Annotated in this window: 48 protein-coding genes and 10 pseudogenes; 14 read left to right on the plus strand and 44 right to left on the minus strand. The window is 60.6% G+C overall.

The window, feature by feature from the left end; translation table 11 throughout:
* Window positions 1-410: 410 nt before the first annotated feature.
* A complete protein-coding gene (locus AC3WLX_RS34880) occupies window positions 411-1,433 on the plus strand; it encodes a CaiB/BaiF CoA transferase family protein (protein WP_283805297.1) in 1,023 nt (340 codons plus the stop codon).
* 102 nt (window positions 1,434-1,535) lie between these two features.
* Here AC3WLX_RS34880 and AC3WLX_RS34885 read toward each other — a convergent pair whose 3' ends face one another.
* The 17 genes and pseudogenes from AC3WLX_RS34885 to AC3WLX_RS34965 form a co-directional block, all read right to left on the minus strand.
* On the minus strand, window positions 1,536-1,859 hold the full coding sequence (locus tag AC3WLX_RS34885; RefSeq protein WP_155253861.1) for a hypothetical protein: 324 nt from the start codon (window positions 1,857-1,859) through the stop codon (window positions 1,536-1,538).
* A gap of 324 nt (window positions 1,860-2,183) precedes the next feature.
* Window positions 2,184-2,503, minus strand: a pseudogene (locus AC3WLX_RS34890) (IS256 family transposase); the annotation flags it as partial.
* Window positions 2,504-2,691: 188 nt separating this feature from the next.
* Window positions 2,692-3,552, minus strand: a complete 861-nt coding sequence (locus AC3WLX_RS34895) for an NUDIX hydrolase (protein WP_245265963.1) — start codon at window positions 3,550-3,552, stop codon at window positions 2,692-2,694.
* Window positions 3,553-3,599: 47 nt separating this feature from the next.
* On the minus strand, window positions 3,600-3,731 hold the full coding sequence (locus tag AC3WLX_RS34900; RefSeq protein ID WP_283805293.1) for a hypothetical protein: 132 nt from the start codon (window positions 3,729-3,731) through the stop codon (window positions 3,600-3,602).
* Between the two features lie 228 nt (window positions 3,732-3,959).
* The gene (locus AC3WLX_RS34905; protein WP_049820496.1) at window positions 3,960-4,934 is read right to left on the minus strand and encodes a branched-chain amino acid ABC transporter permease; all 975 of its coding nucleotides are present in this window, start codon (window positions 4,932-4,934) and stop codon (window positions 3,960-3,962) included.
* The gene (locus tag AC3WLX_RS34910; RefSeq protein WP_245265962.1) at window positions 4,931-5,833 is read right to left on the minus strand and encodes a branched-chain amino acid ABC transporter permease; all 903 of its coding nucleotides are present in this window, start codon (window positions 5,831-5,833) and stop codon (window positions 4,931-4,933) included. The genes AC3WLX_RS34905 and AC3WLX_RS34910 overlap by 4 nt, the downstream gene beginning before the upstream one ends.
* Window positions 5,796-6,500, minus strand: coding sequence for an ABC transporter ATP-binding protein (locus AC3WLX_RS34915; RefSeq protein ID WP_024342801.1), 705 nt, complete (start codon window positions 6,498-6,500; stop codon window positions 5,796-5,798). The genes AC3WLX_RS34910 and AC3WLX_RS34915 overlap by 38 nt, the downstream gene beginning before the upstream one ends.
* Window positions 6,493-7,260 carry an ABC transporter ATP-binding protein gene (locus tag AC3WLX_RS34920; RefSeq protein ID WP_049820495.1) on the minus strand — a complete coding sequence of 256 codons (768 nt, stop codon included), beginning with the start codon at window positions 7,258-7,260 and terminating at the stop codon, window positions 6,493-6,495. Before AC3WLX_RS34920 ends, AC3WLX_RS34915 begins: the two co-directional genes overlap by 8 nt.
* Complete coding sequence (locus AC3WLX_RS34925; protein ID WP_049820494.1) at window positions 7,257-8,396, minus strand: ABC transporter substrate-binding protein; 1,140 nt, start codon at window positions 8,394-8,396, stop codon at window positions 7,257-7,259. The genes AC3WLX_RS34920 and AC3WLX_RS34925 overlap by 4 nt, the downstream gene beginning before the upstream one ends.
* Window positions 8,397-8,511: 115 nt before the next feature.
* The gene (locus AC3WLX_RS34930; protein ID WP_028139125.1) at window positions 8,512-9,672 is read right to left on the minus strand and encodes an acyl-CoA dehydrogenase family protein; all 1,161 of its coding nucleotides are present in this window, start codon (window positions 9,670-9,672) and stop codon (window positions 8,512-8,514) included.
* A gap of 49 nt (window positions 9,673-9,721) precedes the next feature.
* The gene (locus AC3WLX_RS34935; protein ID WP_024342797.1) at window positions 9,722-10,186 is read right to left on the minus strand and encodes a MaoC/PaaZ C-terminal domain-containing protein; all 465 of its coding nucleotides are present in this window, start codon (window positions 10,184-10,186) and stop codon (window positions 9,722-9,724) included.
* A 13-nt stretch (window positions 10,187-10,199) separates the two neighbouring features.
* Window positions 10,200-11,372, minus strand: a complete 1,173-nt coding sequence (locus AC3WLX_RS34940) for a thiolase C-terminal domain-containing protein (protein ID WP_024342796.1) — start codon at window positions 11,370-11,372, stop codon at window positions 10,200-10,202.
* A gap of 1 nt (window position 11,373) precedes the next feature.
* Entirely contained in the window at window positions 11,374-13,545 is a 2,172-nt protein-coding gene (locus AC3WLX_RS34945) for an acetate--CoA ligase family protein (RefSeq protein ID WP_024342795.1), read from the minus strand.
* Window positions 13,542-14,684 (minus strand): acyl-CoA dehydrogenase family protein, encoded by a 1,143-nt coding sequence (locus tag AC3WLX_RS34950; protein WP_024342794.1) that lies wholly within the window; start codon window positions 14,682-14,684, stop codon window positions 13,542-13,544. Before AC3WLX_RS34950 ends, AC3WLX_RS34945 begins: the two co-directional genes overlap by 4 nt.
* Window positions 14,681-15,094, minus strand: a complete 414-nt coding sequence (locus tag AC3WLX_RS34955) for a Zn-ribbon domain-containing OB-fold protein (protein WP_024342793.1) — start codon at window positions 15,092-15,094, stop codon at window positions 14,681-14,683. Before AC3WLX_RS34955 ends, AC3WLX_RS34950 begins: the two co-directional genes overlap by 4 nt.
* A gap of 15 nt (window positions 15,095-15,109) precedes the next feature.
* Window positions 15,110-15,895: an SDR family oxidoreductase gene (locus AC3WLX_RS34960; RefSeq protein WP_024342792.1), complete on the minus strand. Its 786-nt coding sequence runs from the start codon at window positions 15,893-15,895 to the stop codon at window positions 15,110-15,112.
* 1 nt (window position 15,896) lies between these two features.
* Window positions 15,897-16,664 carry an enoyl-CoA hydratase/isomerase family protein gene (locus AC3WLX_RS34965; RefSeq protein ID WP_028139122.1) on the minus strand — a complete coding sequence of 256 codons (768 nt, stop codon included), beginning with the start codon at window positions 16,662-16,664 and terminating at the stop codon, window positions 15,897-15,899.
* A 264-nt stretch (window positions 16,665-16,928) separates the two neighbouring features.
* On the opposite strand from AC3WLX_RS34965, the gene AC3WLX_RS34970 reads away from it, so the two are divergent.
* On the plus strand, window positions 16,929-17,723 hold the full coding sequence (locus AC3WLX_RS34970) for an enoyl-CoA hydratase/isomerase family protein (RefSeq protein ID WP_028139121.1): 795 nt from the start codon (window positions 16,929-16,931) through the stop codon (window positions 17,721-17,723).
* A gap of 55 nt (window positions 17,724-17,778) precedes the next feature.
* Here AC3WLX_RS34970 and AC3WLX_RS34975 read toward each other — a convergent pair whose 3' ends face one another.
* Window positions 17,779-18,486, minus strand: coding sequence for an ABC transporter substrate-binding protein (locus AC3WLX_RS34975; RefSeq protein ID WP_080654981.1), 708 nt, complete (start codon window positions 18,484-18,486; stop codon window positions 17,779-17,781).
* Window positions 18,487-18,548: 62 nt separating this feature from the next.
* On the opposite strand from AC3WLX_RS34975, the pseudogene AC3WLX_RS34980 reads away from it, so the two are divergent.
* Window positions 18,549-18,800: pseudogene (locus AC3WLX_RS34980) on the plus strand (ABC transporter substrate-binding protein); the annotation flags it as partial.
* Between the two features lie 82 nt (window positions 18,801-18,882).
* The gene (locus tag AC3WLX_RS34985; RefSeq protein WP_080654979.1) at window positions 18,883-21,213 is read left to right on the plus strand and encodes a CaiB/BaiF CoA transferase family protein; all 2,331 of its coding nucleotides are present in this window, start codon (window positions 18,883-18,885) and stop codon (window positions 21,211-21,213) included.
* A gap of 152 nt (window positions 21,214-21,365) precedes the next feature.
* Here AC3WLX_RS34985 and AC3WLX_RS34990 read toward each other — a convergent pair whose 3' ends face one another.
* On the minus strand, window positions 21,366-21,521 hold the full coding sequence (locus AC3WLX_RS34990; RefSeq protein ID WP_245269629.1) for a hypothetical protein: 156 nt from the start codon (window positions 21,519-21,521) through the stop codon (window positions 21,366-21,368).
* Window positions 21,522-21,668: 147 nt separating this feature from the next.
* On the opposite strand from AC3WLX_RS34990, the gene AC3WLX_RS34995 reads away from it, so the two are divergent.
* Window positions 21,669-23,006: a sigma-54 interaction domain-containing protein gene (locus tag AC3WLX_RS34995; RefSeq protein WP_245269628.1), complete on the plus strand. Its 1,338-nt coding sequence runs from the start codon at window positions 21,669-21,671 to the stop codon at window positions 23,004-23,006.
* Between the two features lie 177 nt (window positions 23,007-23,183).
* Here the strand turns inward: AC3WLX_RS34995 and AC3WLX_RS35000 are convergent.
* Window positions 23,184-23,345 (minus strand): annotated as a pseudogene (locus AC3WLX_RS35000) (PaaI family thioesterase); the annotation flags it as partial.
* Between AC3WLX_RS35000 and AC3WLX_RS35005 the strand changes: the two are divergent.
* A complete protein-coding gene (locus AC3WLX_RS35005) occupies window positions 23,301-23,447 on the plus strand; it encodes a hypothetical protein (RefSeq protein ID WP_245265961.1) in 147 nt (48 codons plus the stop codon). The pseudogene AC3WLX_RS35000 and the gene AC3WLX_RS35005 sit on opposite strands and share 45 nt — an antisense overlap.
* Window positions 23,448-23,497: 50 nt before the next feature.
* Here AC3WLX_RS35005 and AC3WLX_RS35010 read toward each other — a convergent pair whose 3' ends face one another.
* The 10 genes from AC3WLX_RS35010 to AC3WLX_RS35055 form a co-directional block, all read right to left on the minus strand.
* A complete protein-coding gene (locus tag AC3WLX_RS35010) occupies window positions 23,498-24,130 on the minus strand; it encodes a 3-hydroxyacyl-CoA dehydrogenase family protein (RefSeq protein ID WP_024342787.1) in 633 nt (210 codons plus the stop codon).
* Between the two features lie 4 nt (window positions 24,131-24,134).
* Window positions 24,135-25,016, minus strand: coding sequence for a 3-hydroxyacyl-CoA dehydrogenase family protein (locus AC3WLX_RS35015; RefSeq protein WP_024342786.1), 882 nt, complete (start codon window positions 25,014-25,016; stop codon window positions 24,135-24,137).
* A complete protein-coding gene (locus tag AC3WLX_RS35020; protein ID WP_024342785.1) occupies window positions 25,013-26,179 on the minus strand; it encodes an acyl-CoA dehydrogenase family protein in 1,167 nt (388 codons plus the stop codon). Before AC3WLX_RS35020 ends, AC3WLX_RS35015 begins: the two co-directional genes overlap by 4 nt.
* On the minus strand, window positions 26,180-26,887 hold the full coding sequence (locus AC3WLX_RS35025) for an SDR family NAD(P)-dependent oxidoreductase (protein WP_024342784.1): 708 nt from the start codon (window positions 26,885-26,887) through the stop codon (window positions 26,180-26,182).
* Window positions 26,880-27,647: an enoyl-CoA hydratase/isomerase family protein gene (locus AC3WLX_RS35030; protein WP_024342783.1), complete on the minus strand. Its 768-nt coding sequence runs from the start codon at window positions 27,645-27,647 to the stop codon at window positions 26,880-26,882. Before AC3WLX_RS35030 ends, AC3WLX_RS35025 begins: the two co-directional genes overlap by 8 nt.
* A gap of 3 nt (window positions 27,648-27,650) precedes the next feature.
* The gene (locus tag AC3WLX_RS35035) at window positions 27,651-28,430 is read right to left on the minus strand and encodes an enoyl-CoA hydratase-related protein (protein ID WP_024342782.1); all 780 of its coding nucleotides are present in this window, start codon (window positions 28,428-28,430) and stop codon (window positions 27,651-27,653) included.
* 128 nt (window positions 28,431-28,558) lie between these two features.
* The gene (locus AC3WLX_RS35040) at window positions 28,559-29,551 is read right to left on the minus strand and encodes an NADPH:quinone oxidoreductase family protein (RefSeq protein WP_024342781.1); all 993 of its coding nucleotides are present in this window, start codon (window positions 29,549-29,551) and stop codon (window positions 28,559-28,561) included.
* 9 nt (window positions 29,552-29,560) lie between these two features.
* Entirely contained in the window at window positions 29,561-30,673 is a 1,113-nt protein-coding gene (locus AC3WLX_RS35045; protein WP_024342780.1) for a CaiB/BaiF CoA transferase family protein, read from the minus strand.
* 28 nt (window positions 30,674-30,701) lie between these two features.
* Window positions 30,702-32,396 (minus strand): class I adenylate-forming enzyme family protein, encoded by a 1,695-nt coding sequence (locus AC3WLX_RS35050; protein ID WP_245265959.1) that lies wholly within the window; start codon window positions 32,394-32,396, stop codon window positions 30,702-30,704.
* 189 nt (window positions 32,397-32,585) lie between these two features.
* Complete coding sequence (locus tag AC3WLX_RS35055; RefSeq protein ID WP_024342778.1) at window positions 32,586-33,800, minus strand: ABC transporter substrate-binding protein; 1,215 nt, start codon at window positions 33,798-33,800, stop codon at window positions 32,586-32,588.
* Window positions 33,801-34,160: 360 nt separating this feature from the next.
* Between AC3WLX_RS35055 and AC3WLX_RS35060 the strand changes: the two genes are divergently transcribed.
* Window positions 34,161-34,424: a hypothetical protein gene (locus AC3WLX_RS35060; RefSeq protein WP_196232426.1), complete on the plus strand. Its 264-nt coding sequence runs from the start codon at window positions 34,161-34,163 to the stop codon at window positions 34,422-34,424.
* Here the strand turns inward: AC3WLX_RS35060 and AC3WLX_RS35065 are convergent.
* The 5 genes and pseudogenes from AC3WLX_RS35065 to AC3WLX_RS35085 form a co-directional block, all read right to left on the minus strand.
* Window positions 34,321-35,423 (minus strand): annotated as a pseudogene (locus AC3WLX_RS35065) (IS256 family transposase). The gene AC3WLX_RS35060 and the pseudogene AC3WLX_RS35065 sit on opposite strands and share 104 nt — an antisense overlap.
* Window positions 35,424-35,768: 345 nt before the next feature.
* Entirely contained in the window at window positions 35,769-35,972 is a 204-nt protein-coding gene (locus AC3WLX_RS35070; protein WP_366864308.1) for a transposase, read from the minus strand.
* Complete coding sequence (locus tag AC3WLX_RS35075; protein ID WP_283805292.1) at window positions 35,947-36,090, minus strand: hypothetical protein; 144 nt, start codon at window positions 36,088-36,090, stop codon at window positions 35,947-35,949. The genes AC3WLX_RS35070 and AC3WLX_RS35075 overlap by 26 nt, the downstream gene beginning before the upstream one ends.
* Window positions 36,068-36,757: pseudogene (locus AC3WLX_RS35080) on the minus strand (IS256 family transposase). The gene AC3WLX_RS35075 and the pseudogene AC3WLX_RS35080 overlap by 23 nt, the downstream one beginning before the upstream one ends.
* Before the next feature lie 170 nt (window positions 36,758-36,927).
* Window positions 36,928-37,677 (minus strand): annotated as a pseudogene (locus AC3WLX_RS35085) (IS21 family transposase); the annotation flags it as partial.
* Between AC3WLX_RS35085 and AC3WLX_RS35090 the strand changes: the two are divergent.
* Both AC3WLX_RS35090 and AC3WLX_RS35095 read left to right on the plus strand, forming a co-directional pair.
* A pseudogene (locus AC3WLX_RS35090) lies at window positions 37,667-39,212 on the plus strand (integrase catalytic domain-containing protein). The pseudogenes AC3WLX_RS35085 and AC3WLX_RS35090 overlap by 11 nt on opposite strands.
* 335 nt (window positions 39,213-39,547) lie before the next feature.
* A pseudogene (locus tag AC3WLX_RS35095) lies at window positions 39,548-40,244 on the plus strand (ISNCY-like element ISBva1 family transposase); the annotation flags it as partial.
* 6 nt (window positions 40,245-40,250) lie between these two features.
* Here AC3WLX_RS35095 and AC3WLX_RS35100 read toward each other — a convergent pair.
* From AC3WLX_RS35100 to AC3WLX_RS35130, 7 genes are read right to left on the minus strand one after another with little or no spacing between them, the layout of a single operon-like run.
* Entirely contained in the window at window positions 40,251-40,976 is a 726-nt protein-coding gene (locus tag AC3WLX_RS35100) for an ABC transporter ATP-binding protein (protein WP_028139116.1), read from the minus strand.
* Window positions 40,973-41,755, minus strand: coding sequence for an ABC transporter ATP-binding protein (locus AC3WLX_RS35105; RefSeq protein ID WP_024342770.1), 783 nt, complete (start codon window positions 41,753-41,755; stop codon window positions 40,973-40,975). The genes AC3WLX_RS35100 and AC3WLX_RS35105 overlap by 4 nt, the downstream gene beginning before the upstream one ends.
* Entirely contained in the window at window positions 41,752-42,714 is a 963-nt protein-coding gene (locus tag AC3WLX_RS35110; RefSeq protein WP_024342769.1) for a branched-chain amino acid ABC transporter permease, read from the minus strand. Before AC3WLX_RS35110 ends, AC3WLX_RS35105 begins: the two co-directional genes overlap by 4 nt.
* A 2-nt stretch (window positions 42,715-42,716) precedes the next feature.
* A complete protein-coding gene (locus tag AC3WLX_RS35115; protein ID WP_024342768.1) occupies window positions 42,717-43,592 on the minus strand; it encodes a branched-chain amino acid ABC transporter permease in 876 nt (291 codons plus the stop codon).
* A 51-nt stretch (window positions 43,593-43,643) separates the two neighbouring features.
* Window positions 43,644-44,792, minus strand: a complete 1,149-nt coding sequence (locus AC3WLX_RS35120) for an ABC transporter substrate-binding protein (RefSeq protein WP_024342767.1) — start codon at window positions 44,790-44,792, stop codon at window positions 43,644-43,646.
* Between the two features lie 34 nt (window positions 44,793-44,826).
* A complete protein-coding gene (locus AC3WLX_RS35125) occupies window positions 44,827-46,530 on the minus strand; it encodes an FAD-dependent oxidoreductase (protein ID WP_024342766.1) in 1,704 nt (567 codons plus the stop codon).
* A gap of 47 nt (window positions 46,531-46,577) precedes the next feature.
* Complete coding sequence (locus tag AC3WLX_RS35130; protein ID WP_024342765.1) at window positions 46,578-47,348, minus strand: SDR family NAD(P)-dependent oxidoreductase; 771 nt, start codon at window positions 47,346-47,348, stop codon at window positions 46,578-46,580.
* Window positions 47,349-47,499: 151 nt separating this feature from the next.
* Between AC3WLX_RS35130 and AC3WLX_RS35135 the strand changes: the two genes are divergently transcribed.
* From AC3WLX_RS35135 to AC3WLX_RS35155, 5 genes and pseudogenes are all read left to right on the plus strand, one after another.
* The gene (locus AC3WLX_RS35135) at window positions 47,500-48,330 is read left to right on the plus strand and encodes an IclR family transcriptional regulator (RefSeq protein WP_024342764.1); all 831 of its coding nucleotides are present in this window, start codon (window positions 47,500-47,502) and stop codon (window positions 48,328-48,330) included.
* Window positions 48,275-48,556, plus strand: coding sequence for a hypothetical protein (locus tag AC3WLX_RS35140; protein ID WP_155248752.1), 282 nt, complete (start codon window positions 48,275-48,277; stop codon window positions 48,554-48,556). Before AC3WLX_RS35135 ends, AC3WLX_RS35140 begins: the two co-directional genes overlap by 56 nt.
* 597 nt (window positions 48,557-49,153) lie before the next feature.
* Window positions 49,154-49,423 carry a helix-turn-helix domain-containing protein gene (locus AC3WLX_RS35145; protein ID WP_210163721.1) on the plus strand — a complete coding sequence of 90 codons (270 nt, stop codon included), beginning with the start codon at window positions 49,154-49,156 and terminating at the stop codon, window positions 49,421-49,423.
* Window positions 49,420-50,112 carry an IS21 family transposase gene (istA, locus tag AC3WLX_RS35150; protein ID WP_245265958.1) on the plus strand — a complete coding sequence of 231 codons (693 nt, stop codon included), beginning with the start codon at window positions 49,420-49,422 and terminating at the stop codon, window positions 50,110-50,112. Before AC3WLX_RS35145 ends, istA begins: the two co-directional genes overlap by 4 nt.
* A gap of 118 nt (window positions 50,113-50,230) precedes the next feature.
* Window positions 50,231-50,398 (plus strand): annotated as a pseudogene (locus tag AC3WLX_RS35155) (ISL3 family transposase); the annotation flags it as partial.
* Window positions 50,399-51,049: 651 nt separating this feature from the next.
* Here the strand turns inward: AC3WLX_RS35155 and AC3WLX_RS35160 are convergent.
* Together AC3WLX_RS35160 and AC3WLX_RS35165 are read right to left on the minus strand one after the other, a co-directional pair.
* Window positions 51,050-51,574: pseudogene (locus AC3WLX_RS35160) on the minus strand (copper resistance D family protein); the annotation flags it as partial.
* A gap of 288 nt (window positions 51,575-51,862) precedes the next feature.
* Window positions 51,863-52,204, minus strand: a complete 342-nt coding sequence (locus AC3WLX_RS35165; protein WP_028139113.1) for a copper resistance CopC family protein — start codon at window positions 52,202-52,204, stop codon at window positions 51,863-51,865.
* Window positions 52,205-52,330: the final 126 nt, after the last annotated feature.

Here is a 52,330-nt window from a genome sequence, read left to right on the forward strand (position 1 = left end):
AGCGGCGCTGCCGGCGATCATCAGGTGGGGGAGTTTCAAGTGACCATACCCGGGGGATTTTGACCGACCCACGGGGATCGCGCCGGCGCAGCTCTATGCCTCGATGGCTCGGCGGCACATGGAACTCTATGACAAGCCGCCAACTTGGGGAGATCGCCGTCTCGACCGCCACAACGCAGTCCTGAATGCCAACGCGATGATGACGAAACCTATCACCATTGAGGAGCGCTGACGACGATCGCAGCGCCGCCGTCGCCCTCGATGCAGCACACCGGCTTGCGTTCCTGCAAATGGAATTCAACGTCAAGGGTCCGGTGATCGCAGGCGACACGATCCACGTCGAATGCGAGGTGATCGAGGCTCGGCGCAGCAAGAACCGGCCGAACCGCGGCCTGGTGCGGACTAGGAACATGAGGAAGGTCGGCCCGGTACCGAGCGAAGGAATGGGCGGGTTCTTCCTGAACATGAACTGTAACAAGCGGTCCATCGTGCTCGATCTGAAGAAGTCGGCGGATCGCGCAACCCTGATGAGCCTAGTCATGACGGCGGACGTGTTCGTTCACTCGATGCGTCCGAGCGCCGCGGAACGGCTAGGCATCAGCTATCAAGAGCTTGGCAAGGAAAATCCGCGGCTGGTCTATGCGTCCGCCGGGGGTTATCGCAACGACAGCTCGCGGCGAGATTGGCCGGCGTTCGACGACGTGATCCAGGCTGCCTCCGGAATCGCCGCGATGAACGTCGTGGATGGCATGCCGCGCTATTTCCCGACGATCATCTGCGACAAGCTCTGCGGCTACATTCTCGCCTCCAGCATCGGCGTGGCGTTGTTTGCACGCGAGCGCACAGGCGTCGGCCAGGAAGTCCATGTTGCCGTGATGGACGCCATGGTCGGCTTTAACATGATCGAACATCTTTGGGGCGGCGTGATCGACCGGCCCGACCTCGGCCTCGGCTACAGTCGCATGCTGACGCCTCACCGTCGACCCTACAAGACGTCGGACGGCTATATATCGCTTCTCGCTGTCACCGACGACCAATGGTCACGGTTGTTTGCGGCCATAGAGCGGCCGGAACTCGCAAAGGATCCTCGCTTCCTTCACCTGGAAGATCGTGTGCGAAACATCGACGAATTGTACGGTATTGTTGTCGAGCCGATAAAGACTCGAACCACGGCTGAATGGCAGGAGCAGCTAAATATCGCCGACATTCCAAACGGGCCGGTGAACGATTTCCAGTCCATCTTCACAAACGGAGATCTCGCGGAGGGACACTTCTTCCGGCGGCTGGATCATCCGGCCGCGGGACGAACGGTATCGATGGCTCCGCTGGCAAGCTTCTCTCGAACCGCGGCGTCGCTTCATCGCAAGCCACCCCGCCTCGGAGAACACACCGAGGAAATTCTCAACGAATTAACGACGCAGACCGGAGCGTAATCGCTCCTTATCTCCTGAGGAGCACATCTGCTTTGATCAGGGGCCCGCAATATCAGCGCGACATCAAGACCAACTGCTCAGACACGCGCGGCTTCGGCGATTTTACTTGCACGCCGTCCGATCTTCGTCCATTGCGTGCATCCTATGTGCGAGCACCCGCACAGGCGGCTCGGAGAAATTGAAGTGGTCGAGCTGCAGTCGAGGATCACTGGTGCTGAAACGTCCGACGGAAGCCACAGAAATGCGGGGTACCGTTGTGCGTGATAAAGCGGCGAGCGCCGGACCGAGATCGCTGAAGTGCATGCTCGCGATTTTTGACGCGGTCGCACATTCCCACGACGGATTGTCGCTCGCCGAGCTTTCAAGCCGTCTCGGTTCGCCCAAGAGCATTTTGTTGACGTTGTTGCGTCCGATGGTGGCCGACAACTTCCTGACCCATACCAATGGCCGCTACACGCTCGGCAACGAGAGCTTCGCCCTAGCCACCAGCATTTTGTCGACCCGAAAGTTCGGGACCGTAGTTCGCGGCTTGATGGTGGAGTTGCAGCAGCATTGCCCGGAGACCATCATCCTCGCTGTCAGGTCTCCCAACGCCAAAAGACGTCGCTCCGCTCGCGGTACTCCTTTCGAGCCCGTATGCTTCGAAAATCACCGGACAAGCAGTGAGCGTGAACGGTGGGATTTCCGCGGCCTAGTCCGGCGCGTCGACACATTGATCAGCATCAGGTTCATCGCCCAGCGACCGACTCAGTCCTCCTGCGCCGCCGTTTCCCAACTCGGGATCGTGACCTCGCGGCCCTCCATGCTCCGGACCCGCGGGCGCTCGACCTCGATCTTGCCGCCGTGGAAACCGATCCGGTCCCACGTTCGGCCCCAACGGTGCGCCCGCCGCGCCGCATCGCGCCCGCGGCGACGGCCTGCAGGCCGCCGTCACTTCCGCCTCCATCATCGTGCCGAACACTCGATCCCTGCCGCAAGACAGAACCGATCGACGCTCGCCCGCACTTCCCCAAACGCTTCGTCCACAGCCCCGGCGCCGGCGAACCAGCCGGGGTGATATCCCTTGTCATGGCGTTGCCCGAATCAGCGCCCCGAGCCTACCGGCTCAAGGTGGGCAACGCCGACCTCTTCAGAAACTCAACAGAACCCGGGACATCCCCCAATTCCAGATGTCTTGTTCGAAGATGCAACGAATGTCACTTGGGCCTCTGTTGGTCATCAATTCGTGAGAAGATCACTTTTTGACGTAACGGCCGTGCTAAGAAGACTGTTTTCCAGCGCCTCCGGCATCACTTGCGACATCTAGCTTGACGACACGCGCGTTCTGACCTGGCTCACCAACAACCAAAAATTCTTCCGCGCCATAGCCTGCCTCAATTGGAATTCGAAGTATCCTACCTCCTGGAGATGTTTGCACTTCAGGCCTGACTGTCACGACGGTTTCATCCCGGGCAGCTGCAAGTGCCTGCATCACCGAGTCATGACGTCCCAACTTCTCGAGATTCAATAGTGTCGGGAAAAGTACCGTTCGCCTTTGTGCGTCGGCGTCGTTGCGTGCTTGAGCTGGGGTGATCCATGTAGAGTCGACGGCTTCGTGACCGTCGTGCCGTAAAACATGATCAATCGGAGCTTGAGCGAGAAAAAAATAGGTGTCGAAACGCTTTGGCATATGCGGCGGCGTAATCCAGTGGGCAAAGTGCACAAGCTGATCGAAGGCCGCGATCAAATATTCCCGCTCGATCATGTCAGCAAAGCCAAGTGTCCCGGCCTCGATGGCCTGACGATAAGCGATACCCAACGTTTCTGCTCGCGCACCATCAACCAAGGGACCACCGCGGTACTCGCGAGCGAAAAGAACGCCACATTCTTCAAAAGCTTCACGAGCCGCTGCCGCCATGAGACCAAGCATCTCGTCGTCAACCCCGGTCACACCTTCGGCCAGCTTGCGCCACCGCGGATCAAAGTCCAACTGACTTACGGAACCACCGGGAAAGACTAAGGCGCCAGATGCGAATTCAATCTCATGATGCCGAACGACCATAAATAGCTCAATGCCTTCAGCGCTATCACGAGCAAGCATCAGCGTTGCAGCAGAACGAGGTTTGATCTGTCCAGTCATGCGGATCCTCGAATGTTAAATTCTAAGTTCGGTCTACACGATGTGCGTCAGAAATACTTCTTCAGCAAAACTGGCGAAGCGCTTAAGCAGTGCAATAGATGAATACAAATTTCACCTACCTGTTCGTAGCTATCGATTTCGGACTTCGGGAGGCCGGCGATCGTGATAATCTTCGTCATGGCGTGATCTCCTCCGACGCTGAAACGCCGAAATCGCCTGTTGGATCAAGCTGGAGATTACGCCGCCTTCATTTTCCAACCACTCCTGCTACGGCACCATTGCCACGACAAAAGCCCACTAGTTCACTCACGATCCAACGGGGCTGGGGCGCGAGGCGCCAAGCCACCCTTTCAACGGACCTCGCCTAACTAAGACATACCAATTCAGGTCGCAGAAACTTGTTTAAGTTATTTGACGGCCCACGCGGATCGGAACCGACTCGCGAACCACCCAGTTATGCCTGAGGGCATGAGGCGAATGACGGCGACGAGAATGACGCCGAACAAAACAAGATGCAAACCAGGGAGATTGTTGGCCAAGTTCCCGCGGAGGATCTCTCCTAGCGGAAACAACAATCCGACCCCAAGTACGGGCCCCCACAGCCTGCCCGCGCCGCCGACCACCGTGAATAGCGCTATGGATATAATCAATATAGGTGACGCTACGACTTCGGGATCAACGAATCCGTCGTAGCGAGCGAGGACCGAACCGCCCAATGAACTGAGAACTGCGCTGATCACCATCGCGGTCGCCTTCGATCGGAAAAGGTCTATTCCGATGGCTTGCGCAGCGTTTTCGTTCCCTTTTAGCGCTCGCAGGCGATAGCCTAGCTTGGAGTGGAGGATCGCGTAACTTGTCGCGAGAGCTAAGGCCATGAAGCAAAGCGCAAGGAGGACATTTTGGTTTGCGACTGAAAGCTGCAGTCCGGATGCGGACATCGGCCTGTATTGAACGAGCAGTCCCGAGGCGCCTCCGAGAAACTCCGTGCCAATCACGATGATGCGTCCCAACTCGCCGATCGCAAGCGTCACCAGAGCAAAATACAGATGCCCAAGCCGAAATCTGAACGTGATCCAGGAAATCGCCGCGCCTATCGCACCAGACATTGCAGCCGCGCATAGCACACCTATCCACCACGGAACGGACAGTTTAAGCAACATCGCGGCCGGAAGGAGCGCGCCAAGACCAATGAAAACGCTGTGGCCCAGCGATAGTTGCCCCCCAATGCCACCAACGATGTTCCAGGCAGAAGCGAGCCCGATATAGATCAACGTTTTGGTGGCGATTCCGCCGTAGTAGCCGGGGAGCGCCATGATTGCCGCTCCCACGATGACGATGGTAGACGCAGTGATCGCGGCCTTCGTGACCTTGGCGAACTTCATGATCGCGATCCGAAAAGCCCTTGGGGCCGGAAGATGAGAATGGCGATGAATACCGCGTAAGGTACGGCGAATCCCAGTGGCCCGTTCAAGTAGACGTTCCCGAGCGTCTCGGCCACGCCGATGATGATGCCGCTGACGAGGATGCTAAGGAGATTGTTCATGCCGCCGAGCACGAACGGCATCAACGCGACCACGGTATAGTGAAGACCCTCGCCCGGATGAATCGGCCTTCCGGCGACGAGGAGCGATGCGGACACAGCAAGGATCGCCGCACTTAGCGATACCACGATGAGTTGCGTCCGTCGCACGTCGACGCCGACCAATGCCGCGGCTTTCGCGTTCTGGTGCACCGCCCGTACGCTTCGGCCGAAGTCGGTATACCCGAGCGTCCAGAAGAGGACGCCGGCGAGCCCCCATGTCGCAACGAAGGAAATGAGCAGCGACGTCTGTACAACAGCGAAATCGCCGATCACCAAGACGTCACCATCAAGTACGGACGGAACTCTTTGGAAGTTACCGCCGTAGACCATCAAGATCCCGTTTTGGATGACAAACATCAAGCCGAGCGTGAGTTGGATGACCATCAATTGCTGGGAACTGATCGGCTGGATCAGGTATCGATATACGACGGCCGTTACGGCGATGATGACCGGCATCGTAATCAGAATCGAGACGTACGGGTCTAAGTTCAGAAGGGTTGACAGCGTCAGCGTCATGAACATGCAGAGGACCATCAGGTCGCCCTGCGCGAAATTCGTGATGCCGCTCACGCCGTAGATCAGCCCCATGCTGAGGGCGATCAGTCCGTACGTGCTACCGATGAGCACGCCTTGGATCACCCCCTGGTATAATATCTCCATTTCAAGTCCCCAAATAAGCCCGCTTGACGGCGGGATCATCCTGCATATCCTCGCTTCGTCCGGAGATGACGATTTCGCCGCGTTCGAGGACGTAGCAGCGCTGCACGTTCTGTAGCGTCAGGTTCAGATTTTGCTCCACCAGCAGGATCGTCAGTCCTTCGCGGTGCATAGCCGTCAACGCCTCGAAGATCGTAAGCACAAACTTTGGAGAAAGACCGAGCGACGGCTCATCCAAGATGAGCAGCTTCGGTCCGGACATGAGCGCCCTTCCGATCGCAAGCATCTGCTGCTCGCCGCCCGAGAGAGTTCCAGCGGCTTGCACGCGCCGTTCGGATAGCCTGGGAAAGAGGTCGAGGACAAATTCTAGCTTGCGTGAACGTTCGAGGCGCGCCTTGCGGGTGTAAGCACCGAGAGCGAGATTCTCCCAGACGGTCATTTCCGGAAACAATTGTCGACCCTCGGGAACCTGGCTGATGCCGCGCTCGGTGACTTCGTGCGCATGCAGTCGCGAGATGTCGCTTCCCTCAAAAACGCACTTTCCGCCCCTCCACGGAACGATCCTGCTGATGCAATTGACGAGGGTCGACTTTCCGGCATTGTTCGCGCCGAGAAGACCCACGATCTCGCCCTTGGCAATCTTCAGCGACACCCCGCGCAAGATATCGAGGTCGCCGTATCCGGCACTCGCGCCTTCGATTTCAAGCATCCAACGCCGCTCCCAAATAAGCATCCTGCACGTCGGGATGCGACATGACCTCCTCCGGCGTCCCTTGCATTATCAGCTCGCCGAAGTTAAGGACGAGCATTCTATCTGCAAGCCGCATCACGACGGGCATCACGTGCTCGACCATGAGGAAGGTGATGCCGCGGTCGCGCAGCTTGCGAATGGCCGCGATCGGCACTTCCGCCTCCACAAGCGTCAGGCCCGCCATTACTTCGTCCAGGATGATAAGCTTTGGGTCGGTAGCCACGCACTTCGCCAGTTCGAGGCGCTTTCGGCTCTGAATAGGTAAAGACGAAGCGAGTTCCTTTCGCTTTTCCGCCAGGTCCAGCTCTTCGAGAATCTCGTCGGCAAGGCGGCGCGCGGCGGGCAAAGCGTGATGGAGCATCGCCGCCGCGACGACCGTTTCGTGCACCGTCAGGTCCGGAAACATTTGGACGATCTGGAAACTACGAACCATTCCAAGCTTCGCGATCACGTGCGGCGGAAGACCAGTGACGTCACGCCCATCGAACTGCACCTTTCCCTGGTCGTTGCGCAGAAAACCGCAGATCAGTCCGAACAACGTCGTCTTTCCCGCACCGTTCGGTCCAACGACGGCCAGTATTTCGTTGCGGGGCAGAACGAACGAGACGTCATTGACGGCGATAACGCCTCCGAAACGCTTCGTAAGATGTCTGACCTCCAGCAAAGCGCCCGGTCTTTTAGCATCAATCGGCGCCGCAGGCCCGGGACCCAGCCTCATTGATACGACCTCGGCTCCCCGCGCGAAAACTCCGCAGGCCACAACGCCTGTTGGCTGCCGTCCGGCTGCCACTGCAGCGCAAGCGCAGTCTGGTCTGTAAGGCAGTTGTCCTCGCCGAAGGCAAGCTCAGGCCGCGGCAAATACAAGAAAGGATCGCTGCGCCCGATCCGGACCTTCTCGAACGCGCCTCTGAGCGCTTCGCGGTCGTTATTTCCAGCAAGCTCGAACGCTGCCTGCACCAATCTGGCCGCTTGCGCCGCCCAGACCTGGTAGTGCCCGATGGGGCCCTGCATCTTCTTTTCGTTGATCTGCCGCTGTAATTCGGAAACGATCTGTTTCGCCCCTGGCTGGTCGATACCCACGACAAACCCCGTCGTGGCGAAGAGGTTACGCGTGAGGACCTGCTCGGCCAATTTTGCACCAAGCTCGTTCCAAAGCGTGACGTCCGCATATCCGGCGCCGCAGCCGACGAACGTCGCTTCGTTGTATCGCAAGTTGGCCCGCGCCTGATGCAGCAAGACGCCTTCCCGTGTCAGCACCAGGCCAACTACGGCATCGGGTTTCGCTGACTTGATACGAAGTATCGTGGATGTCTGGTCTTGAGCCGTACGGTCGACCGGGATGCGCGCCGCCACGGTGAGGCCCGCGGCTGTCACCATCTTTTCCTGGAAATTGGCGATCTGCTGGCCAGCTTCGTAATTCGAGTAAACGAGGGCCACCGACCGGATACTTCGTCGCTTTTCTTTAATGAGATAGTTCAAGAACTCGATTGGCGGAGCGGCGTATCCCTTTTCGTAGGTAAACCCGATCGAGAACAAATATTTAGATCGGCTATCGCCGCTGGTGAAGGAAAGCGCAGGAACCTTCAGTTCGTCGAGAACCGGAACCAATGCGAGCATTTCGCTCGTCACCAGCGGTCCGGCAATGAAAGACACCTTCTCCTGCTCGATCAAACGTCGGGCCTCGCTCGCAGTGCCGGCGCTGCCGCTCGCGTTGTCGGCGACGACAAGCTCGATCTTGGCCCCCCCCATGCTTTTGATGCCCCCCTCCGCGTTGACCTTGTCGATCACGTAGCGGAATGGCGGGAACATGTTCGCAGCATATTGGGCCAGATTGCCGCTGATCGGAAGGATCATTCCCACACGAACAACACGGTCGCTTTGCGCACGTGCGGAGCGTACTCCGACGGCAAGTACCCCCGTCCCGGCCAAGAAGGTTCGTCGAGAGAATCCACGCATTGTTCCGGTCCTCTTAAGAGAGCATCGATTTGGCGATGACGTTTCGAAGGATCTCGCTCGTTCCTCCGCCGATTGTGCCGACCCTGGAATCCCGAAAATACATCTGCATCTCCGAGTTCATCATCAATCCCGCGCCGCCCATGATCTGGATGCCGGTGTCAGCGCATTTGGAATTGCTCTCCGTGGCGAAAATCTTCGTGACGGCCGCCGCGGTGCTCGGTGCAACGCCTCTGTCCATGAGAGAAGCGAGCCGATAGGTCATGACACGCGATATCTCGGCCATGCTGCGTATGTCCGAGATCTTGTGGCTGATGGCCTGATATTCAGTGATCGGTTTGCCGAACTGCTTGCGCCGTCGGGCGAAATCGATCGCAGATTCCAGTATCCTGTAGCAATTCCCGCTTGCCGCGGCCGACAGGAGCAGCCGCTCGACATTCAAACCGCGCATGATGTTCTTCCATCCGCCATTGACCCCGCCCAGAACGTGGGTTGCGGGAACCTTGACGCCGTCGAAGAACACCTCGTTGGTGTGGATCATGCGCCTGCCGAGCCCCCGCAGCGGGCGGATGGTCACACCTTTCGCCTTGGCGTCGACGAGAAAGAGCGTCATGCCCTTGTGCCTTGCCTCCGGGTCCGTCTTTGTTGCAACGACCAGATAGCCGGCGACGTGAGCGCAAGTGATGTAGACTTTCTGGCCATCGATGATCCAGTCGTCCCCCTTCGCAACCGCCTTCGTCCGGATACTGCTGGCGTCGGATCCTGTGTCCGGCTCCGTCAGGCAGAACGCCAACTTCAGCTTCCCGGCGATGAGCTGCGGTAACATGGACGCCCGCAACTGCTCGCTGGCTCCGAACTTCAGATGCATTCCGCCATAGACGACTGTAGTCAGGTAAGCCGAAGCCATCTGGGCATTGTGATAGGCGATCGCTTCGATCAGGACGGCCAGATCCATATAACTGCCGCCTGCCCCCCCGTACTGCTCGTCATGAGGCAACCCAAGCCACCCGGCCTCAGCAAGAGCGGCGTAAGCGTCGAATGGGAATTCGCTCTTGTCGTCGAGTTCCGCGACCTTCCATGGCGGCAGCTTTTCCCGCAAAAGCTGGAGCACGCTCGCGCGCACCTGCAGCTGATCGTCGGTGAGGTCGAACTCTTCGTTGTTATCGAACAGATGCATCTGCGCTACCTGCATGCTTTCGTGCGGGAATTGAGCGACCTGCCACCGGTCATTTCGGCCGGCGCCGATAGAGCAGCGTGGCTTGCATCTCCTGGACGACACGTCCGTCATGCCGCACGCATTCTCGCTTGAAGGTGATGACGCCGCGGTCCGACTTGCTACTCTCCTTCTTGTCGACGACCTTGGAGCGCAGACGGATCGTATCGCCGTGCTTGACGGCATCAAGAAGGCGCCACTTGTCGATTTGCAGCAACGCCAGCAGCGTACCATCGTTGATTCCGCTCGCGTATTGCAGGCCGCCCATGATCGCGTAGACCAGCGGGCCATGCGCAATCGGCTCTCCGAATTGCGTCGTTTTGCAATATTCGAAATTCGTATGAACTTCATTGAAGTCGCCCGAAAGGCAAGCGAAATTGATGATGTCCGTCTGCGTCACGGTGCGCGCCGGGCTTTCGAATTCCTGGCCAACCTCGAAGTCCTCGAAGTAGCGTCCACGCGGGCGGGGGATGCTCATGGGTGTTCCTTTTTTAGTTCGGCTTGTTCGCGAGAATGAGTGTGCAGTGCGAGGACAGGATGCCGCCCTCGTTGTGAACCAGCGCGAGTTCGGCGTCTTTCACCTGGCGGGCACCGAGTCCGCCGCGCAGCTGGCGTACACCCTCAATGATGCCGAAAAGTCCACCAGCGGCTCCCGCGTGGGCATGGGACAACATGCCGCCATGCGTATTGATAGGCAGCTTGCCTCCGATCGATGCTCTGCCGTCGGAGAAAAAGGAGCCGCCCTCTCCCGGTTCGCAGAAGCCAAGCTCTTCCAGCTCGATCAGCGGCACGATGCTGAAGCAGTCGTAGAGTTGGGCAACGTCGATGTCTGACGGTGTTACGCCGGCCATTGCGTAAGCACGTTCACCCGACTGCTTTGCGCCAAACTCCGTAAGGCTCGGAGCGCACATCAGATGTTCATGAGTGTGGTGCTCGCCGATGCCGAGGAGATAGGCCGGCTTCGACTTGAGGTCCTTCGCACGTTCGGCCGAGGTCACGATGAACGCGCCGCCGGCATCGGAGATCAGGCAGCAGTCGAGCATGCCGAGCGGATCGGCGATCGGCTTTGCCGACAACACGTCCTCGACCGTGATCGCGCTCTTCATGTGCGCGTTGGGGTGAAGCAAGGCATGGCGGCGCGTGTTCACCGCGATGTTGGCGAGATGTTCGCGCGTCGTGCCGTAGACGTGCATGTGGCGCTGCGCGATCATGGCGTAGAATCCAGGAATCGATCCGCCGTAGGGCTGCTCGAAATAGGGATGTCCGACCGCCAGGAGCGCCGAGACCGCCGAGTCGCGCGATTGACCGGTCGCGCGGTTCTCGCCAGCGCACACCAGGATGGTCTCCGCGCTGCCCGCAAGGATCGCCTCAGCCGCGTGCTTCAGCATCACGGCGGGGGATCCGCCGCCAACGACGATGGACGCATTGTAGCGGGGCTTGATGCCAAGATATTCGCACAGCACCGATCCCAACATGAAGTAGGGTTCGGTGAAGGAATACGCCGTCAGGACACCATCGATGTCCGACACCTTGAGACCTGTTTCGTCGAGCGCACGCTTCGCCGCCTGGGCGTTCAGGCCCAGCCCGGTCATCCCGGGCACCTTGCCAATGTCGGATTCGCCAACGCCGACGATCGCGATCTTTCCAGAAGCCAATTTATTCATTTCAATTCCTCTTGCTGCCTAGCCCGATCAGAGCGTCGACGGCTACGGCACGATTGGCCGAAATCTTGACGGGATTGACGTCCAATTCAACGATCTCCTGGCGCAGATCGCTGACCAACACGGAGATTCGGCTCACGATCTCGGCGAGCCCCTTGATGTCAGCGGCCGCCTGGTTGCGGTAGCCGAATAACAGGCGGCTGCCTCGCAGTGAACGCAGCATGTCGGTCGCTTCCGAGACGTTGACGGGAGCACGCCGGGTCTGCACGTCCGCGAGCAGTTCGATGGCCGTTCCGCCGAAGCCACACGTGATCAGCGGCCCGAACTGAGGGTCGACCGAAGCGCCGACCATCATCTCGGTGCCGCCCGCAACCATTTCCTGAACGACAATGCCGTTGACGGTGACCGGACCGTCCAGCCGCCCGGCCGCCTGTTCGATTTCCCGATATGCCTTCCGCACCCCATCTGCGTCGCTGACGTTCAACCGGACGACGCCAGCCTCGGTCTTGTGCGGAATGTCCGCCGAGTCCGCCTTGAGGACGACGGGGTATCCGATGGCCTCTGCATGTGCGACGGCTTCATCGGCGGTCATGGACAAGGCCTCGCGGTTGACCGAAACACCGTAGGATGTGAGCAGCCTTTTCGATTGTGCTTCGCTGAGAACGCCACCCGCGCGGATCGTCGCGAGCTCGGCAAGGGCCGCATCACGTGCTTTGGAGTCGGACAGACTCTTCTCCGCCCTGGCCTTCCGGTCCGCCTTGTCGTAATAATCGAACCACGACCTTATTGCCTTCATGCAGCGGCCCATCGACCTGAACATCGAGATCTTCCGGCTCTTGTCGTAGATTTCGCTGCCCGGCCCCTCCAGCCATTCGTTGAACCAGACGAGGCAGATCGGTTTGGAGAGTTCGGCTGCGAGCCGATCAAGATGAATAGCTCTCTCGGTCGTGATCGGCTTCTGCGCCGAAAGCATAGGCACGACCACAACGCCGTAACTCGGATCATCGGCGAACGCCTTGATGCAGGCGCTGTACAGATCGAAGCTCTTGAGTGTCTCAGCGGTCATGTCCGTCGGGTTCGATACCGAACCGAAATCCGGCACCAGCTTCGACAGCCGCGCCACGGTATGGTACTGAGGCGCAGGCATCGCGACACCAAACTCCTCGGCCTTGTCTCCGGAGATGACGGCGGCCCCTCCGGAGCTCGCCATGACCCCCGCCCCGGGGCCCTTTGGAACGCCTGCGCGCTCGAAGAAGCAGGCGGTCTCGAGCACCTCCTCCCAGTTGTCGACGACGATCGCCCCCATCTCGCGGAATGCCGCATCGTAAGCCGCATTGGAGCCAGCCAAAGTGCCGGTGTGGGAAAGTGCCGCCTTCTTGCTGATTGCGCTATGTCCCATCTTGTAGATGACGAGTGGTTTCCTCGCTGCGAAGGCTCGGCGGCCGGCTTCGATGAGGCGACCACCGTCCCGAATTCCCTCGAACAAACATGCGATCACTGCGGTGCTCGGATCGTCGACCAGGTAGTTGATGAGGTCGCAGATATCGACATCGCTCGAATTTCCGGCCGACAGAAATTGCGAGAAGCCGATACCCCGCTGCAGGGCCTGGATAATGGTGTATCCGAGGCCCCCGCTCTGGCTGACGAGACCAATTCCGCCGGCGATGATCGGCATTTCGTTGAATTTCGGCATGAAGTGCATGCCGATTTTGGAGGCGAAGTTGATGATGCCAACGCAGTTCGGGCCGATGATCCGGATGCCCGTCGATTGCGCGATCTCCGCAAGTTCGCGTTGAGCAGCCGTCCGCTCCGCGATGCCCAATTCCGCAAAACCAGACGAGTAGACGATCGCGCCGCTGATTCTCTTGGCTGCGCACCGTCTGACAAGATCGGTCACCTGATCCTGCGGCACCGAAATGACGACAGCATCCGGTACCTCCGGAAGATCCTCGATCGTGGGGTAGGCCTTGTGGCCGAAGATCACGTCCCGTTTCGGGTTGATCGGAAGAAGCTTGCCGCCGAAAGTCGCGAGATTCTCCATCGTCCGCGCCCCGAAGGAGCCCGGCGATTCCGAAGCGCCGATGACCGCGATGCTCGCGGGGTTGATCAAGCGCTCGAGCTCCTTACGACCGAAGAGCTTCGTCCTGTTCTCGATGTATCCCTTGATCTCCGTCACAGTCCGAGCTCCCGAGCGATCAAGCTACGTTGGATTTGCGATGTACCTCCGCCGATCGTCGCGTTGCGCGCGTCCCGCCAGTACCGCTGCATATCGTGGTCATGCGTGTAGCCGGCACCGCCGAGTATCTGCATGCCCTGCGTGGTCACCCGCACGAACATCTCCGAGACGAACAGCTTGGCCATGCAAGCCTGCTTCACGCACGGCATCCCTTGGTCGTACCGCCAGGCCGTCGATGCCGTGATCCATCTGGCCGCTTCCACGTCCGTCGACATATCGGATAGCATGTGAGCGATCGCCTGAAACTCGGCGATAGGCTTACCAAACTGCTTCCTCTCGCCGGCGTAGCGGATCGCATCGTCCACTGCGGCCCGGGCGTTGCCGAGATAGTTCGCGGCGAGCAGAATGCGTTCGCGTTCCAGATGCTTGTTGATGTAGGACCAGCCGCTGTTTTCCTCGCCGATCAACATCCGTTTCGGAAGTCGCACCTCGTCGAGAAAGATCTCGCAGAGCCCGAGAATCCTTCTGCCCACGACGTCCAGCCGGTTGATGGTGATGCCCGGAAGATCGTTAGGGACGAGAAAAAGCGAGATGCCGGCATGCTTCTTGACGTCCGGGTTCGTCCGCGCGGCCAGAACGATCATGTTGTTTGGCGCATGCGCTCCGGACGAATAGAGCTTCTGGCCAGTAATCACGTAATCATCGCCATCGCGGCGCGCCCGCGTCTGGAGCGACGCCGCATCCGATCCGGAACCCGGCTCGGTCAGGCTGAAGGAAAGCTTCGTGTCGCCTTTGACGACTTTCGGAAGGATTTCGGCCTTGATCTCCTCGCTCGCGAAATCGGCGAGGATCATCGCGCCCCACCCGATCAACGCGAGACGCGTCGCGAAATCCACGCTCGGCCTGGCGATTTCCTCCAGTGCGATGGCGCAATCGGCGATCGGGGAGCCGACGCCGCCGTAGGCCGACGGCACCATCATCGCCAGAAGACCCGCTTCCGCCATGGCGGCGTAGACGTGCTCGGGCAACTGTCCGGTTCGGTCCCATTGACGGACGTCGGCCGGTTTGCAATGGCGTTTCACGAACGACGCGGTCGTCTCGCGCACCAGTTTCTGTTCGTCACTGTCTTCGAAATTCACGACCGCACCTTCTCCAACGAAAACTGCGGGAGCTTCGCGCCGTCGCGCTCTTCAAACTCGAGTCTGACGCCATCTCCGACCCGGACCTCCAGCGCACCGTTGCCGACGATGTTGGTCATCATCCGAGGGCCCTCCGCCAGATCGATCAACGCGACAACGTAGGGAGTGCGCCCAGCGAACGCGGGCGAGGACGCGCGCCGGACGACCGTGAAGCTGTGAACCGTTCCCTTACCCGACGCTTCGATCCATACGAGATCGTCGGACCAGCAGACGGGGCACAGGTATCGCGGCATGAAGTGCTTTTCGCCGCAGGAATTGCAGCGCCGGATCACGAGCTTCTCCTCATTCGCGGACTTCCAGTAGACGGCGGAATCCGCGTTAGCGACCGGCAGCGGGAGTTGTTTTTCCACTTATTCCCTCCTCTTCTATTTTTCAGAGACGTATTTCAGCCAACGGCCCCCATCGACGATGAGGTTCTCGCCCGTGACGAAGCTCGCCAGATCCGAGGCCAGGAAGACTGCCGCGTTGGCGACTTCCTGCTTATTTCCGAAGCGGCCAAGCGCCACGCGGCTCCGCTCCAGATCTGCGCGACCGCGATCTTCATAAATACGCTTTGCGCCCTCGGTGTCGCCGATTGGCCCGGGCGAGATCGCGTTGACCCTGATTCCTTCCCGTCCCCATTCGACAGCGAGCGTCCGGGTGAGCGACAGAATCCCGGCCTTGGCTGCAGCTGCATGTGCTGCTCCCGGCCAGCCAGACAGCGCCTGCATGGTGATGATGTTGATGATGCAACCATCGCCTTTGGATTCCCGGAGATGCGCGTAAGCGGCTCGGCATCCATGGAAGGTCCCATTCAAATCGATGTCGATCACCGTCCGCCACGCGTTCGAGGACATCTCAGCGGTCGGGCAGAAGAAGTTGCCCGCCGCGTTGTTGACGAGGATGTCGAGCGATCCAAAGCGATTCACGACGGCGTTGACCGCGGCCGATACCTGCTCGTAGTTTCTAACGTCCGCCTGGAAGGATGCGATTTCCTTCATGTCCCGCGCCTGCAGAGTGGCCACAGCGTCTTTGAGCCGTTCGGCATTCCGGCTGACGATTGCCACCTTGGCGCCGAGCGCCAGGTATTGCTCCGCTATACTCAGCCCGATTCCGCTACCGCCACCGGTGATGAGTGCCACGCGCCCTTTCAGAAGGTCGGAAGAATACATGTCATTTCACCTTCGCAACTCTGGCTTTCGCGGTAGCCATGGCCGACCGGTGGCATTCTGACGCCGTGGCGAGCCCGAACGCGTCCGCTTCGTGCCGCAGCGCTCCGGCTAGATGAACGGCCCACCCTTGAGCGCAAAGGGATTTGGTTAGCTGGAGAGCTTCCGCCGGTAGCGCCGCGAGTTCGTCGGCGAGCTTCATGGTCTGCCCCTCGAGTTCTCCCACTGGCGCAACGCGACGGGTGAGCCCGAGGGCGCGCGCCTCTTCTGCCCGAATGACACCGCCTGTAAGCAACACGTCGAGCGCGACCGCCGGAGTGGCCTTCGCTTGCAGCAGAAAGCTGGCGCCCCCATCTGGAACGACACCAAGCTTTACGAATGGGAAGCCCAAGCTTGCGTTCTCATCCATGACGAGAATGTCAGCAGCGAGCGCAAGCGACGCACCGCCGCCGAAGGCTGCGCCTTGGACTGCCGCGATGACGGCCTGCTTCATATTGATGATGCGCAGATGCTGAGTCTGAGCGGTGAGAATGCGATCCCGCCAGGCCATCGGCGTATCGGGCACATCGCCGAGGTCTGCGCCCGCGCAAAAGGCCGCCCCCTCTCCCCGCAGGACCACAATCCGGTCGTCGTCATTGATCTCGTCGAATCGACTCGCCAATTGTGCCCTCATCTCTACCGAGAGAGCGTTTCGCTGCTGGGGTCGATTCAGCGTGATCACGGCGACGCGACCGCGACGATGAAGCTGCACGATGTCTGATGACGACGACAATAGCGTTTCCTAATTGCGGCTTGAGTGCGAGATACGCGCCGCCTTGTACAGCTAGGTCAGCAAGAGCCATGCCATGCGCGTATCGCTCGCAAGTTTGACGATTTTTCTCGCGATGGCCGGCACAGGGTGTTCGCGGGTGACACATCGCGCGACCCCCTGTCCGCGCCACGTACACACCGCATGCGGGCCCGGTCCGGATTGGGGCACGGCTCCGGCGGCACATCGTTTGCACCGCAGATGTCTTTCAACGAAGGGAAAACGCCAGTGGATCCGAAGCAGGTTATGGTCGAGCGCGACGGCGCGGTTATGATCCTCACTCTCAACAATCCGAGTTCACGAAACTCGCTCACGTCGGAGCTCAGGGACGAACTCGGACATGCGGTCAGGGAGGCGTCCACCGACCGCTCCGTTCGCTCCGTTCTCCTCGCGGCCGCAGGTCCCTCTTTCTGCGCGGGCGGGGATTTCAAGATGCTCGAAGTCGCTTCCGATCCATGGGCCGTCCACCGCCGTTTCGCAGGTCTGAAGGATTGGCTCTTCCCGCTCATTTCGCTCAACAAGCCCATGGTCGTGGCGGTGAACGGGCATGCGGCCGGCGGTGGAATGGGACTTTCTCTATGCGGCGACGTCGTCTTCGCGTCCGAGGACGCCAAGTTCATGGCGGCTTTCTTCCGTCTCGGCGCAGTACCCGATATCGGCATGATGTACCATCTGCCCAGACTGATCGGCCTGGCGCGCGCCAAGACGTTCCTGTTCGGAAATCAGACCTGGACGGCCCAGGAAGCGTTCGCGAACGGGCTTGTCACACGGGTGTGCTCCAGTGACAAGCTCAAGGAGGAGGCGCTGGGCGAGGCGCGTCGGCTCGCGGATGGACCATCGGAAGTCATGGGGTTGGCGAAACAGCTCATGGCACGCACCTTTGAAACCGGAATGCACGACATGTTCGCATTCGAGGGCCTCGGCCAGGCGCTTGCGATGTCCAGCAGCGAGTTCAAGGAGGGTTTGCGGGCCGCCGTCGAGAAGCGGCCCGCGAACTTCGCGGCTCCCACCAGTCAGAAATAGCTTCACGCTATGTAAGATCGGAAGGGCTTACCCCCGAAAGCGGCCCTTCCGAAGTTCACTCGCCCGAGATGAGCGAACCGATCGGATCCCATCCCTCGCCGTTGAAGCGCTCCATGTGCAGATCCTTCATCGGGGCGAAGTCGGTCACACTCGTCTTGAGTCGAATACCCGGCAGGACCATCGGTAGCTGCATGTCGAGGTTCTGAGCCTGCTTCATGACGTTCTCGCGCGAGAGATCGTTTCCGCACTGCTTGAGCACCTGAACCAGCGTCTGAGCGTTGGAGTAGCCGAGAACATTGAACTCGTCCGTGATGTCTCCGGACGGATAGTACTTCTTCATCCACGCCAGCCACTCCTTGAAACCGGGGTCGTCCGCCAGGCGCGGGTCAGCCGGGTCCTTCATGTAGTGCAGGGCCATCACGCCGGTGCTCGCTTCCGCGCCGATCTGCTTGAGGACGGAGGTTGAGGCCGACACGGTGGCGAGAAGTTGCGTCGGTTTCCACCCCAGCTCGTAAGCCTTGCGGATCGCCTGAGCCGCGAACTTGGTCGTCGAAAGATTGACAAAGACGTCGGCGCCGCTCGCTTTTAATGTGATCAATTGGGAGCCGATGGTCGGTTCGGTGATGTCGTAGCTCAACTCCTTCACAATCATAGTATCAGCCTCCGCGCCCAGTTTGGCGCGCAGTCCTTTGATGTAGTCGCGGCCCAAATCGTCGTTCTGATACCGTTTATCGCGCTCGTAATTCCGGGAGCCGAACAGAATTCCTGTCGCCGATTGCTACACTTCCCATCCGACTGTTTTTGACGCGAACACATGCGCGGCGCTATAGCGGACCGGGTTCTCACTACTCCACGATAGCGAAGGCCAACCAAGCTTACTTCCAGATGGTAAACGACCAGGGAGGCGTGAACGGACGAAAGATCACGCTGATCAGCCTCGACGACGCATACAGCCCGCCAAAGACTGTCGAGCAAACGCGCAAGCTGATCGAGCAGGACGATGTGCTTCTCATCTTCGACACGTTGGGAACGGCGACCAACGCAGCAATCCAGAACTATCTGAACGGAAAGAAGGTCCGTCGCGGATGGGTCTTTCGGTCGCGGCACGGGAAATGCAACTTTCTTCTCCATAAGAAGAGCGCGGGAAGGATTGTTGCGCATGCGAAGGGCTTTCGAAGGATTCAGGGTCGTCGACGCTAGTCAGGGCGTCGCGGGACCGCACGCGGCGATGCTTTTGGCCCTGCACGGGGCGGACGTCGTCAAGATCGAACCGCCGGAAGGCGATTGGGGGCGGATCCTGGGGAGGACGATCGAGAACAACACCATTCATTTCACCGCGTTTAATCGGGGAAAACGATCGATAGCCATCGATCTCGCGAAAGAGGAAGGACGTCGCATCGCCGGCGATCTGGTCGCTACGGCCGACGTAGTGATCGAGAGCCTTCGGGCCGGGGTCGCTTCCCGCCTCGGCCTTGGCTATCCGGAAGCGAAGAAGGTCAATCCCGAAATCATCTACATGTCCGTGTCCGGTTACGGTCAAAGCGGCCCCAACCGAGAACGTCCAACCGTCGACGGCGTCATCCAGGCCTTTTCCGGCATGATGGTGATGAACGGATCCGTCGAAAAGCCGCATCGGCAGGCGATGGTCGTCATCGACACGGTCACGGGTCTCTACGGTTTCCAGGCTGTCAGCGCGGCTTTGATGCGCAAGGTGCGGTTCGGTACCGGTTCGTTCATCGACATGAGCCTGATGCAAAGCGCCGCCGCCTTCCAGGCCGCCAAGCTGATGGAGGCTCAGGCGGAAGGCCCTACTCCAGGACCGCTATATTCCCCATCAGGCATCTACGAAACGGCGGACGGCCATGTTCTCTTGAGCGCGATGCGATCGCGGAATTTCGAAGCTCTGTGCGATGCGCTCGGATGTCCGCAACTTTCGGGCGATCCGCGTTTCGGTTCCGTGGACAACAGAAACGCCAACCGCGCAGCGATGAACAAGGTCCTTCAGGAGATGCTCCGTACGCGTACCACGGCCGACTGGGTCGAGGTCCTGCTCGCCCGCGGCGTCATGGCAAGCCCGGTCAATACCTACGCCGATTGGCTCGCCGACGAACACGTGAACGCCGTCGGGGCCTACCAGACCGTCGCCTTGACGGCCTGGGATCGCTCCCAGTCGCCGCGATACCCGGCTGCCCCGGTCCCGAAATCGGGAAGAACGGGTCGATTCCGGGGCTTGGCGAACATTCGCGCGAGATCCTTGCTGCGCTCGGAAAGAGCCAGACCGAAATCCAAGCGCTCTATTCCGCGCGCGTCCTGGCTTGATCGTTTCCGTAAATACTTTCGCCTGCGAGGTCATATGGGTCCGCTGAACGGTCTGACAGTCCTGGAGTTTCCCGCGATCGGGCCCGTTCCCTTCTGTGCGATGCTGCTCGCCGACCTCGGCGCCACCGTTCTACGAATAGAACGGCCGGAAGACGCGGGTCTGGGGATTGAGCGCCCACGACGTTTCCAGATCTCGCATCGTGGCAGAAAATCCTTGAAACTCGATCTGAAACGACCGCAATCGCTCGAGTTGGTGAAGGTTTTGGTCGAGCGCAGCGACGTGCTGATCGAGGGCTTTCGCCCGGGCGTCATGGAGAGATTGGGGCTCGGTTGGGAAGTCTGTCAGCGGCTCAATCCGCGCCTGATCTATGGTCGGATGACCGGCTGGGGTCAGACGGGCCCGCTTTCGCCGTACGCCGGACACGACATCAACTATATCGCGCTGACGGGCGCTCTCAACGCGATCGGTCGGAAGGGCCAGCCGCCGACGCCGCCCCTGAACCTTTTGGGAGACTTTGGAGGTGGCTCGCTCTACCTAGCCCTCGGGATACTCAGCGCTCTATGGGAGCGGCAACGCTCCGGCCAAGGCCAGGTCGTCGATGCGGCCATCGTCGACGGCGTCCTTTCACTGCTCGGCGGACACATTGGCATGTTGGCCTCCGGGCTCGCAAAAGAAGAGCGAGGGACCAACATGCTCGACAGCGGCGGTCCGTTCTATGACGTGTACCGCTGCGCCGACGGCCGCTGGCTCGCCGTCGGCACCATTGAAGATAAGTTCTTCTCACAGTTGGCCGCCAAGGCTGGTCTCGATGCCAAGGACGCGCTTCGTCGCAAGCGCGAGGATTGGACATCATTGCGGCTCGACCTCGAGGCGGCGTTCTCGGAAAAGACAGCCGATGAATGGCGTGTCGCGTTCGACGGTACTGATTGTTGCGCGACGGTCGTCAACTCCGTCGAAGAGGCTTTCGCCGATCCCCATCTCGTCGAACGAAAATCGTTCATAGAGATCGAAGGGGTGCTTCAACCCGCTCCCGCCCCGCGTTTCAGTCGCAGCGTTACGGATACTCCGCGGTCTCCGAATGCGCCTAACACGGCCGACGAAGCATTAGCCGACTGGCTCGATCCGAGGACGATAGAGATTTTCAAGAAAAACGGATCATGGTACGACTAAAGTAGAAGGCAAAATCGCAATGCGTCATGTTCTCCGTGCATACACTACCGCGCGCTGAATCATTGTAGCGCCCTCTCTTTATGTGATTAATTGTCCTAAAGGACTACACGTCAGGGAGCCAAGGCGGGATAATGATACCGCTTGACAGCATTTCAGGCTATCGCGGCCTTCTGCTGTCGGACAGGACGAAGATCGTTCTTTCGACTGGCGTTGCGGAAGACCCCCGCCTTAAAAGTCTCGCGCTCGATCCGGATTGGATCGCCGAGGCTCGGATACGTCGCATCAATCGGCTCACTCTCGATCGCCAATCCTATATCGTTCTGGTGATGACTGTCGCGAGAGACGATCTCCTGATATTCGGCGAGCCACCCGGCGACGCCGTCATCAACTTCCTGTCGAGTGTCGACTTCGCCTGGGAAATGATGGAGCAGCTTCTCACGGATCCTTTCGAAGGCATGATCATCGTCGACGACAAGGCTCGCATTTCCTACATGTCACCCATTCACGAACGGTTCTTCGGATTGAAGCCGTGCGAGGCGCGGGACCGTCTGATAGAGGACGTCGTCGAGGGGACCAGGCTGCATAAGGTCGTGCAGTCCGGCAAGGCCGAGGTCGGCACGATGCAGCACATGCGCGGCTCGGACAGGATCGTGTCCAGGATCCCGATTCGTCGGAAGGACAGGATCCTCGGCGCGTATGGGCGGGTGATGTTCAAAGGACCCGAGCAGCTGGCCATCCTGAACGCCAGGATACGCGCGCTGGAGGGGCAGGTCGAATTCTACAAACGGGAATCGGAGACGCTGAAGTCCCAGAAATACGGGCTCGATAGCATCGTCGGCAACAGTCCCGCCGTCCAGCGCCTCCGCGCGGAAATCGTGAAGATCGCACCTCTGGAGATTCCCGTTCTGATACGCGGCGAGAGCGGGACCGGCAAGGAATTGGTCGCTCACGCGCTGCATCGGCTGAGCCCGCGAAGGGACGGACCCATGATCGCCGTCAACGCCGCGGCGATGCCTCAAACTCTGGTCGAGTCCGAGCTGTTCGGATACGAACCGGGAGCCTTTACAGGAGCCGACAAGAAGGGCCGGAAAGGAAAATTCGAGCAGGCGACCGAAGGCATCATGTTTCTCGACGAGATCGGGGACATGCCGCTCGAGGTGCAGGCGAAGCTGCTGCGCGTGCTGCAGGATAGGATCGTCGAGCGTGTCGGAGGCGACAAGCCACGCCAGCTCGATTTCAGATTGATCTCCGCGACAAACCGGGACCTTCAGTCCTTGGTTGAAGCCGGCAAGTTCCGGCTGGACCTGTTCTACCGGATATCACCCATCGTGATCCAATTGCCTCCGCTTAGGGAACGCATCGAGGATATCCCGCTGCTCTCCTCGAAGTTCCTCGAGAGCATCGCCTACCGCCATGCTCGCCCAGTGCCGTCGATCGACGACGAGGCCCTGACTGCGTTGATGGAAAGACCTTGGCCCGGCAATATTCGGCAGCTTCAGCACGAAATCGAACGCGCCTTTGCGTTCTGCGATGGCACCGCCATCAAAGTCGAGGATCTTACCGAGCCGAAGATTGAGCCTCAGGCCGCATCGCGGCCGACCATGATGGCCGAGACCGCTCCACCTATTGCGGCCGACGGACTCCGGGCGATGTTGGACAAGGTGGAAACTCAGGGAATCCGCGACGCTCTGGTCCGTTACAAGGGCAATAAGAAGAAGGCCGCCGAAAGTCTCGGCATTTCGAGATCCTACCTGTACCGAAAATTGTCCGAAATGAACGACTCGGAGGTCTGAGCCGCCGCGCCGACGTGGAGCTGGTTGAGCGTCACGTGATCCTGTTGTAGATGCCCTGCCCGGTCGCGACCAATTGCCCGCTCGGAAAGCTCTCCGCGACGATCGATGAGAAGTACGTTCTGCGCCCTGCTTCGAGATCCGGCCTGTTGCGCGGATCACGGTGTCACCGGCCTCCGAACGCCCGACGAAGCTGCACGTCAATGAAAGGGTGACCGCTTTCGGAGGAGCGTCTTCGTCCGGAGCCGCAATGGCCCAGAGTCCGGCGGTGTCGAGCATCGCCATGAGCACGCCGCCATGAATTCCGCCGTGCCGGTTGAGGTGCTCGGGGCCGATCTGGATTTCGAACGATGCCTCGCCGGCGCTCGTTCGCGTTCGGTGCATCCCGAGCACGTCTCCGAAATCGAAGCCTTCCGGGAAGATCTCGCCGATCGCGTCCTTTAGCCTGGACGGAACCATACTAGCGTCCAGCTCTTTCGGGGGCGCGAGCGGCATCATCGATCGCGCCTCCTGCTCATGTTCTTCGAGACGACGGCGCGCCGCGGCGGCGCATAAGCCGGCGTGCCGTAGGTCTCAAACAACGCCTGCGTCGTGTCGTAGTGGTTCTCCAAGCCCCCGCGTATGATGCGCTCCAACGGGCCGTCCGGATAACCCAGGCCGAGCTTGCACGTCAGATCCATGTCGGCCTGCGTCGCGAGACCTTCATCGAGGAAACGCAGCGCCGCGTTGTACTTCGGGATCACCAGCCTGTTGACGATACGCCCGATCTGATCCGACGACACCACCACTTCCAGTCCGGCCTCTTTGAAGACTTTGGCAGCGGCGGCGACGGCAGCATCCGAGGCGGACGCCGGCCGCACCAGTTCGACGAGTTTCGAGGGCGCGTCGTCGCCGTTCCGATAGCGGGCAAAACCTAACGCATTCGTGACGGCGGGATCCTCTCCGATGTGCTCCGCGAGGCTCTCGTCGCCGAGTTCGACCAGGATTGCGGCCTTTCCGGGATCGGCGACGAAGGGCGTGCCACAGTGGACGATGACGTCGGCATCCCGATCAGTCGCTCCGGCGAGGAACTTGTCGCCTTCGGCAAAAGATCTGCTCGGCCCGTCCTGGATAATCGCATAGGTCATGGGCTCAGGCTCCATACATCGCGTTGCCTTCGTAGTCGAAAAAGCCCTTTCCGGACTTGCGCCCGAGCAGGCCCGCGGCCACCATGCGCCGCAGCAAGGGCGGAGTCGCAGCTCGCGGATCCAGCGTGATCGGATAGAAAGCCTCGCAAAGCCTCACCTGCGTATCGAGTCCGATGAGATCGATGAGTTCGAGGGGCCCCATCTTGTATCCGAGCCCGGCCTTTATCGCCTTGTCGATGTCCGCTGCGCTCGCCACCCCCGCCTCCAGCGCCCGGATCGCGTCGTTGTTGAAGGGCACCAGGAGCGCATTCAGAATGAAGCCCGGCTTGTCCTGTGTTCTGACCGGTATTTGGCTGCAGGCTTTCGTCCACGCCCAAGCCGATTCGAACGTCTCTTCCGACGTCAGAATGCCCGGCGACATCTCGATCAACTTCATCAGTTGCGCAGGAAGGCAGAAATGCATCCCGACCACGCGTGTCGGCACCTTCGATCCTGACGCGATCTCCGTGATCGAGAGTGTCGAGGTGTTGGAAGCGAATATCGTGTCTTCGGAGCATACCGCGTCGAGGCGATCAAGCAACTTTTGTTTCGTCGCGAGGTCCTCGAACACCGCCTCTATGACGAGATCACAATCTTCCAGAGCGGAAATATCTGTAGTCCGTGACATCGCGCCGACTATGGCGTCGCGTTTCGACGCCTCCAGCTTGCCGCGTTCGACCGACTTATCGAGAAACGCGGCCGACTGCTTTGCGCTCCTTTCGAGAGCGTCCTCCTTCATGTCATAGGAAATGGTTCGAAAGCCCGCGCGCGCCGCGACCAGCGCGATGCCGGCCCCCATGGTCCCCGCAGCGCCGCAGACACCCACCGTCTTTATTGTTCTCGTCATTTCCCTGCGAAACTCCTGCCGATAAGCTGTCGGTGCACCTGATTGGTACCCTCCCAAATCTGCGTGATCTTGGCGTCGCGCATCAGTCGTTCGACGCGGTAGTCGCGGCAATAGCCGTACCCACCGAACATCTGCACGGCCTCGGTCGAAGCACGCATCGCGAGGTCCGACGCGCGCATCTTGGCCATGGATGCCTGGACGCGGAAGTCCTTCGCGCCCGAATCGATGAGGCCCGCCAGATGATCCAGCCAACAATCGGACATCGCGAGATCGGTCGCGAGATCCGCCAGCATGAACTGGTTGGCCTGGAAGTCCACGATGCGGCGACCCGATTGCTTGCGCTCGTTCATGTAGGCCGTCATATCGTTGAAGGCAGCCATCGCGATTCCCATCGCGTGCGCGGCGATGCTCGGGCGGGAGCGGTTCAATGACGCCAGCAAGATCCGAAGACCGTCGCCCGGTTCTCCGATCAGGTTCGCGCGCGGCACACGGACGTCATCGAAGCGCAGCGCGGCAGTCGACGACCCGCGGTGGCCCATCTTGTCTTCCAGGCGGAGGACTTCGAAACCGGGAGCCCCCTTCTCGAGCACCAACACCGAGATGGCTTTCTTCGGTTCGTCGATCCCTGCGAATTTGCCGAACAGAAGAATGCGGTCTGCGACATCGCCGTTGGTGATGAAGAGCTTCGAGCCATCGATCACGATTTGGTCGCCGTCTGGAGTAAATCTCGTCTTCATACCCGTCGCATCGGATCCGGCGGATTCTTCCGTGATGGCCAGAGACGCCAATCCGCCTTCGGCGATACGCGGCAGCAGACGGGCCTTCTGCTCGGTCGTTCCGAACTCGATCAGCGGCTTCATCGCATGGAAGTTCGTAGCATAGATGATGCCGGTCGCGGCACAGGCTGCGGAGATGCGCCTGACGATCGCAAGGTACAAACGGAATGAGGTGGGCGCTCCGCCGAATTCCTCCGGCACGAATACTCCGTTCAGGCCGAGCCCGTTGATTGCCTTGACGTTGGTCCACGGAAATTCGCCGCTCGCGTCGACATGTTCCGCGTTCGGTGCTATCACCTCATCACAAAGCCGGTCGACTTGCGACAGGATGAGCTTGTCATCGTCGCTCCAGTTGCGGCTGCGCTCCAGTTCGTCGAAGATGGACATCTAATGGTTCGCTCCCTGGCAGCCGTCGATGTAGATTGTCTCGCCCGTCAGGAACGCGATGTTCTCCGCATAGAGCGCGCCGACGAGGCGCGCGACTTCGTCGGGAGATCCGGCCCGACCGACCGGCACGCGGCGTTTCAGCCACGCCCGGACCTTGTCGCTCGCGAGAAAATCACGGTTCAGATCGGTCTCGATGTAGCCGGGCGCGACGTCAAGCACGCGAATGCCGTCGCGCGCCCACTCCGCAGCCAGACAGCGGGTGATGGCGCCGACCGCGGCCTTGGACGCGCAATAGGCGAGGTTATCGATCACCGCGAGCTTGTCGAAGAAGGAACCTATGTTAACGATCAGGGAATCGCCCGCAAGCTTCAGATGCGGATAGCTTTCTCGGCAGGCGACCATGACGGCCGATGCGTTCAGCCGCATCGTGGCTTCGAAATCCGACAGCGAGAGCTCGACGGTCCGCTTTGCCTCATGGGCGCCGGCGTTGTTGACTAGGCCGATGACCGGTCCCTCCAACGCGATCTTCGCGATCGCTCCCGAGATCGCGCTTTCGCTCGTCATGTCGCAGGCATAGCCAGTGCCGGCGGCGGTAGCTCCACTCCGGGAAAGACCGGCGACCGCAAAGCCCCTGCGATCAAGTTCGAGCGCGATGGATCTGCCTATGCCTCGGCTCGCGCCGGTAACGATAATCTGCCCCTTACGCATCCTTAAACTCCGGCCTCCGCTTCTCGATGAACGCAGACATGCCCTCGTTGGCATCAGCCGTGGCATATGCCAGCGTCGAGAGGTCAGCCTCGATCTTCAGTCCTTCGTGGACAGGAACATCCAGCGCGCGGGAAACCGCTTCTCGCGCAAACCCCTGCGCCAATAGACTGAAGGATGAGAATTCGTGAGCGAACGACAGCGCGGCGTCGACCACGTCGCCCTCGACGATCCTGTGCAATAGTCCGACGCGCAACGCCTCCTCTGCTCCGACCGTCCGACCGAGCATGATCATCTCCATCGCTCGCGCTTCGCCGATCAGTCTCGGAAGCCGCTGCGTCCCTCCATATCCCGGAATGAGACCGAGTTTGATCTCCGGAAGTCCCAGTTTCACACTCGGCGTCCCGATCCGGAACGTGCAGGCCAACGCGAGCTCCAAGCCACCGCCAAACGCGAAGCCATTGATTGCGGCCACGGACGCAAAAGGCAGCCTGTCAAGTTTCGCGAAGGCCGCCTGGCCGAGCTCCGCCCCACGCTTGCACTCGATCAGCGACCGGTCGCCCAGTTCCTTGATGTCGGCGCCGGCGCAGAACGCCTTTTCGCCGGCACCGGTGACGATCAGTGTGCGCACCTTCCAGGTGCCCACCTCTTTCAGAGCGTCCGATATCTCCTGCAGCACACCGAACGAGAGCGCGTTCAGCGCCTCCGGGCGGTTCAGACGCAGCAACGCACAATCGTCCAATTTCGCGAGTTCGACCGCCATGAGCTAATTCCCGAACTTGCGGGTATCCGGCTTTCGCTTTTCGGCAAACGACGCCGACAGCTCGTGGCTTTCGTCGGTCTCCAGGTACGGCCGCAACAGGAGATCGTGAGAGATGCGTGCCAGGCCGGATACTCCGCCGTGCCGGGCGTTGAACGCGCCCTTGATCGACGCCAGAGCAAAGGGGCCACGCTCGGCGATCTCCATCGCGAATTTGCGTGTTTCTTCCTTGAGCTTGTCATCCGGAACGACCTTGTTTATCAGTCCGATCTCGAGCGCCTCCGCCGCCGAGATCTTCGGATTGCGGAACCACATCTCCTTCGCCTTCTTTTTCCCGACGAGATCCTCGAGATACCAGGTACCGTAACCAGCATCGAACGAACCCATCATGGGGCCGACCTGGCGGAAAACAGCGCTTTCCTTGGCGATCGTGAGATCGCAGACGACCTGGAGGACGTTTCCGCCGCCGACGGCGAAGCCGTTGACGCTCGCGACCACCGGCTTCTGCAACCGATCGATGGACTCGTACATTTCCAGGGTCGGTAGCACCCCGGCATACAGCATGGTCTTCTCCATGCCTTCCTTGCGACCGCCGATGCAGAAGAACTTGTCGCCGGCTCCCGTCAGGACGATGACCCGAGTTCGTGTTTCGCGGCGGATCGCGTTGATGCAATCGCGAATTTCGTGGCACATGTCGACCGTGAACATGTTGCCGTCCTGAGGTCGATTGAGCGTGATCGTGCCGATCGGGCCGTCTTCTTCGTAAAGGATAGTGCTGAAAGACATTGCGTTCCTTTCCGTTTGTTCTTGGGTTGATCAGCGTCGGCTATTGCGAGCCGGCATTCGAATCGTCCGTCGTCAGGCGAATGAGCCCACGAGCGATGAAGGATTGTTTTGGACCGTGTGCATTGCCTTCATCCGTCCATCACGACGACCGCTTTGCCGCGGATCTCGCCCTTTTCGATCAGTTCGAGCGCCCTCGGCAGCTCCGCGAACGAAAACTCCTTCATGATGTACGGCTTCACGGCGCCAAGCCTCCACAATCTGAAGATCTCGTGTTGCACCGCCGCTATTCGGTCCGGGGCCCGATCGCGATAATCGCTCCACTGCAGACCAGCTATCGAGATGTTCTTGACCAGCAGGTAGTTGACCTTGACCGTCGGAATGTCTCCAGCGGCGAAGCCGACGACGACAAGCCGTCCGCACCAGGCCATCGTGCGCAGCGCCGCGCCCAGAAAATCGCCTCCGAGCGGATCGATCACCACGTCGACGCCTCTGTTCTCGGTCGCCGCGAGAACCTGAGCGCGCAGCTGCTCCCTCTGGCTCGGCAACGACAGATCGACGACGTGATCGGCGCCATTTTCCTTCACCAGCGCCGCTTCGTCCGCGCTGCGGACCGCAGCGACCGTCGTCGCTCCCATGGCCTTTGCAAGTTGTACGGCCGCCAGGCCTATGCCGCCAGCCGCGCCACCGACGAGCACATGTTCCCCTGGCTTCAGTTGAGCTCGATCGACAAGAGCGAGATAGGCCGTCTGATAGACCAACCCCATCGCCGCCGCCGCAACGAAGGACATTCCGTCGGGGAGCCCGAATGCCTGTTGTTCGGCCGCCAGCGCCTGCTCGGCGAAGCCACCATACTCCACGTGACAGAGCACGCGATCGCCACGAGCATAGCGAGTTACACCTTCGCCGACATCTAGAACGACGCCGGCGAAGTCCTTGCCGGGCGAGAAAGGCCGCTTGGGCAGCACCTGATATTTGCCGGCAATCACCAGCGTGTCCGGAAAATTGATTCCCGCGGCGCGGATACCCACGCGGATCTGTCCGTCTCCAGGAATGAGATCCGCGACGTCGCTGCACCGTAAACTGGACGGTGGACCATGCTCTAATACCTGAAAAGCTCGCATAAGGCTTGCCTACCCAGCCAATTGTTCGTCATTGTCCGCGCCCAGACGCGGTGAAGGCACTACGTTCGACCCGCGAAATTGCGGGCTTATCGGCACCGGAAGCGCCGGAATCGATCGACCGCCGGCCGAAATCTCTCGTGCGAGCAAGCCGCGGGCTTCGACATGAGGGTCAGCCACCGCATCCTTCAAACTGGCGACGATGGAGCAGCATACGTCCTTGCCCTCGAAGATGGCCCTCCAATCGGCCGCGGTTTTCGTCGCGACGATGCGGCCGACCGCGTCGATCGCCTCACGTGGGTTGGCATCCGACGCGCGCATCTCGGGCGGGAGGCCGATCGCCGAACAGAAGTTTTCCCAGAACTTGTCTTCGATGGGAGCAGCCGCAAGAAAACGATCGTCCGAAGTTCGATAGATTTGGTACCGAGGACTGCCACCGGTCACCAACGCGTCGCCACCGGCGGGCCATTGGTCGGCCGCAAAGCCATTGCCCAAGCCCCAGTACGCCAAGCTCAGCAGATTTTCTCCCATCGAAACGTCAAGATACGCGCCCTCGCCCGTCTTCTCGCGCCTGTGCAGCGCCAGCAGGATGTTCGTTACTGCCGGGTAGGCGCCGCCGGCGAGATCGGCGATCAGCACCGGCGGGATCACCGGCGCGCCGTTCGCGCCCGCGCTCAGGCCGAGGATACCCGACTCGGCGAGATAATTGAGGTCGTGTGCCGCCATCATCGCCTTCGGACCGGTTTGCCCCCATCCGCTGATCGCGCAATAGATCAGATGCGGATTGATGGTCTTGAGCGCTTCGTACCCCAAGCCCAGGCGGTCCATCACCCCGGGGCGAAACTGCTCGATCAAGACGTCAGCCTCGGCGACGAGCGGACGCAAGCGTTCGAGCGCGTCGGGGGCCTTGAGATCGATAGCGACGCTGCGCTTACCCGCGTTGAGCAATGCGAAGTTGACGCTGTCGTCGCCGAACTTCGGCAGGTAGCTCCGCATCTCGTCTCCGCGACCGGGTCGTTCGATCTTTACGACATGCGCACCCGCCTCGGCCAAGATCAGGCTCGCGAACGGACCCGGAAGCAACGTGCTGAAATCGACAACTCGGATACCTTCGAGGGGACGCATGTTGTTAAGGTTCCCTGCTTGAAACCGATCACGCCGTGCGCGCAGCGACCGTGGCCCGGATGGGCTGGGGCTGCAGTTGATTGCGCTGTACTTGGAGAATTAGCTCGCGCTTCATAATCTTTCCGCTCGCGGTCAACGGAAACTCTTCGACCCGCAGGAAGTATTCCGGCATGTCGTATTTCGAGAGACCTTCACGACGGAAGTGATCCATCAGATCCTTCGGTTCAACCAGACCTGATACTGCGATGCAAACGCGCTCGCCCAAACGATCGTCCGGAACAGGGAAGGCGGCAACGCGACCCACGGCCGGATGGCGGAGAGCAATCGCCTCTATGTGCGACGGATAGATGTTGTGGCCGCCCCGGATGATCAGGTCCTTCAGTCTCCCTTCGATCCGGAGGTTGCCGCTGGCGTCCATGACGCCAAGATCGCCGGACAAGAACCAGCCGCTGCTGTTGAAACTACCTTCCGTCACGGTCTGGTTGCCAAGATAACCCAGCATGAGCGCGGCACCTCGGCCGCCGATGTGCCCTAGCTCGCCAGGTCGCACTTCCTTATCGGGGTCGGCCGGATCGAACAACTTCACCTCGTACGATTTGCCGCCACGCCCACAGGTATTCACGATGATCTCCGCGGAGTCGCCGGGATGGGTGTACTGATGCGAGGAGCTTTCGGTCATGCCGTAAACATTCTGCGGTGTGATGCCCTGGCTAACGAATGCGGCTGCCACACTCGGCGGAATGGGAGCGCCGGCCATGTAGAAGGTTTTGACGGAGCCGAGTCTCTCGAGGCCGGCCTCCCGCTGTTCGGCGAGAATGTCCATCGCGTGCGTGGGCACGCCGAGGATATAATCGGCGCGTGTCGTCTCGATCCAATCGAGGCGGCTCATGCCGGGCGGCGGATCGGCGGTCACGAACCGTCCGCCAGCCAACAGCCACTGCGCCACCCCTACCCACGCGATGTGGTGCGACAGAGGCGAGAGGGAAAGCAGCACCGTACCGGGGCCTCGTTTCCAATCCTCGACCAGGTCCCGCGCGTTCGCGAGCAGGGTATTGTCCGAGTGCATGACGCATTTCGGTGCGCCGGTCGTCCCGGACGTGAACGCAAGGTACGACACTTTGTCGGGATCGGTGCACGGCGGAGTATTGTTGCTCGCCGGCGCGGGAAAGGTTTCGGGCGTGTAGACGACCTTCAGGCTGCTAATTCGGACGAGAACGGAATCGAAATCCGCCGTAGCGCGATCGGTCCCCCAACCATCTTCAGTCAGAAGCGCTCTCGCCGAAAGCGTCCTGATCAATTCACCTACTTCCGCACAAGTGTAGGTCTTGTGAACAGACGGATTGCAGGCAATGCCTTCGCGAGCGCAAGCCAGGAACGTGACGATGGCCTCGGCGCGGTTCGAGAGCCAGATCATCACCCGGTCGCCTCCGACCAGGCCATATTCGCGCAGGTTGACGGCGACCCCATCGGTCCAATTCTTGAGTTCGCTCCACGTCAGCGTTCGGCGCGCGTCCTGCAACGCGGCAGAATTGGGTCGCTCGGCTGCATGATGGCTCAGCAGGTCGTAAAAGGTGTCCTGGCGCCATGCGCCGGAGCCGTAGAAGCACTTTGCGTCTGCAGGGCGATGGAGGGTCAGGTACGGTTTCATCCCAATCTCGCTAAGCGGCGTTCGTTGAACGAATTTGGAGGTGGCTGACCAATTCATCAGCAACACCTGTGCCATCCCGACACCTCTAGTGCCGGGATGGCGAAGGGCATGTTTTCTCGATTGTCTTGGGAATGATCTTCAGGCGATACCCCCAGCGCAGGCCTGCGACTCCCGCAACCGTCCTCGTCGTATCCACGTTGTCCTCGGCGAAGACACATCGGAATGCTGCCCGCACACACAGCCGTCGGCAGCCGCTTCCTCGGTCTATTTCTTGATGAGCGGGCATTCGCTTTCGGACAGCGGTCGATAGGCCTCGTCTGCCGGGATGGTCGCTACGACCTTCATGAGATCCCACTCGCTCTTGGATTCGGATGGTTTCTTAGCCTGAAGCAGGTACATGTCGCGCATCATCCGCCCATCGTCGCGGATGCTGCCGTGCTTGGTCATGAAATCTTCCACCGGGAGCTTTTTCATCGCGGCCACAACCGCCTTGGCGTCATCAGTGCCGGCCTCCCTCACTCCCTTAAGATAATGGAGCGCAGCGCTGTAAATTCCAGCCTGAAAGGATGTCGGAGGCTTGCCGTGACGTTCCGCGAACCGCTTGGAGAACGCTCGCGTCTCTTCGTTTTGGTCCCAATAGAAAGCTTCGGTGAACAACAGACCCTGGGCCGCTTCCAACCCTAGCGAGTGGATGTCGGTCAACAGAACCAGCATGCCGGCCATCTTCTGCCCGCCAGCGATGATCCCGAAATCCGCCGCGCCCTTGATCGCGTTGATCGTATCGGATCCCGCATTGGCTAGGCCGATCACCTGGGCCTTCGAGGACTGAGCTTGCAGGAGAAATGAAGAAAAATCAGATGAGTTCAACGGAACGCGCACCGCGCCGAGCACCTTGCCTCCTTTCTTCTTGACGACCGCCGCCGTATCGGCCTCCAACGCATGTCCGAAGGCATAATCTGCCGTGAGGAAAAACCAGCTATCCCCGCCTCCGTTCGCTATGACCGCGTTGGCCGTGCCGTTCGCCAAAGCATAGGTGTCATAAACCCAATGCATTCCGAGCGGGGAGCACGATTTCCCCGTGAGAGCGGTCGACCCTGCCGACGTGGTAATCGAAATCTTCTTTTTCTCTTGCGTGATGCCTTGGACCGCGAGGGCAACCGCCGAATTGCCCAGCCCCATGATCACGTCTACATTCTCCACGTCGTACCAACGTCTGGCGATCGCAAGGCCCACATCCGCCTTGTTCTGAAGGTCGGCGGACACGACATCAATCGGCTTTCCGTTCACCTGACCACCGAAGTCTTCGACCGCCATCTTGACCGCCACGACGTCGCCCGGTCCCTGAATGTCCGCGTACGGGCCCGACATATCGTCCATCACGCCGATCTTGACGACACCGTCGGAAATCTGAGCGTGCGCCGGCGATGCCAAACAGAGGACTAGACTGGTCACCAGGACACAGATGCGACGTCTATTCATTCCATCCTCATTCTAGCTCGATATTCCACCCTACCTTTAGCAAAGAGAATGCCAGCGCCGGGAGGCCCAAGATTTTGAAGTCGCGGGGTGGCCAGCCTAACGAAAAGTGACCGCGCGAAGGACAAATGTCTTCTAAGACAACACTCAGAGACTGTCGGCCGGGTGAGGAAATATCGCGGGGTTGCCCCACCAATGCGTGCGGTAAGCCCTCTCACGCTCAGGATATGGATCGAAAGAGCCAGGTTCGCACAACTTGCGATCCCGGCAAGTCTAGCTCCAGCGGTTGGCTCTATTGTTGCCGGCGCAAGTCCTCCGGGAATGTCCGAAATTCTGTGTAAGCGATTTCTGTGAAGGTTGAAGTTGGTGTTTAAGGCATTGAAGATTGGCATCAACCGCATGGCGGACAATTCTGCTTGGCCGGACCGAGCGGTCAAGCCGCGCAGCGGCGCGCCGCAGGAGCTTGACGGCCAAGGTTCGGACCAAGCGATCATCGTCGGCGCCGTGATGTCGATTGTGCTCATCAGCGGGCGGTTCCTGGAAACCGAGCGCCAAAGTGGATGGCGAACTGGCCCATTGCGGCGGTCCACTCGACCGGCCGCCGCCAATGAACGCCGGCGTTCCTGATGGCGAGGAACATCAGTTTGAGCGCCGCCTCGTCGGGTCGGGAAGCTGGCGGGGGTCTTGATGATCTTGCGCAGCGAACGATGCAGCGCCTCGACCGCATTGGTCGTGTAGATCATCTTGCGGATGCTTGGAGCGAAGGCGAAGAATGGCACCACATGCTCCACGCATTGCGCCAGATCTGGCCGATTGCGGGATAGCGCTTGCCCCATTCGGCCTCGAACTCCGCAAGCCTGAGCGCCGCCGCGTCGGCGCTCTCGGCCCGATAGATCGTCTTGATCGAGGGCAGGATCGCCTTACGGTCCTTCCAGGAGACGAAGGCAAGGCTGTTGCGGATCAGGTGCACGATGCAGTCTGCACCAGGGTCTGCGGGTAGACCGAGGTGATCGCTTCCGGAAAGCCCTTCAGCCCGTCGACCACGGCGATCAGGATGTCGTTGACGCCACGTGTCTTGAGTTCGTTGACGACCCGCAACCAGAACTTGGCGCCTTCGGTCTGCTCGATCCAGAGCCCGAGCACGTCCTTCTCGCCGTCGCTGTTGTAGGCCAGCGCGGCGTAACTGCCTTGTTCTTGACCAGGCCCTAGTCACGAATTTTGACCCGCATCGCATCGAAGAACACGATCGCGTAGACGCGTCGAGCGGCCGGCTCTGCCATTCCCGAACCTCATCGAGGACGGCGTCGGTCACCCGGCTGATCATATCGGGCGAGACCTCGGTGCCGTAGAGCTCGGCCAGGTGGCCTTGGATCTCCCGCACCGTCATGCCGCGGGCGTAGAGGCTTAGGATCTTGTCGTCGAAGCCATCAAACCGGGTCTGCCCCTTGGTGACGAACTGCGGCTCGAAGCTGCCTGCTCGGTCAGCTCCGCGCCGAGCGCACGCTCAATCAAGGCCTTCTTGAGCTGTTTGAACAGCCCGTTCTCGCCAGTCAGGTCCTCTGGCTTGCTGTAGTTCGCCAGAAGCTGGTCAAGCAGTTCAGGAGTGATCGTCGAATCAGTCCTCATGTGAGTCTCCCCTCAAAGGTAAACTCACATACTTATACATCCTTCTGGACACCCTCGCGACTTGCTCGGCAAGGTGAGGCTGGCCGAAACAGGTCGCAGCCAACTTGGGCCACCTTAACTTTTCTTGCGTCGAAGCTTTTCGATCAGTCTGCGCTGCTCCTCGATGTCCTCGCTTTGGCTCTTCTTTGTTGGCCATTATTAGTCGCCCGAACGATCTGCCCGCACTGGGACTTGAATCCCGCAGGTAGACGTCTTTAGGTTCCAACCCGCTCCAACAGATCGTGCCCCGTTGCGTGGTGTAGCTGGCGGCGGGAGACCGCGTTCACCGGCAAGAGCCGGGGCAGGTCAGCTGGCGATCGCCGGAAGGCTGACGGTGGGATCATCGCTCAATGGCGCGATGGTTTCCAGCGTCATGTAGCGGGCGCGCTGGACGGCCCATTCATCGTTTTGCTCGAGCAGGATCGCGATGAGGCGAACGATGGCATCTTCATTGGGGAAGATGCCGACGACCTCGGTCCGGCGCTTAATCTCGCCGTTCAGGCGTTCGATCGGATTGGTCGAGCGGGAAGGTCATGTAGGCTAGCACATCGGTCTCGGCCTCGTCCAGGAAGCCGGCAAGCTTGGGCAGCTTGGGACGGAGCTGGTCAGCGACCTTGCGCCACTGCATGCGAGCGGGCCTCGGCATCGTCCTGGGCGAACGCGGTGGCGATGAAGGCGGAGACGACGCGCCGGCCGCTCTTGCCGGCATGGGCCAGTGCGTTGCGCATGAAGTGGACGTGGCACCGCTGGCCAACTGGCATTGAGCACCTTGGCGACGGTGGCCTTGATACCCTCATGGGCTTCGGAGACAACCAACTTGACACCACTCAAGCCGCGGCGGCGAGCTTGCGCAGGAACGCCGTCCAGAACGTCTCGGCCTCGGACGGGCCAATGTCCATGCCGAGAACTTCGCGCCGGCCGTCGCTGTTGACGCCGACCGCGACGATGACTGCGACCGACACGATGCGGCCATTCTGGCGCACCTTCACGTAGGTAGCATCGATCCACAGATACGGCCAGTCACCCTCGATCGGACGGGCGAGGAACGCCTTCACCTTGTGGTCGATCTTCGCACAGAGCGGGCTTACCTGGCTCTTGGAGATGCCACTCATCCCCATCGCCTGCACCAGATCGTCGACCGAGCGGGTCGAAACGCCTTGCACATAGGCTTCCTGGACCACGGCGGTGAGCGCCTTCTCTGCCATCCGGCGCGGCTCCAGGAAACCCGGGAAGTAGGAGCCCTTGCCCAGCTTGGGGATGCGAAGCTCGACGGTGCCGGCCCGGGTTTCCCAGATCCGGTCGCGGGGTAGCCGTTGCGCTGGGCCAGACGCTCGGGGTTCTTCTCGCCGTAGGCTGCACCGGCCTGGCCTTCGACTTCCAGCTCCATCAGCCGCTGGGCGGCAAAGCCGATCATTTCGCGCAAGAGATCGGCATCAGGGGTCTTCTCCACGAGCGTGGCGAGGTTGGCGTTGCGCCGGCCGACAATCTCGTCGACAAAAGCCCGGTAGTCATCGAGACTGGCGAAGTCGCGCGTGCCCCGCAGCAGCAGCGCATCCTCCAGGGCTAGCTTGAAATGAGATGCCTGCATTGTTGCGCGTTGGCGCCACGCCGTAATGGCCCATCAGTCCGGCGTAGCGCTGTGTCAGATCCTCCCGCGCATCGGCCGCCAGATTGCGGAACGCCGCCGACAGGCTGTCGATGCGATGCTCCCGCGGCACGCCGCCGAGCGCCCACAGGGCGTTCTGCAGGCCCTCGGCCAGGGCGACGAAGCTTTCGCCGCCGAGTACGACATGGGCATGCTCGAAGCCGGACAACGCCAGCCGGAAGTGATAGAGCCAAGCCTCACTCGCGATGGTGATGCCGAGCGCGCTCGTGCCGGTGAAGTCGGACAAACCCAGGCGGCCGGGCTCGTGCTCCTGGCGGAAGATCACGTCCTGTTCGGGGCCGTTGAGCCCCGCCAGGCATTGATGCGCCGCTCCAGCGTGCGTCGGATGTTGGGGGCTAGGTCGGGATGCCGTCGGCGCAGCTCGTCCAGCACGCCGATCACGCGGATGCCGGGCGCAGCCTTCAGGATCGGGACGATCTCGGTCTCCCAATAAGGCGCGAGCGGATCGGACCGGCGCCGGCCCCGCGGCGTCTTCTTCTGCGATGGCAGGCGCGAGTCGCCCTCGATCCGATAGGCACTCGCTTTCGGGAACCCCGCCTTGGCCGTGGACGAGTTGCTGACAGTGAGCGAGCGCTACAGAGGAAGCAGTCGGCCTGACAAGAAGAGGATCATCGACGAGTTTGCCGCTGCGGCAGGTTATCACCGGAAGCACGCGATGCGCGTATTGCGTGCTGGTCCGGCCCAAAGCAAGCGTAGGCATCACGGCCGTCACGGCGTATCTACGGAGAAGCCGAGCGCGGGGCGCTGATTGTGCTTTGGGAGGCGTCGGACCGAGTATGCGGCAAGCGCTTGAAGGCGATCATACCGACACTGATCGAGGCGATGGAGCGCCACGGCCATCTGGCGCTCACCGCCGAAGTACGTACATCTCTCTTGTGGATGAGCGCGGCCACGATTGATCGAGGGCTGCGGCCCCAGCGCGAGCAGTGCAGCCCAAAGCGTAGGCGAGCGGGTGCCATCTCAACGATTCGCCGCTCGATCCCTGTGCGCACATTCTCGGACTGGCGCGATCCACCTCCTGGATACGTGGAAGCGGATCTTTTCGCACATTCTGGTCCGGTGACGCGTGGGTCTTTCGTGCAGACGCTGGTGATCACGGATATCGCATCGGGCTGGACTGAGCTGGCGCCGCTCGTGGTTCGCGAGCAGACCGTGCTGGTGGATGTACTTCGCGAGGTCCGCCGTAGGCTTCCATTCCCGTTGCTGGGCTTCGACACCGACAACGATACAGTGTTCATCAACGAGACAGTACGTGACTACTGCGCGACGGAGAAGATCGAGTTCACGCGATGTCGGCCGTATCGTAAGAACGATCAGGCGCACGTTGAGCAGAAGAACGGCGACATCGTTCGGCGAATGGTCGGATATCGCCGATACGAAGGGGTCGCGGCAGCCGAGCAACTGGCGAAGCTCTACGCGCCGGCTCGACTGTTCGTGAATGCCTTCCAGCCGTGCTTCAAGCTCGCTGAGAAGACGCGCAACGGTGCCCAGGTGAAGAAGCGCTATCACAAGCCGCTGACGCCGTGCGACCGACTGCTGACTGATGGTCGTGTGGACGCCGTATCGCGCCAGCGCATCGCCGAGCTTCGTGCCGATCTCGATCCGGTCCGGCTATTGGCCGAGATACGCAGCGCACAACGAGCACTTCTCCGCTCGCGGACGCGGCGGACAACGCGTCGATCGCGGCCTCGAGGTCGGAGCCGACGGTGCCGCTCGACAGCTTCGTCGCCGGGCTGCGCACCGCCTGGCAAGGTGGGGAGATTCGTCCGACATCTCAGCCGAAGCTGAAAGCAAAGCGCGGCCGGCGCCGTCTCGACCCTCTCGTCGCGGTGACCAATGATCTGCATTCCTGGTTCGACGCCGATCCGTCCTTGTCCGGTCGTCAGTTGCTCGACCGATTGCAGGCCGAGTACCCCGGAGAATATCCGGACGGGCTTGTACGCACAGTGCAACGGCGCCTAAAGATCTGGCGTAGCGCCATGGCACATGAACTCGTGTTCGGGCGAGATCTGGGAGCCTCCGAAGCTACTCTCGCAGACGCACAGCGTCCGGAGCCAACATCAGCCGCAGGTTTGCAAACCTAAAGTCCATCCGGATGGACCGAGCGTGGCGTCGTGCTCGTCACCGTCAAGGTGTGGCCTGTCGACTTCGGCCCCAGCCTCCAGGTCGATCCGACGGCCAACCTTGACGGCGCCTGCGCGCGCCGCCATCGGGCTGCCATGCCGGAAAGGACAATTGCGCGATGCGCGGCATCGCCTCACTTGACAGGAATAAACGAAAATAGGCTCGGGAACAAACTTGGGTGAGGCAATACGAAGTCTCACCTTGATCGCCGCCGCGCAAAAGACGCCACGGGTGGCCGGCTTCAGATCGGAATACCTGGCCGGCTTCGAATTGGAACGCATGGCCGGCTGCGTTGGAATCCGCAACCATGCGCCGATGGGGCCTGGCGGTCGGCCCTCAAGTGCTCAGGCAGGTTCATGATCGGGTCGTGAAGCTTGCCCATGAGAACGGCGTCATCGCGAGACGGCGGATGCGCGTGGACACGATCGTCGTGGAGACCAACATCCACTATCCGACCGACAGCACGCTGCTGGGGGACGGAGTGTGGGGTGTTAACCCGGACCATGAAGAAGATCACGGGGATCGTCGGCGCGGCCGGAACCAAGCTGCATGACCGCAGCCGGAGCGTGAAGCTGCAGTCTGTTCGAGATCGCGCGAATAGCGCGCGCCAAGGTCCCGCTCAACCGGGACCGGCTGCAGCGGCGGTATCGTCGCTTGCTCGATACGACGAGCCGGGTCGCAGGACAGGCGAAGCGGTTCTCGGCGGAGATATCGCAAGGCGTAAAGCGATCGGCGGATGTTCTGCAGCAATCGCGCTGGAGGGCCTGCGCGCGGAGCTTGAGGAGATGGTGCCGCTGGTGCGGCAGGTGATGCGTCAGACCCGGGCGCGCCTCTTCCATGGCGACACCCATGTCGAGGGCAAGATTCTGAACGTGTTCGAGCCGTCGACCGAGGTCATCCGCAAGGGCAAGGCCGGCAAGCCCAACGAGTTCGGCAAGATGATCAAGCTGCAAGAAGCCGAAAACCAGATCATCGTCGACTATGAAATCTACGCACATTCAGACGCTCGATCGTCCTCCCAGAAACGCTTCGATGAAGGTCTGATCCGAAAGCAGCGCCGCGCCCGTGCCTTGCTTGACGACACAACCCAGGGAAAGAACGCATGCCTGGTCGGCAATGCGTAACGCCGCGTGCGCATTCTGCTCAACCAGAAGAATGCCTAGCCCGTGGGCGTCGCGCAGCTTAACGATGAGCTTGAATATCTCCGCGACGACGATGGGAGCCAGGCCCATCGAGGGCTCGTCCAGCATCAATAGCTTCGGATCTGCGATCAAGGCTCTACCGATCGCGAGCATCTGCTGCTCACCGCCCGACATCGTGCCCGCAGCCTGCGAGCGTCGTTCGATCAACCTCGGAAAGAGCTCGTAGACCCATTTCATCCGCTCCAGCACTCGCTCTCGGTCTAGGCCGTACCCGCCGAGCATCAGGTTTTCCTCGACGGCGAGTTCGGCGAAGATCCTTCTCCCCTCCGGCACGTGTCTTATCCCGGCACGAGCGATGACTGCCGGCGCCCTACCGAGAATAGAGTGTCCGCGGCAGAGAATGTCGCCGTCGCTGGGGCGGATGAAACCGGAGATAGTGTTCAGTAGCGTCGATTTCCCTGCGCCGTTCGCTCCGACGAGCGCCAGGATTTCGCCTTCTCGCACCGAGAGCGAAACGCCGTGCAATACTTCGACCGATCCATATCCCGCCCGCAGGCCGTCGACCTCCATGAGGGCCGTCATGCGACTTCCTCGACTATCCCGAGATATGCCGCGATTACATCCTTATCGGCCTTGATGGTTTCTGGCGCTCCTTCGGCCAGCTTTCGCCCGAAGTTCAGCACGACGATGTGGGACGAAATCGACATCACCATTCCCATATCGTGTTCCACTAGCAGGACGGCACGGCCATCGGCGGCGATGCTCACGAGGAGTGAAGCGAGTTCATCCGCCTCGCTCCGGTTGAGCCCTGCTGCCGGTTCGTCGAGCAGCAGAAGTTTCGGGTCTTGCGCGAGTGCGCGCGCGATTTCGACCCGGCGCTGATGGCCGTACGGCAGATCGGCCGCAGGCCGCCCCCACCATTCCTCGGAGACCCCTACCCGCGCGAGGCATGTGCCGGCGCGTTCGGCAAGTTCTTCGTTGTCGGCCATGACAAGCCATGGGCGGAGTAGAGAACCCAGCAGGCCATGCTTTCCGAAGCGATAGGCGCCCGCCATGACGTTCATCAGAACGCTCATGCCCTGGGCCATCTGCGGCGTTTGGTAGGTGCGGGCGATTCCGGCCCTAGCACGCATATATGCGGGCGTTCCCGCAAGATCGCGTCCATCGAGGCGTATCGTTCCTCGGTCGGCCGGGAGAACACCCGTGAGGAGGTTGATCAATGTCGTTTTTCCGGCCCCGTTCGGACCGATCAAGGCAGTCACCTCGCCGCGCGCCATGAAAAACGACACGTCTGCAACGGCGTGGACACCGCCGAAGCTTTTGGAAACGCCAGCGATTTCAAGGGTCGCTTGGAGCGTCATGCCGACTTCCGCCGGAACGTGAAAACGCGGAATAAGGTCTCGCCCAAGCCGTTCGGCGCGAACAACATGATCAAGATCATCGCGACCCCATAGACCACTTGCTTGGCTTGATCAAATCCTTCGAGGAGGTTCGGCAGGACTATGATAGCGAAGGAGCCGAACATGGCTCCCCAGATCGTGGACAATGAGCCGACGATCACCATCATTAGAAGCTCAATGGAAAGACCGACGCCGAAGGCGGAAGCATTGAACGAGCGGAGATAGAGCGCCAGGAGCCCTCCAGACAAGCCAGCGAGCGAGGCGGAAACGGCGAAAATCATGGACTTCGCCCGCGCCGTGTTCATGCCTATGCATTCGGCGACGAGCTCCGACGATCGCAGGATCATCAATCCCCGTCCGAACCGACCGTCGACGATACTGGCTGCTATCGCTGCGGCAAGGCAGAGCGCGAAAATCGACAGCCAGAAGACCACGCGCTCGTGGGCGAGACCCGCGAAGGCCATGCTCGGCAGATCGACGATCCCCGGATCGAGCCCGCCGGTCACATCGCGCACCTGTGCTGCTACCACGTAGAAGACCGCACCCAGCGCTAACGTACCGAGAGCGAGGTTATGTCCCGACAATCTCAGGATTGGACGAGCGATCAAAAATCCGAGGATGCCGGGTAGTACGACCGCTGCGGCCAGCGCGAACACGACAGGCAATCCCAGCCGCTGTAGACAGAACGCTACGGTGTAGGCACCGATCCCAACGAAGGCTCCGTGTCCGAGCGATACTTGGCCGGCGTAGCCGACAAGCAAAGTCAGCCCGACGGCCGCAACCGAATGAATCATCGACAAGATGATGACCGAACGGTGAAATTGGCTCGATACGCAGAATTCGACGAGTGCGAGTAAAGCGGCTACCAACGCCAAAATCTGCCAGTCGCGACGCAGCCTCGAAGTCTTGTGCAGTGTCATCGTCAGACCCTGCGCACGACGGCTTTTCCGACGAGCCCCTGAGGCCGCAGGATCAACACGAGTATGAGAAGCATAAAGCTTACCGCATCCTTGAAGCCAGATGCCACGAATCCCGAGGTGAGGCTCTCGACGAGGCCTATCAACAGGCCACCTACGACGGCGCCCAGCGGATTGCCTAATCCCCCGGCGACAGCGGCCGCAAAGCCTTTCAGTCCGAGAAAAATGCCGTTTTCGTAGAATGCCGCGGACATCGGAGCGAGCATCGCCCCCGCGAGACCCCCGATGGAGCCGGCCATGATCATGGCCAGAGCCGCCGTCCGCCTGGGTTCTATTCCGCAAAGCGCGGCCGCCCGAGGTTCCTGGCTCGCGGCACGCATGGCCTTTCCCAGCATCGTCCGGGAAAAAACGTACCAGAGCGCCGCGCTGACGACGACGAGAACCATAATGATCCAAAGCCCTTGGCTAGGGATGTAGACATTGCCGAGCAGCACGAGCGGGAGCACGCCGAATTCCGGCACGAAGCTGACATCCCTGCCGAAGGCGAGAGCAGCGGCGCCCCGCAATGCCAATGCCGACCCGATCGTCAACATGACGAGCGTGAGGGGATCTGAGTTTCGCGCCCCATCGAGCACGCCGCGCTGCAGGACCCACCCGACGAGCGCGCATCCGGCAATCGCGGCAAGGATTCCGACCGGGATCGGCACTTTCGCGGCGGCGACGAGTCCCGCCAGAAGCACTCCACCAAGCATCATAAATTCGCCGTTGGCAAAATTGATGATTTTAGTCGCATTGTAGACGATGGTGAAGCCCAACGCAGCCATGCCGTAGACGCAGCCTACGACGATGCCGGAGACCACCACTTGGAGAAACATATCCATCGAATCCTTCGGAGGGTAGCCGGGTGACGCGTGTGCGGTCGGCCGCGCCGATCACTTCACCACGACGAACTTCCCGTTCTGAATCTTGAGCATGACCATTGACTGAGACGACGCATCGAGGCCGTTGTGGTTGTCAGCCGTGAACTTAAATATGCCGTTCGCCCCCGGGAAGCTAATGCCGTCGGCCATCGCTTCGGCGAGTTTCGCGCGATCAATGCTGCCGGTCTTTTTCACCGCCTCCTCTACAAGCCTGAGCGCGTCGGCTGGATGACCGATGAACGTCGTGGCGTCCGACTTGTATTTGGTTTTGTAGTCCTCCGCGAGCTTGCTGACCACGGCACGCATGGGATCGTCCGCGGGAAGGCTCTCCGGTGCAAGGAGACGCATGGAAGATACGAACGAGTTCTCCGCGGCCGCACCGGCCTGCTCGATCAACTGAGGGCTTGCAGCTCCATAAGAATTATAGATTGGTTTGTTGAAGCCGACGGCGGCGGCGTTCTTGAGGATGATCGTCGGGCCGGGGTTCACGCTCCAGATAAGAAGCGCGTCGGCGCCGCTCGATCGAATCTTGAGAACTTGCGGTGTCATGTCCGTATCGCGCGGTCCGAATTCCTCGGCTGCGACTATCTTCATTCCGGTCTTGCTGGCGACTTCCTTCACCACGCTGGCACCCGCCTGACCATATCCGTCGTTCGAAGACAGCAGACCGATGGAATGGATGCCCTTGCTCTTCATAAAATCCAGAAGATGCTCGGCGACGATGCGATCGGTGGGCGGCGTCTTGAACACAAACGGTGTAGGCGGCACGACAACGGTTTCGGCGCCGGCCATCGAAATCAGCGGCACCTTCATCTCGTTCGCAACCGACCGGATGGCGAGACTTTCGCCCGTGGTCGACGGACCGATTACGACCGAGACGTTGTCGGAATCTGCGAGGCGCCTGAACTGCTGTGCCGCGAGGGTTCCGTTGCCCTCAGTGTCATAGAAGAAGGGCTTGACCTTATAACCTGACATACCACCGCGGGCATTGATCTGTTCGACGAGCAGCTCAAACACGTTTTTCTGCGAAGCGCCGAGGAACGCTGCAGGACCGCTTGCCGCCATCAAGGCACCGATCCGGATCTCCTTGTCCTCGGCGTTAGCCGGGAGGATCACTGTCGCGATGAGACCTGCCGCAAGAAGCGCTCTGCGTATCACCATGGTATTTCCCCCTTGTTTATCGATTGATCCCGGTTCAAGATCTTGCGCCCGCAGCATGCAGGGCCGCGATGTACCCGAAAGTCATTCCGGGACCCAGCGTGATGCCACCACCGGAATAGTTGCCTCCCAGCACGCTCGCCATATCGTTGCCGACTGCGTAGAGCCGGGGAATCGGACGTCCGTTCGCGTCGATGACTCGTGCGTGAGCGTCGGTGCGTAGGCCTGCGAAGGTACCGATGTCACCGGGAACGACGCGAACCGCGTAAAAGGGGCCGTTCGCGATCGGCGCCATACACGGGTTCGGCTTGACTTTTGGATCTCCATGAAAGCGATTGTACGCTGTCGATCCTTTTCCGAAGACCGAATCCGTTCCGGTGGGAACGTCGGCGTTCCATTTGGCGATGGTCCTTTCGAACTCGCCAACCTCGATGCCGGCATTGTTAGCGAGGTCGGCAAGCGTTTCGCCGACGATGAGATATCCCGAACGGATTGACGGACCAAGCGGCAGGGGCGCCGGCTTCACATGGCCCAACCCGTATTTTCGGATGGTCTTGTGATCGGCGATCAGAAATGCCTCGACGGGCTTGTCCGACGAACATGCGTGTTTCATGCCTTGGACGAAGTCATGATAGCTGTTCGACTCGTTAACGAAACGATGTCCCGCGCGCGTGACGGCGATCACTCCAGGTTTGCCGCGATCAATGAAGTGAGGGAACGGTCCTTTGGTGCCGTCTTCGCGCGGCACCAAGCTCGTCGGAGCCCAAGCCGCCGCATTCGGATAGCCTTTCACCGCGTTTCCGCCGACGGTCTCCCCGAGACGAATGCCATCGCCCGTATTGCCCGGGCTGGCTGCAGACCAATGCTCGTCGAGATCCGCGCGGTGGCCGTAGAGCGTTTGCCGACGAGCAATATCCAGAGGAAATCCGCCGCAAGCCAAGACTACACCGTGACGAGCGACGATATGACGAGAGCCTTTCGGCGTCTGAACCTCGGCACCCGTCACGGCCCCATTCTCGTCCTGAAGAAGGGCCTTAACCGGACTGTCCAGCCACAACTCGACTCCGAGATCTCGCGCGGAGCGGAAAAGCCTGGCGGCCAGAGCATTACCATTCGTCAGAAGCTGGCTTCGTCCCTTTAGGAGCCGATCGAAACCGTACTTCGTAAGGCGGCGCGCCACATAGACAAAGGATTCCAGACGCTGGGTAGCTCGGTAGAAGTGCCAAAGCTCTTTACCGGATCCAATGGCGAGACCAAACAGAGTGAGTTCGGGGCGCGGAGGCCGCAATCGCTCGATGTCTTCGCCCAGAATTTTAGCATCCACCGGTTTCGTGAGTATCGACCGGCCACCAGGTGTTCCGCCTGGGGCATCGGGGTGATAGTCCGAAAAAAGAGGGGAAGCCTCGAAACGGACGGCCGTCTTGTCTTGCATGAAGGAGACCATTTTCGGCCCGGCTTCGAGGAAGGCTTCGACCCGCTCCGCGTCGTAGTGATTGCCAGCTTCGTGACGCATGTATGCCCGCGCGGCATCCATGGAATCCTTGATGCCTTCGGCCGCATCCAGATGATTATTGGGTATCCACAGGTAGCCACCGGAGAGGGCTGTCGTTCCGCCGAAGACTGCCTCTTTCTCGACGACGATGACCTTCAGTCCGTGTTTGGCCGCGACTACGGCCGCCGTGAGTCCGCTTGCGCCCGATCCGGCGACGAGGAGATCGTATTCCAGAAGACTTTCGGGCATCGAACTTCCCTGCTGTCGACGTTGTGCTCTTGATCGGGACGCTGCGCTCAGTTCGCCAGATATCCACCGTCGACCGGGAGCATGACGCCGGTGACGTAGGAGGAGAGCCGCGAGGTCAGAAAGATGGCCGGGCCTACCAACTCGTCGGGTTCGCCCACTCGCCCCATGGGCGTGTGACGGAGGAAGCGATTGATGGCATCGGGATTGGCGCGCGTCGTTTCGGTCATCGGCGTGGCGATGACGCCCGGCGCGATCCCGTTGACCCTGATGCCGTGCTCTGCGAGATCGACCGCCAGGGCCGTCGTCAATTGCTTCACCGCGCCCTTCGAAGCCGCGTAGGCCGCTGAATTCTGGTAGGCAACGAATGATGCGATCGAGCCGATATTGAGGATCCGGCCCTTCGTGCGAAAGAGTTGGGGAAGCAGCGAGATCGCCATGGTGGCGCAGCCCCGGACGTTTATGGCTATCTGTTCGTCCAAGTGGTCGAGAAAAGCAGGATCGTCGGGAGGTGTCCGTCTAGTGATGCCGGCATTGTTCACAAGGATCGAAATGTCGCCGAAAAATTCTGCCGCGCGAGCCGCCGCCGCCTGACAGGCCTCTCGGTCTGCCACGTTCAATCCGATGCCGACAGCTCTCCCGCCAGCGCTCACTATAGCCTCGGCCACCGCCCCAACTCCTGCTGCATTCAGATCGGAAACGATCACGCTTGCACCGCTGGCGGCCATTCCTCGCGCTATCGCAGCTCCATTACCTTGGGCTGCGCCTGTGACGAAAGCGACGTCTCCTTCCAAGAGCCTGGAGACCGCTCCTCCAACCATGACGTTCCTCCCAAAGTGCGATCCATTTCGAAAGCTAGATTTTATATTGTGTAACATAATTCTTATATTGTAATTCTTATTTCCTTCTCGAAACGCGTCAAGAGGCTTTTTTGGTTTTGACAATTACCTTCGGTTTGGGCAGGCCGGTCGCATGCTGAGAGAGAATCGCGCGCAAACAAGGAGAAGCGCCTCGGAGTCGCCTCAACTCGGGATCCAGTCGGTTGAAGTCGCCGGCGACATCCTGAACGCCTTGATCCAAGCCGACGGACCTTTGAAGCTGGCGGAACTGGCGCAGCGCGCTGGGATGCCGTCCGCCAAAGCACATCGCTACCTGGTGAGTCTGATCCGGATCGGTCTTGCTACCCGCGACGGAGTATCGGCGCGCTATGACCTTGGCCCAATCGCACTACAGTTGGGCCTAAAGGGGTTCTCGAGATTCGAGCCGCTCCGGTTCGCGGAGGCGACCTTACGCGAAATCGTCGACCAAGTCGGCGAAACTGCCGCGCTGGCAGTTTGGGGGGAGAAAGGACCTACGATGATCCGCATCATCGAGGCCCGCCACGAGTTCGCTACGACGATTGCGCTCACCCATCATTGCCCGATGACCTATTCCGCAACTGGGCTACTGTTCTGTTCGTTCGAAGATGCCGCCAGAACCGATACAGTGATCGAGCGCGAACTCGAACAGAATCGGCGATCGGGAAGGCTGAACGTCCCGCACGATGGCGCCATCTTGGCTCGAGCGATCCAGGAAACCCGGGCGCGTGGATTTGCCTGCATGTCTGATGGAGGCGGCGACGGGTATGGGGCGGTGAGCGCTCCGGTGTTCGATGTGACCGGCAGCCTTTGCATGGCCTTGACAGTCTTCGGCCGAGCAAATCGGGTGGACGCAAGCCCAGATGGAGTCTTGGGCAAGGTGGTCGCCGATGCAGCCCGACGACTTTCCGGATCCCTCGGGTACAGAGAACCAGGCTCGAGCTGAGCGCCACGGACATTTCGCGAGCATCGACATCAAAACGGTCACCGCCGATGCTGGCTATGTCTACGCCAAGATTTTCGGCGCGATCGAGCGGCGCGGCATCGACGCACTATCAATGGCTTTCGAGAACCGCGTAAATCTGGCGACATCGTGCGCGCGGCGAGATTGGGCGGGAAGCTATTTCCTTGCGGATGGCGGAAGACGTTGTTTCCCCACGACGGGCTGGTAGCCGAGGCGGGGAGCTGTCCCCGGGTTGCGCAGCGCCCCGCCTCGGCGGATAGGGAACGGGTCCCTGAACAGACCAACAGGCGCGGCGCCGTCGTAACCCTGCAAAGTGAAGCGGAGCCGCGCCTGTACCCAATCCACCAACAGTCTGCGTGATCGGCAGACCGCGGATTGCGTGGCGCGCAGTATAGCGGCCATCGCGCATCCGTCGAGCCTCACGTCGGCCTCGTCTTCGGCATTTGCCGGGGATCGCCGATGCAGGCCGCAGGCCGCTTGTTCTTGTGTGCCCGTTGCCGGGCCCAGGTGCTGATCTGTGGCCGTTGCGATCGCGGCCAGCGCTATTGCACTGCCGAGTGCTCCAGGACGATGCGACGGGCGAGCGTGCGCGACGCCGGCCGGCGCTATCAACGCACCCGTCGCGGCCGCCATCTGCATGCGGCTCGCGCCCGACGTTACCGGGCCCGCAATAAAATCGTGACGCATCAGGGTTCACCCTGTCCGGCCATGGATGATGTAGTGCCGCCGGCCTCGATCGCTGTCGCCGGCGGACAACCGGCATGTCTCGAAGGCCCAGCGGCGACAGCGATTCGCGTTCATCACGATGCTGTCGCTGCTGCAGCCGGCTGCCACCGTTCGTGCGGCTCGACTTCGTGCGACGTCGCAGGCCCTCCCTCGATCCACCCGACTGACCACGGAGCGTGTTCGTGACTATCCCGGTGAACTGGAGGCCCGGATTCTGCGCCTGCATCACGTCGAGAAGTGGCGCTGCGGCACCATCGCGCGCCAGCTCCACTTGCATCACACGACCGTGCGTCGCGTGCTGCGCAGGCTGGACCGCCCCGGCATGGGCCGCAGTTGCGCTCCGCCATGATCGACCCTTATCTGCCGTTCATCCGGCAGACCTTGACCAAATTTCCCGACATCACCGCCAGCCGGCTGCATGCCATGGTGCGCGAACGCGGATACCAGGCGGCCCTGATCACACTGATCAGCTTGTATCGGCCAAGGCCAGCAGCCGAGGCCTACCTGCGGCTGCGCACGCTGTCTGGCGAGCAGGGCCAGGTCGACTGGGCTCACTTTGGCCATATACAGATCAGTCGCGCCCGCCGGCCGCTGATGGCCTTTGTGATGGTGCTTTCGTACTCGCGCGACATCCACCTGCGCTTCTTCCTCGATGCGCGAATGGAGAACTTTTTGCGCGGCCACGTCGGCGCCTTCAATACCTGGTGCGGCGTGCCGAGAGTCCTGCTCTACGATAATTTGAAGAGCGCGGTGCTCGAGCGCCAGGGGGAGGCAATCCGTTTTCATCCGACGCTCCTGGCATTCGCGGGCCACTATCGCTTCGAACCCCGGCCCGTGGCGGTTGCCCGCGGCAACGAGAAGGGCCGGGTTGAACGCGCGATTCGTCACGTTCGCGACGCCTTCTTCGCCGCGCGCAGCTTTACCGATCTGGCCGACCTGAACGCCCAGGCCGAGCACTGGTGTCGCGGCCAGGCGGCCGACCGGCCCTGTCCCGAGGATCGGACCATGACCATTCGGCAGGCCCTGGCTCAGGAATAGCGGCAACTGCTGCCGCTGCCGGAGAACCCCTATCTGGTCGAGGAGCAGTTGCCCGTAAAGGTCGGCAATCAGCGAGCGGAATGCTTGGAGCAAGGCGTATCACGGCGTCCACTGCGATGATGATTGGGCTTGGCGGCGCAATCACCGATACGCCAGCATCATCTGCAACCCGGAAAGGCGCCGGGTAGTTACCTTGCTGCCGGATCGTGAGCCCGCGACCGCCCAAGCCTGGCTGGCGGCTCATCCCACGATCTCGGTCGTCGCTCGCAATCGTGGCGGTGGATATGACTAAGCATGGGAATGTGCAAGCAGCATCGCGCCTCCGATGGCAACCAGCAGCGGAAAGGCCAGGGTCGCCCTTTGGTCTTTTTTGGGACTCGTTTGCACTCTCCATTCGAAAAAGTACGATAAGCAGCTCAAATATTCGATGCTGCGCCACCTCCACATCGCGCATCGATTCGAAAAAGCCGATCTGACCGATTGGCCACGCTTCTTCATCTGCGCGGAAAAACAAAAAGGCTGCCAGAGCCATGAAGAGCAGCGGCCAGTGCCGAGCCCATCTGCCCCATCTGGAGTGCTGAATCAACGCGAGAACGCCGATCAGCATGACGAAAATGCCAGCCCAATGGTGGTTGTATTCGGACCAGGCCACGTCTTCCGCATTGCGGGGCAATATAATGCCTTCTCCAGGCACATAAGCCCGGGGCCCTGGGATTCGCCGCGCATCCGCTTCAGCGATTTGGGCCTGCAACTGGTTAATCGTCAGTTGGTCCGAGCTGGGGCTGGTGAGGCGCGGCCATTGCGGCGAGAAGCGCTCGACAATTTCCGGCCAGGTAACCCTGTCCTGCACAAGGCCGATTGCCGGAGGCAAGGACGTAAGCGAGGCTGCAGCCAGCAAGACAGTTAGGCCAATGCCGATCTCGGCCTCCGCGAAACGCTTCAAACGAAGAATGGAGGTGGACGGATCGCGCTGTAGCTTTTCCACGATGAGGTAATTCGCTCCGCCGAGCCCGAGCAACATGAGGAGAAGTGCAATCTTGGTCGTCACCATGACACCGCAAGCCGTGCCATAGATCGCCTCAGGCACGCCGATGTAACCGAAGGCCATCAGCATCCCACTGCCAATGATGACTGTGACAGAGGTAAGCGATATAGCCGAATAACGTCGCCCAACAACTCTGCAATCGGTGCCGTCCCGAGAGAGACCCAACGCGAGAAGAAAATAGGGGAGGCCGCCGATCCAGATGGCTGCGCCGGTCATATGCAACGCATCTGCGAGTAGATAGGGCCAGCGCAAACCTGGGCGGCTCACCGCATGGGTCAAGGAAAGCTGTCCGGCCAAAGCCGCGACCGCGAAGCTGATCAGCGCTGCCGTTCGCCACCCGCTTTCTCGTCCACAGCTTAAGAGGCCGATGCAAAGCGCGGCCAGCGATGGCGATATCGGCCCGAGCGAAATCAGCATCGAGCGTATCTCGCCAGGGGAGATCCAAGGTACCGGCAAGCACCGCCGCGTTGACTATCAGAGTGCTGAGCGTGAAGATGGCGAAAGCGATGCTACTATTGGCAAGGATGATACGGCATCGCCTTCCTATTTCGGAGCTTTCAGTCGAAAGTCGTAAGCTCAAGGGCTGCCAAAGCAAAACTGTAAAACCGATGCCGCCAAGCGTGAGAGATTGCGCGATGAGAAATAAGCCGCGCAGAATCACCGAAAGAAAGCCAAAGATCTCAGGGAAGGATGACACAGCGAGCTTTAGCGGACGCTGAAGGGAATATCGCCGCGGGTGATGTGACCGTCCACGCTCAAGACTTGCCAACGCAGGTGCCAGGCGCCAATCGCAAGAATTCTGGCGTCCGCTTCGAGGCTGTGTGGTAAATCTGGATCAGTTTTCAAGATGATCTCTTTGCCATCGGCTGTATAGAGCCGCAGCTTCGAACGAGCATGATCGATGCGGCTGTTGAAACGAAGGCGGATTGCCACGTCGCCAGCGGCGACACTGGCATCGACCGCCGGGGAGGACTGTATGACGATTGCATGAGAAAATGCTCTTTGCGAGTAGAGCAGCAATAAGGCAAACGCGAGAAGTAGCGACAATCTCCAGCGGTTAGCTCTCTTATTGCCGGCGGAAGTCCCGTGCGAGATAGTCGTCCGTTAAGAAGCCGATTGCAGCGATGAGCGGTCGCTGATTGCAGCGATGAGGGCGCGCAGGATTAGGCACCA

Source organism: Bradyrhizobium sp. FW305-F6 (assembly GCF_058782905.1).

Excerpts from the sequence above, each read along its gene's own strand:
- AC3WLX_RS34880 (WP_283805297.1), top strand. The coding sequence starts at position 411 with ATGAGGAAGGTCGGCCCGGTACCGAGCGAAGGAATGGGCGGGTTCTTC.
- AC3WLX_RS34895 (WP_245265963.1), bottom strand. The coding sequence starts at position 3,552 with ATGACTGGACAGATCAAACCTCGTTCTGCTGCAACGCTGATGCTTGCT.
- AC3WLX_RS34900 (WP_283805293.1), bottom strand. The coding sequence starts at position 3,731 with ATGACGAAGATTATCACGATCGCCGGCCTCCCGAAGTCCGAAATCGAT.
- AC3WLX_RS34905 (WP_049820496.1), bottom strand. The coding sequence starts at position 4,934 with ATGAAGTTCGCCAAGGTCACGAAGGCCGCGATCACTGCGTCTACCATC.
- AC3WLX_RS34910 (WP_245265962.1), bottom strand. The coding sequence starts at position 5,833 with ATGATCCCGCCGTCAAGCGGGCTTATTTGGGGACTTGAAATGGAGATA.
- AC3WLX_RS34915 (WP_024342801.1), bottom strand. The coding sequence starts at position 6,500 with ATGCTTGAAATCGAAGGCGCGAGTGCCGGATACGGCGACCTCGATATC.
- AC3WLX_RS34920 (WP_049820495.1), bottom strand. The coding sequence starts at position 7,260 with ATGAGGCTGGGTCCCGGGCCTGCGGCGCCGATTGATGCTAAAAGACCG.
- AC3WLX_RS34925 (WP_049820494.1), bottom strand. The coding sequence starts at position 8,396 with ATGATCCTTCCGATCAGCGGCAATCTGGCCCAATATGCTGCGAACATG.
- AC3WLX_RS34930 (WP_028139125.1), bottom strand. The coding sequence starts at position 9,672 with ATGCATCTGTTCGATAACAACGAAGAGTTCGACCTCACCGACGATCAG.
- AC3WLX_RS34935 (WP_024342797.1), bottom strand. The coding sequence starts at position 10,186 with ATGAGCATCCCCCGCCCGCGTGGACGCTACTTCGAGGACTTCGAGGTT.
- AC3WLX_RS34940 (WP_024342796.1), bottom strand. The coding sequence starts at position 11,372 with ATGAATAAATTGGCTTCTGGAAAGATCGCGATCGTCGGCGTTGGCGAA.
- AC3WLX_RS34960 (WP_024342792.1), bottom strand. The coding sequence starts at position 15,895 with ATGTATTCTTCCGACCTTCTGAAAGGGCGCGTGGCACTCATCACCGGT.
- AC3WLX_RS34985 (WP_080654979.1), top strand. The coding sequence starts at position 18,883 with ATGCGAAGGGCTTTCGAAGGATTCAGGGTCGTCGACGCTAGTCAGGGC.
- AC3WLX_RS34995 (WP_245269628.1), top strand. The coding sequence starts at position 21,669 with ATGATCATCGTCGACGACAAGGCTCGCATTTCCTACATGTCACCCATT.
- AC3WLX_RS35005 (WP_245265961.1), top strand. The coding sequence starts at position 23,301 with ATGAATTCCGCCGTGCCGGTTGAGGTGCTCGGGGCCGATCTGGATTTC.
- AC3WLX_RS35010 (WP_024342787.1), bottom strand. The coding sequence starts at position 24,130 with ATGACCTATGCGATTATCCAGGACGGGCCGAGCAGATCTTTTGCCGAA.
- AC3WLX_RS35015 (WP_024342786.1), bottom strand. The coding sequence starts at position 25,016 with ATGACGAGAACAATAAAGACGGTGGGTGTCTGCGGCGCTGCGGGGACC.
- AC3WLX_RS35020 (WP_024342785.1), bottom strand. The coding sequence starts at position 26,179 with ATGTCCATCTTCGACGAACTGGAGCGCAGCCGCAACTGGAGCGACGAT.
- AC3WLX_RS35025 (WP_024342784.1), bottom strand. The coding sequence starts at position 26,887 with ATGCGTAAGGGGCAGATTATCGTTACCGGCGCGAGCCGAGGCATAGGC.
- AC3WLX_RS35030 (WP_024342783.1), bottom strand. The coding sequence starts at position 27,647 with ATGGCGGTCGAACTCGCGAAATTGGACGATTGTGCGTTGCTGCGTCTG.
- AC3WLX_RS35035 (WP_024342782.1), bottom strand. The coding sequence starts at position 28,430 with ATGTCTTTCAGCACTATCCTTTACGAAGAAGACGGCCCGATCGGCACG.
- AC3WLX_RS35040 (WP_024342781.1), bottom strand. The coding sequence starts at position 29,551 with ATGCGAGCTTTTCAGGTATTAGAGCATGGTCCACCGTCCAGTTTACGG.
- AC3WLX_RS35045 (WP_024342780.1), bottom strand. The coding sequence starts at position 30,673 with ATGCGTCCCCTCGAAGGTATCCGAGTTGTCGATTTCAGCACGTTGCTT.
- AC3WLX_RS35050 (WP_245265959.1), bottom strand. The coding sequence starts at position 32,396 with ATGGCACAGGTGTTGCTGATGAATTGGTCAGCCACCTCCAAATTCGTT.
- AC3WLX_RS35055 (WP_024342778.1), bottom strand. The coding sequence starts at position 33,800 with ATGAATAGACGTCGCATCTGTGTCCTGGTGACCAGTCTAGTCCTCTGT.
- AC3WLX_RS35075 (WP_283805292.1), bottom strand. The coding sequence starts at position 36,090 with ATGCAGTGGCGCAAGGTCGCTGACCAGCTCCGTCCCAAGCTGCCCAAG.
- AC3WLX_RS35100 (WP_028139116.1), bottom strand. The coding sequence starts at position 40,976 with ATGACGGCCCTCATGGAGGTCGACGGCCTGCGGGCGGGATATGGATCG.
- AC3WLX_RS35105 (WP_024342770.1), bottom strand. The coding sequence starts at position 41,755 with ATGACGCTCCAAGCGACCCTTGAAATCGCTGGCGTTTCCAAAAGCTTC.
- AC3WLX_RS35110 (WP_024342769.1), bottom strand. The coding sequence starts at position 42,714 with ATGACACTGCACAAGACTTCGAGGCTGCGTCGCGACTGGCAGATTTTG.
- AC3WLX_RS35115 (WP_024342768.1), bottom strand. The coding sequence starts at position 43,592 with ATGGATATGTTTCTCCAAGTGGTGGTCTCCGGCATCGTCGTAGGCTGC.
- AC3WLX_RS35120 (WP_024342767.1), bottom strand. The coding sequence starts at position 44,792 with ATGGTGATACGCAGAGCGCTTCTTGCGGCAGGTCTCATCGCGACAGTG.
- AC3WLX_RS35125 (WP_024342766.1), bottom strand. The coding sequence starts at position 46,530 with ATGCCCGAAAGTCTTCTGGAATACGATCTCCTCGTCGCCGGATCGGGC.
- AC3WLX_RS35130 (WP_024342765.1), bottom strand. The coding sequence starts at position 47,348 with ATGGTTGGAGGAGCGGTCTCCAGGCTCTTGGAAGGAGACGTCGCTTTC.
- AC3WLX_RS35135 (WP_024342764.1), top strand. The coding sequence starts at position 47,500 with ATGCTGAGAGAGAATCGCGCGCAAACAAGGAGAAGCGCCTCGGAGTCG.
- AC3WLX_RS35140 (WP_155248752.1), top strand. The coding sequence starts at position 48,275 with ATGCAGCCCGACGACTTTCCGGATCCCTCGGGTACAGAGAACCAGGCT.
- AC3WLX_RS35145 (WP_210163721.1), top strand. The coding sequence starts at position 49,154 with ATGCTGTCGCTGCTGCAGCCGGCTGCCACCGTTCGTGCGGCTCGACTT.
- istA (WP_245265958.1), top strand. The coding sequence starts at position 49,420 with ATGATCGACCCTTATCTGCCGTTCATCCGGCAGACCTTGACCAAATTT.